Here is a 47,740-nt window from a genome sequence, read left to right on the forward strand (position 1 = left end):
CTGCTCACCTCACGCCGCTACGGCCACCAGGTCCTGTACGAACGCACGCCCCTGGGGATGGCGCTGGCGTCGGGTGCGGAGCACTAGGGCCTGTCCGGCGGATCATGCCGCAGACGCGGGGCTTGGCACGCCCGCATCGACAAGACATCGCCCGTTTCCTGCGACCTGACCCGCCGGACAGGCCCTGGCCTGTCCCGCGTCGCCCCGGTCAGCCGCGCGTGGTGCGGCGCAGATGGTGGCGGATGGCTCGTTGGGCGACCGGGCCGAGGGTGTCGAGGGCGGCGACCAGGGCGGCCAGTTGTTCCAGGGCGTCGAGGGCGGCCCGGGAACCCTCGGGGTCGACCCCCTCGTACAGCTCGATGCCGACGAAGGACGCGGCGACGGCACGCGCCAGCCCGGCCGGATCGGCGAACTCGCCGAGCGGGGTCGGCGCCAGGACCCGGACCAGAACCCGCTCGATCTCGGTGATCCACAGATCCAGCCCCGCCGAGGTCGCGGGTGCCAGACGCGCGTCCGTCTGCGCCCCGGCGAGGAGCTGCCCCAGGACGGCGACATGCCCCTCGGCCCGCTCCACCTCGTGCATCTCCCGCCCGAACGCCAGGAGTTCCGCCAGCGACCCGACCTCGGCGAGCCGTTCCCGGTAGTGCGCGACCCGCTGCTCCGCCCCGTGGCGGACCGCGGCCGACAGCAACTCGTCCACGGACCCGAAGTGGTAGAAGACGAGGGCCTGGTTGACCCCGGCGGTCGCCGCGATCGTACGGGCCGAGGTCTTCGCGATCCCCTGCTCGGTGAGCGTCCGCAGGGCGCCCTCCAGCAGTTTCGCCCGGGTCGCCTCGCTCACGCGCGCGCCTCCTCGCGGACGGGCCGCAGCCCGGGCCGCACCCCGCGGGTCCGGACGTCGGTGTACGTCGCCCGGAAGCTGCCCTCGTAGCCGAAGAGCGGGCCGAAGTGGCGGTTCACGACCCGCACCTGGATGTGGAAGCGACCCGTGGAGTCGTCGAAGGACTCGCGCACCTGGGCGTCGGCGCCGATGAGTTCGGGGACGCGGACGTCCACCGGGCCCTCCCGGAAGCGGTGTTCGCCGGAGCGGATCAGCAGGGAACCGTCGGGCTCGGCGCGCAGGTGCAGGTCGCTGGCGAGGTGCTGATGCGTGCCGAGGTAGTCGAGGACGCGGTCGCCCTTGGGGCTCAGCACCATCTGGGCATCGAAGCGGCGGGAGCGGCCGGGCAGGTCGAAGGTGCGCACGAAGCTCACCGTCTCACGGCCGAAGGTGTCGGCGTAGGGCACATTCTCGATCATGAAGGGGACGTTCCGGCCCGCACGCGGGACGAGGATGTTGCGGGTGCCGCCGAGGGCCAGGAACGGCTTCACGAAGCCCCTCCCGTGCCAGACGCGGTCCATGACGCCGTGGCCGGTGCACGCCTCACCGCCGGCCAGGCCCACGGAGAAGCGTCGGCGCAGCTCGGGGTGGAGGCGGTCGAAGTCGGCGCCCATCGCGGTGCGGAAGATGGAGGGGATCACCGCTGCTCCAGGGTGGCCAGGACGCGCGGCGCACGGGCCTGCGCGATCGGGATGCGCAGGCAGCGGCGGGCGGCCGGGGTGCCGGGCAGCGGGGGTGCGAAGAGCGCCAGGAGGGCGGCGACGACGGCCAGTACGGGGGTCGAGTAGAGGGCGAGCGGCGCCAGTGGGCCCGCCGCGTCCACGAGCGCGCCGTACACCGTGCCCGAGCAGGCGGCCAGCAGGACGAAGCCGCGTACGGCGCACTCGGCGAGCCAGTGGCGCAGCGCCCGCTCCGGTGTGATGTCCCGCTCCAGCCACAGCCGCAGCCGGTCGAAGGACCAGGCCGTGGCCCAGCCGATGAGGGGGCGGAAGAGGAGCCGGTCGGCCAGGGCTCCGAAGCGGCCCCAGCGCGGGCGGTAGTCGTACCCGGTGAGGAAGCGGACGCCGTCGGCGTCGGGGACGTAGCGCCAGTAGCCGCTGCCCTCGGCGAGGAGGGAGAGCGGGTGCGGGAAGGCGAAGCGCAGGGCGGAGGTGCGGGTGCCGTCGGGGCGCTCCTTCTCCCCGGCGCAGGTGCCCGTACCGGCGACGGTCAGGAAGGGCAGCACCCGGGTGGCGTACCGGAAGCCCTGTGGCTCGCCCTCGGTGCGCGGGAGGTGGTCGATGGAGGTGAACCTCAGGTCCCAGCGCTGGTGCTGCGCGGGGTCCTGCGTCCGTGCCCACAGGTCGTCGAGATCGCCTCGTACATGTGTCTCTACGTAGAGCCCCATTTTCCGAACCCCCAGATCAGTGACCATTTTTGAGCGATCGCTCAATCGATCACGCCTGAGATTACCGGGATTTGAGCGATCGCTCAAACAATCGGGCGCGAAAAACCCCGGCCCACTGGACCGGGGTTTCGGGTCTTCCCGCCGGAGGCCTACGCGGACAGGTGCCGCTCGACCGTCTCCACCTTGGAGGTCAGACCGTCCGTCACACCGGGGCGGATGTCCGCCTTCAGGACGACGGAGACGCGCGGCGCCCGCGCCTCGACGGCGGCGACGGCGCGCTTGACCACGTCCATCACCTCGTCCCACCCACCTTCTACGGAGGTGAACATGGCGTCGGTGCGGTTCGGAAGCCCCGATTCGCGCACGACCCGGACGGCGTCGGCGACGTACTCCCCCACGTCCTCGCCGACGCCCAGGGGCGTCACGGAGAAGGCGACGATCATGAGGACTTCACGACTCCCTCGCGGCGGGCACGGGAGGCGATGACCGCGTCCTCGCTCTCGCGCCGCAGCTTGCGCTCGGCGAAGAAGCCGCCGGTGGGCAGCACGGAGAGGACGAAGTAGAGGGCCGCCGTCTTCTTGCCCCACTTGGTGCGGCTCCAGGCGTCCGCCCAGAAGATCACGTAGAGGATGAAGAGGATCCCGTGGATGGAGCCCATGACGGGCACCCCGTTGAAGTCCGTGGTCCGCTTCAGCACCGAGCAGAGGAGCAGCAGCAGGAAGGAGACGGCCTCGGGGGCCGAGACCAGGCGGAGGCGGCGGAGGGCGGTGGCGGTCTTGATGTCCACGGGTCACCTTCGGTGGGAGATTCGCTTTCGGCGGGAAGCCGCTTTGTGAACGTAAGCACAAGCGTCCACCATTGTGGCACCCGACCCGGGGCACCACGGCCCCGGGGTACGGGGCGGGGATGTCCGCTTGGCCCCTAAGGGTCCGCTCAGGGGTGAGATCCACCTCTGGACCCTGTCCGCGTCCCCGCCCTGCCGCTACCTTCACCACGTGGCGATGTTCCGACTTCAAGGCAGCAAGGTGCTGGCCGTCGACATGACCGGGGACGCCGTGAAGGCGAAGAACGGCTCGATGGTCGCGTACGACGGTCAGATGGCGTTCAAGAAGCTGAGCGGTGGTGGGGAGGGGATCCGCGGGATGGTGACCCGGCGCATCACCGGTGAGCAGATGACGGTGATGGAGGTGAAGGGGCAAGGGACCTGCTGGTTCGCGGACCGGGCCTCCGAGATCAACCTGGTGAACCTCCAGGGGGACAAGCTGTACGTCGAGTCGAGCAACCTGCTCGCGACCGACGCGGGCCTGCGGACGGGCACGTCCTTCACGGGCCTCAGAGGCGCCTCCCAGGGCAACGGGCTGTTCACGACCACCGTCGAGGGCCACGGCCAGGCAGCGATCACGTCCGACGGCCCGGCGGTGGTGCTGCGCGTCAGCTCCCAGTACCCGCTGACGGTCGACCCGGGGGCGTACATCGCGCACCAGGGCAATGTCCGGCAGTCCTTCCAGGCCGGCGTGACCTTCCGCACATTCATGGGCGAGGGCGGCGGCGAGGCCTTCCAGATCCGCTTCGAGGGCGACGGACTGGTCTACGTACAGCCCAGTGAGCGCAACACGATCGCGGGGGATGTGTGACATGCCCTTCCGCGAAGTGAACTCCAAGATGATCGAGGCGACGGTCCTGCCCGGCCAGCGCCTGTTCAGTCAGCGCGGCGCGATGCTCGCCTACAAGGGCGACGTCTCCTTCACACCGAACGTCCAGGGCGGTCAGGGCGGGGTCATGTCGATGATCGGCCGCCGGGTCGCCCATGAGGCGACCCCGCTGATGACCGTCGAGGGCAGCGGCACGGTCTTCTTCGGGCACGGCGGCCATCACATCCAGGTGATCAACCTCGCGGGCGACACCCTGTACGTCGAGGCGGACCGGCTGCTGGCCTTCGACGGCACCCTCCAGCAGGGCACGATGTTCCTCGGCTCGCAGGGCGGGGTCATGGGCATGGTCCGCGGCCAGGTGACGGGCCAGGGGCTCTTCACGACCACTCTCAAGGGGCATGGCGCGGTGGCCGTGATGGCCCATGGGGGCGTGATCGAGGTCCCCATCTCCCCCCAGCGCCCCATCCATGTCGACCCCCAGGCGTACGTGGCGCACCACGGTGACGTACGCAACAAGCTGTCCACGGCGCTCGGCTGGCGCGACATGGTGGGCCGCGGCTCGGGCGAGGCGTTCCAACTGGAGCTGAGCGGCAGTGGTGCGGTGTACGTCCAGGCCTCGGAGGAGAAGCTGTGAGCGCGTACGGGACTCCGGGCGGCCCGGTGATCTACGACCCGATGACCCTGCCGGTCGACGACAACGTCAACAAGTACACCTTCTGCGTGGAGCTCAAGGGGAGCCAGTGGTTCCTGCAGAAGGGCAAGATGATCGCCTACTACGGGTCGATGGACTTCAACGGCATCGGGCACGGCCGACTGGACCGTCTCGTGCGCACATCATTCCATTCGCCTCTGCACGCGAGCGACTGGGTGGTGGCGGAGGGCTCGGGCAAGATGCTCCTCGCCGACCGGGCCTTCGACGTGAATTCGTATGACTTGGACGAGGGCAACCTGACCATTCGCTCTGGCAACCTGCTCGCTTTTCAGCCAAGTCTCGCGCTCAAGCAATCGATCGTGCCGGGCTTTTTGACGCTGATCGGAACCGGCAAGTTCGTGGCGGCCTCTAACGGTCCGGTGGTGTTCATGGAGCCTCCCATTCGGGTGGATCCGCAAGCGCTTGTCGGCTGGGCCGACTGCCCGTCCCCGTGCCATCACTATGACCACGGGTACATGACAGGCCTCATGGGCGGTCTACGTGCACTGACAGGCCTCGGCGGGGCCTCTGGAGAGGAGCACCAGTTCGAGTTCGTAGGGGCCGGCACGGTCCTGCTGCAGTCCACGGAGGTCCTCATGGCCGAGCAGGCCACGGGGGCCGTTCCGCATGAGCCGGGCGTGCCCGGCGGTGGCGGGGTACCCGGTCACCAGGGGCAGCACGGTCAGCAAGCCGGCGCACCGCGTCTTCCCGGACAGCTCGGGGACCTCCAGCGTCGCTTCGGTCTGTGAGCGGTAGTCTGCGGAGTGTGACGTCGAACGCGTGCGCGTAGTCACACCACCCTCACTAGTTCGCCTTTCAACATTTTAGGTAGACTTCATTCATGGAGACCGAGACGGCCACGCGCTGGCTGACCGATGCGGAGCAGTGCGCCTGGCGCACCCACCTGGAGGTCAACAGGCTGTTGACGTACCAGCTCGAAAGGGATCTGCAGCCGTTCGGGCTGACGATGAACGACTACGAGATCCTGGTGAACCTCTCCGAGTCGGAGGGCTTCCGGCTGCGGATGAGCGACCTCGCGGCCGCCACCCTCCAGTCCAAGAGCCGGCTCTCGCACCAGATCACCCGCATGGAGAACGCGGACTTGGTCCGGCGCGAGAACTGCGAGTCCGACCGCCGGGGACTGTTCGCCGTCCTCACCGAGCACGGCATGGAGACCATGCAGAAGGTCGCCCCGCACCACGTGGCGTCCGTACGCAGGCACTTCATGGATCTGCTGTCCCCGGAGGCCCTGGAGGAGCTGCACAAGTCGTTGCGGCCGATCGCGGAGCATTTGCGGGGGCAGCGAGGCAAGCCGTAGCGGCTCGGTGAGTGCGGGCCGACCGTAGCCGCGGGTTGCCTGTCACTGCGGGTAGTCCGTGGCTGGTCGCGCCGTTCCCCGCGCCCCTCTGGGGCGCGGGCCCGCCTGGCGCACGGAGAGGAGTCCCGCCGCCACCGCCAGCGCCACCGTCCCCGACAGGGCAAAGCACAGGCCAAGGGGGAGGTGGCCCACCAGAAGGCCTGCTCCCGCGGTGCCGCCCGCGCTTCCGGCGTTCACCGCGGTGTTGACCCAGGCTCCGGCCTGGGTACGGCGGCCCGGCAGGGCCGCCTCGTCGGCGATCAGGTACGACGTCGTGAGGGCCGGGGCGACGAAGAATCCGGCGCAGGCCACGGCGACGGTCAGGGTGCCGAGGCCGGGAGCGAGGCCCGCGGCCGCCAGGGCGAGGCCCAGGCCGCCCGCCAGCAGCGGCAGCCGCGCCCGTGCGGGCGTACGCCAGTCGACGGCGCCGTTCAGGAGGCCGCCCAGGGCGCTGCCCAGCGACAGTGCGGCGAACACCCAGGCCACCACGTCGTTCCCGTGATGGTGCCGGGTGGCGTAGGCCATCACCAGAAGGTCGACTGCTCCCACGGACAGGCCGACGCCCGCCGCGACGACGACGGGCTGCAGGAGCGCGCGCCCGTCGCGGAATCGGCGCCCGCGCTCTGGGCGTGCGACGGGCTTCGTGACGGCCGGACGTACGCCCGCCACGGCCGGCGACAGGACGAAGGCGAGGGTTCCGGCCCACACCAGCAGGGCGCAGAGCGCGAGCGCGGCGGCCGGGGGTGCGAACTGGACGACCGCGCCCACCAGCAGCGGACCCGAGACGAAGAGGATCTCCTCGGCGATCCCGTCCAGGCTGTACGCCCGCTGCAGGACCCGGTTGTCCTCGATGACCTCGCCCCACAGGGCGCGCACCGTGGGGCCGAGGGGCGGTGTGCAGGCGCCCGCGGTGACGGCGAGGGCGCCGAGGGCGGGTGCGGGTGTTCCGGGCCGCCAGGCCGCTGTCGCGAGGGTCGCGAGCAGGGTGGCGTAGAGCGAGGCCATCGGGATGAGGGCGCGGCGGGGGCCGTGGCGGTCGATCAGGGCCGCCCTCACGGGTGACAGGAGCACGCTTGTCGCACCGAACAGTGCCATGACCGTGCCGGCGGCGGCGTACGAGCCGGTGGCCTCGGTCACGCTGAGCATCACGGCCAGCGAGACCATGCCGTAGGAGAGTCTGCCGATGAGGGCGGCGGTGAAGGTGTGGCGGGTGTGGGGGATGCGGAAGAACGCGGCGTACGAGGGCCGCGGCGCGGGCGCAGACATGTTGGGGTTCCTCGACCGGGAGGCGGAAAGGGGTCGCCTGAGTGCCGCGACGACCCACCCACCGGTGTCCGTCGCGGGCCTGGGCGGGCCCTATGCCAAGAGGAGGAACATGCGCCTTAACGTAACAGCGGGCACGGGAAGTTGACACCACGCGTGTCCTCGCCCCCGCATCGGCCTGAACGGCCTCGTCCTCAAACGCCGGACGGGCTGAAGGCACGGGCCAGGTGGAGGCTTTCAGGGGCGCGGGGAACTGCGCGACCAGCCCCCACCCGCCCGCAGTCGACGAAGCCACCAGGGGGTCTGGGGGCGGAGCCCCCAGGTTCGGGATGGGACGGGTAGGGGCGGCGGGGGCGAGGGAACCCCTGTCTCAGGCCTCTGTCAGGCCCTCGACCAACGAGTCCGCCGCCCGGTAGGGATCCAGCTCCCCCGCCACGATCCGCTCCGCGAGCGCGCTCAGGCGGCGGTCACCATGAAGGTCACCGATACGTTGGCGCAGCGCCGTGACGGCGATCGTCTCGACCTCCTGGGACGCCCGGGCGAGACGACGCTCGGCGAGGACCCCGTGCTCCTCCATCCAGGCGTGGTGCTTCTCGAGGGCCTCGACGACCTCGTCGATGCCCTCGCCCCGCGCCGCGACCGTCTTGACGATCGGCGGCCGCCAGTCCCCGGGTCCTCGGGACTCGCCGAGCCCGAGCATGTAGTTCAGCTCACGCGCGGTCGCGTCGGCACCGTCCCGGTCGGCCTTGTTCACCACGTACACGTCGCCGATCTCCAGGATTCCGGCCTTCGCCGCCTGGATGCCGTCGCCCATGCCGGGGGCGAGCAGGACCACCGAGGTGTCCGCCTGGGAGGCGATCTCCACCTCCGACTGGCCCACGCCGACCGTCTCCACCAGGATCACGTCACAGCCCGCCGCGTCCAGGACGCGGATGGCCTGGGGGGCCGCCCAGGCCAGACCGCCCAGATGGCCCCGCGTGGCCATCGAACGGATGTAGACGCCGGGATCGGAGGCGTGCTCGGACATGCGGACACGGTCACCGAGCAGGGCGCCTCCGGAGAACGGCGAGGACGGGTCGACGGCCAGGACCCCGACCCGCTTGCCCTGCCGCCGGTACGCCGTCACCAGCGCCGAGGTCGAGGTCGACTTGCCCACGCCCGGAGAGCCGGTGAGCCCGACGACGTACGCGTTGCCGGTCAGCGGGGCCAGCGCCGCCATGACCTCGCGCAACTGCGGGGACGCCCCCTCCACCAGGGAGATCAGCCGGGCCACGGCCCGCGGCCTGCCTTCCCTGGCCAGGGCCACCAGCGAGGAGACGTCCTGCATCACAGCTCCGTTCAGATCCGTTCAGAGTCGTACGCACCGAGGTCGTTCAGAGTCGTACGCACCAAGGTCGTACGGCAAAGAGACAACGGCTTCAGGCCTTGGGTACCCGCACGATCAGCGCGTCACCCTGCCCGCCGCCACCGCACAGCGCCGCCGCGCCGACCCCGCCGCCGCGCCGCTTGAGCTCCAGGGCGAGGTGCAGCACGAGGCGGGCGCCGGACATCCCGATCGGGTGACCGAGGGCGATGGCACCACCGTTGACGTTCACCTTTTCCGTGGATACGCCGAGGTCCTTCATTGACTGCACGGCGACCGCGGCGAACGCCTCGTTGATCTCGATCAGGTCGAGGTCGGAGACGTCGAGGCCCTCCTTCTTCAGGGCGTGCAGGATCGCGTTCGAGGGCTGGGACTGGAGCGAGTTGTCCGGACCCGCGACGTTCCCGTGCGCGCCGATCTCGGCGATCCACTGGAGGCCGAGCTCCTGCGCCTTGGTCTTGCTCATCACGACCACGGCCGCGGCGCCGTCGGAGATCTGCGAGGAGGTGCCCGCCGTGATCGTGCCGTCCCGGGTGAAGGCGGGGCGCAGCTTGCCCAGCGACTCCACCGTCGTCTCGGCGCGGATGCCCTCGTCCTTGCTGAAGACGACGGGCTCGCCCTTGCGCTGCGGAATCTCCACGGGCGTGATCTCCGCCTCGAAGATGCCGTTCTTCTGGGCGGTGGCCGCACGCTGGTGGGAGAGGGCCGCGATCTCGTCCTGCTCCGGGCGGGCGATGCCCAGGCGTGTGTTGTGCTTCTCCGTCGACTCGCCCATGGCGATGTTCTCGAAGGCGTCGGTGAGACCGTCGTACGCCATCGCGTCGAGCATCTCGATCGCGCCGTACTTGAAGCCCTCGCGGGACTTGGGGAGCAGGTGGGGCGCGTTCGTCATGGACTCCTGGCCGCCCGCGACCACGATGTCGAATTCACCCGCGCGGATCAGCTGGTCCGCGAGCGCGATGGCGTCGAGACCGGACAGACACACCTTGTTGATCGTGAGCGCCGGGACGCTCATCGGGATGCCCGCCTTGACCGCGGCCTGGCGTGCCGGGATCTGGCCCGCCCCGGCCTGCAGCACCTGGCCCATGATCACGTACTGCACCTGGTCGCCACCGATTCCCGCACGGTCGAGGGCGGCCTTGATCGCGAAGCCTCCGAGGTCGGCCCCGGAGAAGGACTTCAGCGAGCCCAGCAACCGCCCCATGGGCGTTCGGGCGCCCGCGACGATCACCGAGGTACTGCTGTTCGTTCCAGACATGAGGTGCGATCCCCTTACCGGCTGCACAGCCGAGGAGTGAACGAGGGTTTACTTGAATGTACTGAGCGGTAGGCCACCCGTCATCCGGCAGTCAGTGTGATCGCGCGCACGTTGCGTAACCGCCGTATGAGCGCTGCACTGACTCCATGCTGACGCGAATCGACCACATCGGTATCGCCTGCTTCGACCTCGACGCGACTGTCGAGTTCTACCGGGCGACGTACGGCTTCGAGGTCTTCCACTCCGAGGTCAACGAGGAGCAGGGCGTCCGCGAGGCCATGCTCAAGATCAATGAGACGTCCGACGGCGGCGCCTCCTACCTCCAGCTCCTGGAGCCGACCCGCGAGGACTCGGCCGTCGGGAAGTGGCTGGCGAAGAACGGCGAAGGTGTCCATCACATCGCGTTCGGTACGGCGGACGTCGACGCCGATGCCGCCGATATCAGGGAGAAAGGCGTACGAGTCCTCTACGACGAGCCCCGACGCGGCTCCATGGGGTCACGAATCACGTTCCTTCACCCGAAGGATTGCCATGGTGTCCTGACAGAACTGGTCACTTCGGCGGCTGTTGAGTCACCTGAGCACTGACCTCCGTATATCTGGGCCGGTAGGGTTGGGGGTGGCCGCTGCCGTTTCGGGGCGGCCCAGGGCCTGTCCGGCGACAGGCCCTGAGGTCATGCCGTCCTGAGGACGGCGTGGTCAAGGGCCGGGGTCCAGGTTTCGGGGGACGAGCGTCGGGCGACAGCCCGTGCTCCGCTGTTGATCTGACACCATTCCCCGGGGGCCCCGTTCGGCGGATGGACGGGGTTCGTTTGGAGAGACTTGCGACCAGGGGACGGATGGGACCGCGCAGTGCGGGGCTACGAACGCCAGGAGCGAGAGCCGGCGGCTGACGTCGACCACCTCTCTCGGTTCGAGGCCGAGATGGAACGGCTGAAGACCGAGCGGGAGAAGGCCGTCCAGCACGCCGAGGACCTCGGCTATCAGGTCGAGGTGCTGCGCGCCAAGCTGCACGAGGCGCGCCGCAGTCTGGCGACCCGGCCTGCCTACGAGAGCGGCGGCGACCTCGGCTATCAGGCCGAGCAATTGCTCCGTAATGCCCAGATCCAGGCCGATCAGCTGCGCGCCGATGCCGAGCGCGAGATGAGCCAGGCCCGGGCGCAGACGCAGCGCATCCTCCAGGAGCACGCCGAGCAGGCCGCCCGGCTGCAGGCGGAGCTGCACCAGGAGGCGGTCGCGCGCCGCCAGCAGCTCGATCAGGAGCTGGCCGAGCGCCGTCAGACCGTCGAGTCGCACGTCAACGAGAACGTGGCGTGGGCCGAGCAGCTGCGCGCCCGCAGCGAGCAGCAGGCCCGCCGGCTCCTGGAGGAGTCGCGCGCGGAGGCGGACCAGGCGCTGAGTGCCGCCCGTGCGGAGGCCGAGCGGACCGCCGCCGAGGCCCGCCAGCGGCTGACGAACGACGCCGAGTCGGCCCGCGCGGAAGCCGAGGCGCTGCTGCGCCGGGCCCGCACGGACGCCGAGCGGCTGCTGAACGCCGCGTCGACGCAGGCCCAGGAGGCCACCGACCACGCCGAGCAGCTGCGCAGCTCCACGGCGAACGAGTCGGACAGCGCCCGCCGCCAGGCCACCGAGCTGAGCCGGGCCGCCGAGCAGCGCATGACGGAGGCCGAGTCGGCGCTGCGCGAGGCGCGGACCGAGGCGGACAAGGTCGTCGCCGAGGCGAAGGAAACTGCGGCCAAGGCCCTGGCGAGCGCCGAGTCGGCGAACGAGCAGCGCACGCGGACGGCGAAGGAACAGGTCGCCCGGCTGGTCAGCGAGGCCACCAAGGAGGCCGAGACCACCAAGTCCGACGCCGAGCAGGCCGTCGCGGACGCCAAGACCAAGGCCGAGAAGATCGTCGCGGAGGCCGAGGAGACCGCGCGCAGCCTCACCGCCGAGGAGACCGCCTCCCAGCTCTCCAAGGCGGCCCGTACCGCCGAGGACGTCCTGGACAAGGCGTCCGATGACGCCAAGGCGACCAGGAAGGCGGCGGCCGAGGAGGCCGAGCGGATCCGCACCGAGGCGGAGTCCGAGGCGGACCGGCTGCGTGCCGAGGCGCACGACATCGCCGAGCAGCTCAAGGGCACGGCGAAGGACGACACCAAGGAGTACCGCGCCAAGACGGTCGAGCTGCAGGAGGAGGCGCGCCGGCTGCGCGGCGAGGCCGAGCAGCTGCGCTCCGAGGCCAACGCCGAGGGCGAGCGGATCCGCTCCGAGGCCCGGCGCGAGGCCGTCCAGCAGATCGAGGAGGCGGCCAAGACCGCCGAAGAGCTGCTCGCGAAGGCCAAGGCGGACGCGGACGAGCTGCGGAACACGGCCACCGGCGACAGCGAGCGGGTGCGCACCGAGGCCATCGAGCGCGCCACGACGCTGCGCCGCCAGGCCGAGGAGACCCTGGAGCGCACGCGCAAGGAGGCCGAGCGCAACCGCGAGGAGGCCGTCGAGCTCTCCGACACGATCAAGGCGGAGGCCGAGCGGGCCGCCGAGGCGCTGCGCGAGGAGACCGAGCGCGCCATAGCGGCCCGTCGGACGGAGGCCGCCGAGGAGCTGACCCGGCTGCACACCGAGGCCGAGCAGCGGCTCACCTCGGCCGAGCAGGCGCTGAGCGACGCACGGGCGGACGCCGAGCGGATCCGCCGCGAGGCTGCCGAGGAGAGCGACCGACTGCGTTCGGAGGCCGCCGAGCGGATCCGTACGCTGCAGGCGCAGGCCGAGGCGGAGGCCGACCGGCTGCGCAACGAGGCCGCCGCGGACGCCTCCGCGTCGCGCGCCGAGGGCGAGAACATCGCCGTACGACTGCGTTCGGAGGCCGCGGCGGAGGCCGAGCGGCTGAAGTCGGAGGCTCAGGACAGCGCCGACCGGGTACGGACGGAGGCCCAGGCCGCGGCCGAGCGGCTGGCCACCGAGGGCGCGGAGACGCTGGCCGCCGCCCAGGAGGAGGCCGCCCGGCGGCGCCGCGAGGCCGAGGAACTCCTCGGTTCCGCTCGCCAGGAGGCCGACCAGGAGCGCGAGCGGGCCCGCGAGCAGAGCGAGGAGCTCCTCGCCTCCGCGCGCAACCGTGTCGACGAGGCCCAGGCCGAGGCCGTACGACTGGTCGAGGAGGCCGACCGGCGCGCGACCGAGATGGTCTCCAGCGCCGAGCAGACCGCGCAGCAGGTGCGCGACGCCGTGGCGGGGCTGCACGAGCAGGCCCAGGAGGAGATCACCGGCCTGCGCAGCGCCGCCGAGCACGCGGCGGACCGGACCAGGACCGAGGCGCAGGAGGAGGCGGACCGGGTCCGCGCCGACGCGTACGCGGAGCGGGAGCGTGCCTCCGAGGACGCGAGCCGTATCCGGCGCGAGGCGGCCGAGGAGACGGACGCCGCCAAGTCGCTCGCGGAGCGTACGGTTTCGGAGGCGATCGCCGAGTCCGAGCGGCTGCGTTCGGAAGCCGCCGAGCACGCCCAGCGGGTGCGCACCGAGGCCTCCGACACCATCGCGAACGCCGAGCAGGACGCTTCGCGCAGCCGTGCCGAGGCCCGGGAGGACGCGAACCGGATCCGTTCGGACGCGGCCACGCAGGTCGACACGCTCATCACCGAGGCGCGCTCCGAGGCGGAGCGGCTGACGAACGAGACGAACGCCGAGGCCGAGCGCGTGCGCGCGGAGTCCGTGGCCAAGGCCGAGCGGCTGGTCTCGGACGCGACCGGGGACGCGGAGCGGCTGCGGGCCGAGGCCGCCGAGACGGTCGGTTCCGCGCAGCAGCACGCCGAGCGGATCCGCAGCGAGTCCGAGCGGGTCAAGGCCGAGGCGGCGGCGGAGGCCGAGCGGCTCACGTCCGGTGCCCGCGAGGAGGCCGACCGGACGCTGGACGCGGCACGCCGGGAGGCCAACAAGCGGCGCTCCGAGGCGGCCGAGCAGGTCGACACCCTCATCTCGGAGACGGCGTCCGAGGCGGACAAGCTGCTCGCCGAGGCGCAGCAGAGCGCGCAGAAGACCACGGCGGACGCCGAGTCGCAGGCCGACACGATGGTGGGCGCGGCACGCAACGAGGCCGAGCGGCTGGTCTCCGAGGCGACCGTCGAGGGCAACACCATGGTGGAGCGGTCCCGTAGGGACGCGGACGAGCTGCTGGTCGGCGCGCGTCGGGACGCGACCGCCATAAGGGAGCGGGCGGAGGAGCTGCGCGACCGCGTCACCACCGAGATCGAGGAACTGCACGAGCGGGCCAGGCGTGAGTCGGCCGAGGCGATGAAGACGGCCGGTGATCGCTGCGACGCGCTGGTGCGGGCGGCCGAGGACCAGCTCGCCGAGGCCGAGGCGAAGGCGAAGGACCTGGTTTCGGAGGCCAACTCCGAGGCGAGCAAGGTCCGTATCGCCGCGGTCAAGAAGGCCGAGGGGCTCCTCAAGGAGGCCGAGCAGAAGAAGAGCTCGCTCATCGCGGAGGCGACGGAGATCAAGGCCGAGGCCATCCGCGAGGCGCGGGCCGCGGTCGAGGAGGGCAAGCGCGAGCTGGAGGTGCTGATCCGCCGGCGCGAGGACATCAACGCCGAGATCTCCCGTGTCCAGGATGTCCTGGAGGCGTTGGAGTCCTTTGAGGCCCCGTCCGCAGGCAAGGACGGTGGGGTCAAAGCGGGCGCTGCCGCCGGCGCAACTCGTTCGAGTGGCAAGTCATCAGAAGGCTAGCCATAACCGCCCATTCCGTGCTTTGCGCGGACCTTTGCCACAGGTCCTGGCAAGCCGTCTGACAGTTAGCCACCCAAAAGGAGTCTCATTCTCCAGATCAAACACGCATCCGCTCGATGACACACCGCTTTGGCCCCTAGGATTCCCCCTATCACCTCACCGGTCTCATTCGACAGGAACCCCATGAGCGACACTTCCCCCTACGGCTTCGAGCTTGTGCGGCGTGGGTACGACCGCGCTCAGGTGGACGAACGCATTTCGAAGCTCGTCTCCGACCGTGACAGCGCTCTGGCCCGTATCACTGCTCTCGAAAAGCGCATCGAGGAACTCCACCTCGAGACGCAGAACGCCCAGGCCCAGGTCACCGACGCCGAACCGTCGTACGCGGGTCTCGGCGCGCGTGTCGAGAAGATCCTCCGCCTCGCCGAGGAGGAGGCGAAGGATCTGCGCGAGGAGGCCCGTCGCGCGTCCGAGCAGCACCGTGAGCTCGCCGAGTCGGCCGCCCAGCAGGTTCGCAACGACGCAGAATCGTTCGCTGCAGACCGCAAGTCCAAGGCCGAGGACGAGGGCGTCCGGATCGTCGAGAAGGCCAAGAGCGACGCCTCCCAGCTGCGCCAGGAGGCGCAGAAGGACGCGCAGTCCAAGCGCGAGGAGGCGGACGCCCTCTTCGAGGAGACCCGTGCCAAGGCCGCGCAGGCCGCCGCCGACTTCGAGACGAACCTCGCCAAGCGCCGCGAGCAGTCCGAGCGCGACCTGGCGTCGCGTCAGGCCAAGGCCGAGAAGCGCCTCGCGGAGATCGAGCACCGCGCGGAGCAGCTTCGCCTGGAGGCCGAGAAGCTGCGCACGGACGCCGAGCGCCGCGCCCGCCAGACGGTGGAGACGGCCCAGCGCCAGGCCGAGGACATCGTGGCCGACGCGAACGCCAAGGCCGACCGCATCCGCTCGGAATCCGAGCGCGAGCTGGCGGCGCTGACGAACCGTCGCGACTCGATCAACGCTCAGCTCACGAACGTCCGCGAGATGCTCGCGACGCTCACGGGCGCCGCGGTGGCCGCCGCGACCACGCCGGCCGAGGACGAGCCGATCTCCCGCGGGGTTCCGGCCCAGCAGACCCGATAGGTTCGGGTAGTTTCCGGCAGCACTCCGGCCCGCGCTCTCTTCTCGGGAGCGCGGGCCGTTGGCGTGCCCCGTGAGAGGCGCGGGCCGTGACATCGTGCGGCTCCGCCACGTGCAGCGACAAGCCACGACGGCGCGGCATTCGGAGACGGTGAACATGCGGCAAACACACCGCCGCCCAAGTGGCACGGCCCCATACCGCGTCCTACCGTGTCCGCATGATCGAGCTTGAGGGGCTGACCAAGCGGTACGGCGAGAAGGTGGCGGTCAACCATCTGACCTTCACCGTCAGACCCGGTATCGTCACGGGGTTCCTCGGTCCGAACGGCGCGGGCAAGTCCACGACGATGCGGATGATGCTCGGCCTCGACCGCCCCACCGCGGGCGACGTACGCATCGACGGGCAGCACTACGACCACCTCAAGGACCCGCTGAAGTACATCGGCGCCCTGCTGGACGCCAAGGCCATGCACGGCGGCCGCAGCGCCTTCAACCATCTCCTCTGTCTCGCCCAGAGCAACGGCATCCCCAAGGCCCGGGTGGACGAGGTCCTGGACACCGTGGGCCTCACCTCGGTGGCCAGGAAGAAGGCCAAGGGCTTCTCGCTCGGCATGGGCCAACGACTCGGCATCGCGGGCGCGCTGCTCGGCGACCCGCGGATCCTCATGTTCGACGAGCCGGTCAACGGCCTCGACCCCGAGGGCATCCACTGGATCCGCAACCTGATGAAGTCGCTGGCCGGCCAGGGCCGTACGGTCTTCGTGTCGAGTCACCTCATGAGCGAGATGGCGCTGACCGCGGATCACCTCGTCGTCATCGGCCAGGGCCGCCTCCTCGCGGACACCTCCATGGCCGACTTCATCGCGCAGAACTCGCGGTCGTACGTCCGTATCCGCTCTCCCCAGCGCGAGCGGCTGCTCGACGTCCTGCACGGGGCGGGGATCACCGTCGTCGAGAGCGGCAGCGGGACGCTGGAGGTGGACGGCGCGAAGTCGGAGCAGATCGGTGAGCTGGCCGCGCAGCACCAGATCGTGCTGCACGAGCTGAGCCCCCAGCAGGCCTCCCTGGAGGAGGCGTTCATGCAGCTGACCGCGGAGTCGGTGGAGTACCACGCGCACACCGATGCCCCACCCCAGCAGTGGGGCGGCGGCTGGAACAAGGAGACCTGAGCATGGCTGCGACCCAGGTCCTCAAGTCCGAGTGGACCAAGATCCGGTCCGTCGCGTCCACGGTCTGGACGCTCAGTCTCGCCGCGGTGGTCACGATCGCGCTGGGCATCCTGATCTCGCTGCTGTCGAAGAACGAGTTCGACAAGATGGGCGAGAAGGACCGGCTCTCCTTCGACCCGACCTACATCAGCTTCGCGGGGATGAGCCTCGGCCAGCTCGCGATGATCGTGTTCGGGGTGCTCGTGGTCGGCAACGAGTACAGCACCGGCATGATCCGCACCTCGTTGGCCGCGGTCCCGCAGCGCGCCACGTTCCTCTTCAGCAAGATCGCGGTGGCGGCAGGGCTCGCCCTCGCCGTCGGCATGATCACCAGCTTCATCGCCTTCTTCCTGGGACAGGCGGCACTCGGCACGCACAGCGCGTCGATCAGCGACTCCGGGGTGCTGCGCGCGGTGATCGGCGGCGGGCTCTACATGACGCTGATCGCGGTCTTCTCGATGGGTGTCGCGACGATGCTGCGCAGCCCGATGCTCTCGCTCGGCATCCTCATGCCGTTCTTCTTCCTGATCTCCAACATCCTCGGCGCGGTGTCGGCGACCAAGAAGATCGGCCGCTATCTGCCCGACCAGGCCGGCAGCAAGATCATGCGGGTGGTGACCCCGATCGGCGACGACACCCCGTACGGACCCTGGGGCGGCCTGGCGATCATGGTCCTGTGGGTGGTCGCGGCGCTCCTCGGGGGCTATCTGCTGCTGAAGCGGCGGGACGCCTAGACATTCACGGCCTGGAGCCCTCTGGACGTTCAGGCCCTGGAGGTCCTCCGGGTACTCAGGGCCTCGGGTCCTCGCCGTTCGGGTGGGGTTCCAGGGCGTCGAAGTCCGCCCAGCCCTCCCAGCGCCACACGTCCTTGTCCAGGTCCGGCTGGAGCGGCACGAAGCGGCCGATTTCGAAGTCGCCCGCCTCCAGGTCGAACCAGCGCTCGTCGGCGACCTCGGTGCCCAGGCCCACGGTCCGCGCCGTCAGCCGGACGAGGAGCTTGACGCCGTACGAGCCGGACAGCTCCTTGCCCTGGATACGCCGGAACGGCAGTTCGGCCACCGGTGCCTCGACCGGTATCCACACGGTGAACGGCGCCCCGCGCTCGACCGCGAGCCAGTACCGCTCGTCGGCCGGTTCGCCCTGCGCGTCCAGGACCTTCAGCCACTGCTTGTAGATGACCAGGCTGCCGTCGTGCGGGGAGCGCTCCAGGTAACGCAGATGGGCACGGGCGCGCAGATCCACGACGGACAGGTTGTCGAAGCGGTTGTAGAAACGGACGGCGATGATCGCGTCCTCGCTGTCGGCGTGGCGCCTCGAGTAGCCGGGGAAGTCCGCGGTCCAGGCCTGCGAGATGCTGGCGCGCTGCCGCCAGACGAACGGCCGCAGCGCGAACATCTTGATCAGGACGATGCCCAGCAGCACCGCGGGCACCAGGGAGCCCGTGACGGAGGCGACCGTGGCGAGCAGTTGGTGCGCGGTGCTGTCCGGCTCGGGGGCGAGATTGTCCGTACCGACACTCGCCCGCAGCACCGCGAGGCTGAGGTCGAAGAGCCGCTCCCCGTTCGAGAACCGCTGCGCCATCGACCGCGACGAGTGTTCGGTGAGCGTCCACGCGGTCGCGATGACGACGGAGAGCCCCGCCAGTGCGCCCAGCGTCATCAGGAGGAGGGCGTGGACGGTACGTCCGGCGATCCACCAGCGAACGGACGTACGGAAGCGTGGATGGGCCCGTCCCCGCCCCGAGGACGCCACCCGACTCCACCCGCGTCTCATCAACCTCAACTCACGTCCCCCGTAACCCACTTCGCCCCCACTCGTACAATGGGACGGCATGATTCCCGGTGTCCGTTCCGGCCAACCCCGCCCGGACGGGGAGACCAGGCCCCACCCCGGGTACACCTCGCGTGGAAGGCTGTTGCCCGTATCGCGCGACCACCCCCGAAGGGCGTCACCGTGACGACGAAGGACCGAAGCCTGCAGGCGCTGGGCCTGGACGACGTGCCCGCGAAGCAGCCGCTCACCTATCCCGGCCGTCCCACCACCGAGCCCTCGCTGCTCACCGGCGGCGAACTGCTCCAGCTCGACGTGCGGCCGCTGCGGCTCGGCGAGTGGTACGTGGAGGAGCGCCAGGAGCAGCAGCGGCTCGACGAGGCGCTCGCCGACCTCGGCCAGGTCGGCACCGGGCACCGCCACCCGGTGATCGCCGTCGGCTCCAACGCCTCCCCCGGCCAGGTCGCCCACAAGCTGACCCGGCTCGGCATCCCGGCGACGGTGCCGATGGTGCCGGTGCGGGTGCACGGCATCGGGGTGGGCTGCTCGGGGCACATCAGTCCGGCGGGGTACGTGGCGGGGACGCCGTACGTGGACCCGCGCGCCGCGACCACGCTCGTCGTCACCTGGCTGGACTCGACGCAGCTGAAGGCGGTCGACGACACCGAGTTTCCGGACTACCGGCGGGCGATACTCCCGGGCGACGCGTTCGCGATGACGATGCCCTCCGGGGAGCGGCTCGGCGGCGCGTACATCTACTTCAGCGCGCACGGGGTGCTCGCCGATCCGGCCACCGGGCAGCCGCGTCCGGGCGGCGGCGACCAGGCAGAGCTGCTCGCCGCGCTGCTGGCCGGCTCCGCCCGGCTGCGCGAACTGCTCGGCCCCGACCCGGCCACCTGGGTGCGGCGCGCGGGAGCCGACCGCGCGCTGCGCGAGCGGGGCACGCTGGTCTTCGGTGAGGAGGGCTGGGTACTGCCGCAGACGGACTTCCTGCCGTACGTCGACGACGCGTCCGAGCTGCGGCTGTACGACGACCTGCCACCGCTGGACGACTCGCTTCCCCGGCGGGCGTGAGGGGTGCCCGGTATCGGGTGCGGAGGTTCCGTTTCCAGCCTGACCTGGCAGGACGGGTACCTGACAAAGGGAGGCTGCGGGTAAGGCCCAGGTAAGACTGTTGTCCCAGCCGTCCCCCACGTGACCTGCACATTTTTACTTTCTCTTGAGTGGAACCGTCAACGCCCCGATATCCTCCTAACCCTTACGGGGGCGTGCGCCCCGACGTCCTGAACCTTTCGATGGGTGCGGAGCATGATCGAGGCAGTCGGCCTGACGAAGCGCTACGGCGCCAAGACGGCCGTGTACAACCTTTCCTTCCAGGTGCGGCCGGGTGCCGTCACCGGCTTCCTCGGGCCCAACGGCTCGGGCAAGTCGACGACGATGCGGATGATCCTCGGCCTCGACAACCCCACCTCGGGGCAGGTCACCATCGGCGGCTTCCCCTACCGCAAGCTGCCCAACGCGCCCCGCCAGGTCGGCGCGCTCCTCGACGCCAAGGCCGTGCACGGCGGTCGGCACGCCCGCAACCACCTGCTCTGCCTCGCCCAGCTGTCGGGCATCCCGGCCCGCCGGGTCGACGAGGTGCTCGGTGTGGTCGGGCTGCAGGACGTGGCCAAGAAGCGCTCCAAGGGCTTCTCGCTCGGCATGGGGCAGCGGCTCGGCATCGCGGCCGCGCTCCTCGGCGACCCTCAGGTGCTGCTCTTCGACGAGCCGGTCAACGGCCTCGACCCCGAGGGCATCCTCTGGGTCCGCAACCTGATGAAGGCGCTCGCGGCGGAGGGCCGCACGGTCTTCGTCTCCTCGCACCTGATGAGCGAGATGGCGCTGACCGCCGACCACCTGATCGTGATCGGCCGCGGTCAGCTGCTCGCCGACCAGAACATCAGGGACTTCATCTCGCACAACTCGGCCGACTTCGCCCGGGTCCGCACCCCGGAGACCGAGCCGCAGCAGCGCGAGAAGCTGACCGCCGCGCTCACCGAGGCGGGCGGCCAGGTGCTGCCCGAGCAGGACGGCGCGCTGCGCGTGATGGGCCTGCCGCTGCCCCGCATCAGCGACCTCGCGCACTCCGCCGACGTACGCCTGTGGGAGCTCTCTCCGCACCAGGCCTCGCTGGAGGAGGCGTACATGCGGATGACACAGGGCGCCGTCGACTACCGCTCCACCATCGACCAGAAGGCCGGGCTCCAGCAGGAGCTGCCGCCGGGTGCCATGCCGCCGCAGCTGCCGGTCGCGGGCCAGGGCCAGCCGGGCTGGTACGCACCGCCGCCGCCCCAGCAGGGCGGGCAGCCGTTCGCGATGCCGCAGGGCGCCCCGCAGGCGGGTCCCTACGGCGCTCCGGGCGCCCCGGGTGCGCCGGGTGCCGCGGACGTCAATCCGTACGCCCAGCCCGCTCCCCAGACCCCCGCGCAGCCGCCTGTCGCGCCCCCGGCGCCCGCCGCTCCCGCCACCCCCGACCTGACCAAGCCCGAGGACGCCCGATGAGCACGCCCCCGCCCCCGATGCCGCAGCAGGCCGCCGCTGCCCCCACCTGGCAGGCGGCGCCCGGCACTTCGTACAGCTCGCCGATCCCGGTCACCCCCACCCACCTCGGCCACGCGCTCACCTCCGAGTGGACGAAGATCAAGTCGGTGCGCTCGACGCTCTGGACCCTCGGCATCTTCCTGCTCCTGGTGGTCGGCATCGGCTTCCTGGTCGCCGCGCAGACCCAGGACGCCGACTTCAGCGACGTGCCGTACACGATCCCGGCCTTCTTCGGGCTGATCCTCGGCCAGATCTGCCTGATCACGCTGGGCGTCCTGGTCGTCTCCTCGGAGTACGGCACCGGCATGATCCGCACGACCTTCACGGCCTCGCCGCAGCGCCACCGGGTGCTCTCCGCCAAGTTGATCATCTTCTTCGCGGTGGCGTTCGCCGTCTCGGTGTTCTCCATCGGCCTGGTCGGCCTCATGACCTCGGCCATGCACAGCGGCTCCTCGCACGTCTCCTGGGGCGGCACGGTCGTCAAGGGCGCGCTGTACGTCTCGCTGCTCGGCGTCCTGTCCCTCGCGGTGGGCTCGATGCTGCGGCACTCGGCGGGCGCGATCACCACGATGCTCGGCGTCGTGCTGGTGCCCGCGATCCTGCCCGCGTTCCTGATGATGTCGCAGAGCATGCGCACGATCGGCGAGAAGATGCAGGAGTACGCCGCTCCCAACGCCCTCGCCAGGATGTTCGCGCTGGACAACGAGAGCAGCGGCGGCGGCGCGCAGCTCGGCCTGCTCGCCGGGGTGACGGCGGCGGCGATCGCCGGCGCGTACGTGCTGCTGGAGCGCCGGGACGTGTGAGTCCGCTCCGGCCCGAAGTGGCCTAGAACCTGGGCGCGTTACGGGACCGCTGCACCCTTGAGGTGCGGCGGTCCTTCGCGTTCCAGCAGGCCTTGTGCCAGTGGCGGCGCTCGTCGACGCCCGAGTGCTCCGGCCAGGCCACCACGTGCGGGACGCCGGAGGGGATCATCTGGTCGCAGCCCGGGCAGCGGTAGGTCTTGCCCTCGGCGCTGGCGCCCGCCACATGACGCACGCTCCACTCCTCGCCCTGCCAGCTCTCCGTGGACTGCCAGCCGCCGTACCGCCCGGAGCGGTCGTCCTCCGCGCTCCGGTCGGAGGGGTCGGAACCCTTGGGACGGTTGCGACGCGGGGACACAGGACACCTCACGGAGCTATACAGGGAGCAGGGTCTGCTCCAGCCTACGCGGAGCAGACAGGGGTAGCCGTACCCCACCAACCCCCTCAGATCGCCCTCCCGTCGGCTCATTCTGCAGACAATCCGCAAATCTCTCCGACAGGCCGTGTCCTCGGCACGTGTCGGGCGGTTATGCCGGTGGGGGAGCTCCGCGTCGGAGCCGAGGAAGCAGGAAAGCACCATGCACGTTGGAAGTTTTGTACTGGCGGCCCAGTTCCCTGGCCAGGGCCAGGGGGAGGCCCTGCACCGCGCGGTGCGCACGGCCGCGGTCGCCGAGGAGGCCGGGCTCGACGCGGTGTGGCTGGCCGAGCACCACTTCGTGCCGTACGGGACGTGCCCGTCGGCGGTCACCCTGGCCGCCCTGCTGCTGGGCCGCACCAGCCGCATCCGCGTGGGTACGGCGGTGAGCGTACTGCCCACCGTCCACCCCGTCGCCCTCGGCGAGCAGGCCGCGCTGCTGCACGTGACGTCCGGCGGCCGTTTCACACTGGGCGTGGGCCGGGGCGGGCCCTGGGTGGACCTGGAGGTCTTCGGCGCGGGCCTGGAGGCATACGAGAAGGGGTTCCCGGAATCACTCGATCTACTGGTGCGCTGGCTGCGCGAGCCGTCCGTGGAAGGGCGGGGCGAGCGGTTCAGGTTCCGCGAAGTGCCCGTCGTGCCCCGGCCGTCGGAATCACTGAGCGGCTCCGCCGGCCCCGAGGTCGTCGTCGCGTGCACCTCGCCGGCGAGCGTGCGGCTCGCCGCCGAGCGGGGGCTGCCCATGCTCCTCGGCATGCATGTCGGTGACGAGGAGAAGGCCGAAATGGTATCCCTGTGGCGGCAGTTGGCGCGTGTGGCGGGACGTTCGACGGACGAGATCCTCGGCGCGGCCCATGTGTCGGCCGGCGTCTGCCAGATCGCGGACCGTCGCACCGACGCCGTCGAGGCACTCCTCAAGGCGATGCCGGGCTGGCTGAGGCAGGGGCTGGACGCGCATGTGACGGTCGACGGCCGCGCCCGCGCGATGCGGGACCCGCTGGCGTACACGGAACTCCTGTGCGGGCTGCACCCGGTGGGCACGCCGCGCCTGTGCGCCGACCGTCTCGCGGCCACCTCGGAGCGCACCGGCATCTCCCGCTTCGCCCTCCTCGTCGAGGGCTCCGGCGACCTGGCGGCGACCGAGGAGAACGTCCGACGACTCGGCGCCGAGGTACTCCCCCACCTCGGCTGAGACAGGTCACCGCGGACGGCGTGGGCCCGGGAGAGGGTGCGGGCGCCCTGGGCCCACCAAGGGTCTCCAGGGCCCCACAACCGACTTGTCCCGCCCCGCGGCCCGGACAAACTCGGTCTCCTCCCTGACCCGACGCACACACCCACCCACGATCCACGTCCCGCCGTCGACCCGGGGACCCGGGGGAGCCCGCCGCCCCGTACAGATGCACCTCCCGCGTACGGAGCGGCAAGCAATGCGGCATCAAGGCGTCACGTCAGCAGTCTCGGAACTCCGGCGACTGATTCAGCAGCTGACTGCGCACCGAGGTGAAGCGTGCCAGCGTGTCGTCCACTGAGGTGTCCAGTGGGAACACCGCCACCCGATGGCAGTTCTGGAAGGCCAGCCGCACACCGAAGTGCCGCTGCAGCGCGCCGCGTATCGCGTCACTCGCGAGCGCACGAAGCAGCTGGCCACGCGCCTGCTCGTCCGGCGGAGGCGTCTGGTTGTCGGCGAAGTTGCCGCCGTCCACCTTCAGCTGAGCCACCAGGGAGCTGATCATCTCCCATGCGTAGGGCAGGGAGGTCCGGACGCAGTCGACGAATTCTGCTTCGTCGACCTCGCCTCGCTCGGCCTTCTCGAGTAGGGCCGGTGAGACGTCGAGCGACATGGGTTCTCCTCTCGCACCCCCAGACCTCGGGGGTTGCCGGACAGGTAAGGGACATTCGCGATATCGAACACTCTGAGTACACGCATCGCGACCTCCCGTTTATACGGTAAGCAACGTACGGTGACGGCACCAGGAGAATGCGCACATAGCGAACTCCCAGTAGGCCCACAATCAGCCACGACCGAACAGGCGTCTTCCAGGGCGAATCGCGTGGACCTCTGCCCGTCGAGTAGCGTTGCGGACCATGCGTCTCGTCATTGCCCGCTGCTCCGTTGACTACGCGGGCCGGCTCACCGCCCATCTCCCGTCGGCCCCCCGTCTCATCCTGGTGAAGGCGGACGGCAGCGTCTCGATCCACGCTGACGACCGGGCCTACAAGCCCCTCAACTGGATGTCGCCGCCCTGCACCCTGAAGGAGGGCTCCGGCGACGAGGAGGGCGTCTGGACCGTCATCAACAAGGCGGGCGAGAAGCTCATCATCACGATGGAGGAAGTCCTCCACGACTCCTCGCACGAACTCGGCGTGGACCCCGGCCTGATCAAGGACGGCGTGGAAGCGCACCTCCAGGAGCTCCTCGCCGACCGCATCGAAACGCTCGGCGAGGGCTACACGCTCATCCGCCGCGAGTACATGACGGCCATCGGCCCCGTCGACATCCTGTGCCGCGACGGCGAGGGCCAGACCGTCGCGATCGAGATCAAGCGCCGCGGCGAGATCGACGGCGTGGAGCAGCTCACCCGCTACCTGGAGCTGCTCAACCGCGACCCGCACCTCGCGCCGGTCCGTGGCGTCTTCGCCGCCCAGGAGATCAAGCCGCAGGCGCGCGTCCTCGCCACGGACCGCGGCATCGGCTGCACGGTGCTGGACTACGACGCGCTGCGGGGCATCGAGGACGACAAGCTGCGGTTGTTCTGATTCGAACGACTTTGACTCAATCGGTCATGTGGTTCACCGGTCAGAAGTGAGGGCCGGGTCCGATGTCGGACCCGGCCCTCACCTTTGTCGTGCTGCTCAGATCACCGAGCCGGCCGGCGACCCGGCGGCACTGCTGCTCGCCGGAACACTCGCGGAAGTGCTGTGCGGGGCGCTGGCAGTGGTGCTCGCGGGGATGCTGGAGGCGGGGCCGCTGGCGGAGTTCGAGGTGGAGGGCGCCGTCGTCGTCGGGGTGGGCGACCCGGAGGACGGCTCCGATGGCGAGGGATCCACCGAAGCCGACGGCGAAGAGCTCGTCGACGGCTTCGGCGAGGTCGTCGGCGGCTTGGTCGTCGGCGGCTTGGTCGTCGACTTGGACGGCGACGTCGACGTACCGCCGCCCCCGTGCGTCCCACTCGGGCCGGCCGAAGGCCGCCCGCTCGTACTCGTCGGCGGCGTCGGGTCGTCCGAGGTCCCGTACGTGCCGTCGGGGCCCGGATCCGTCGGCGTGGTCACCACGCCCGCGTCGCTGTCGCCCCCGCCGCCCTTCTTCGCCTTGTCGGCGCCGAGGCTGTCGTCCTGGCCGCCCTGGCTGGCCGAGGGGTTGACCCCGACCTTCTCGGACGGGTTGTCGGTGTTGTTGTTCGAGGTCGCGCCGAGCGTCACCACGGTGCCGAGCACCGCGACCAGCAGCGCGCCCGCGCCCGCGGCCACCAGGTTGCGCCGGGTGCCGGCCACCAGACGACTGCCCACGCCCACGCGCTTCGACGCCGGACCCGGTTCGAACCGGTTGGTGACCAGCGTCGAGGGCTCCCTGACCGGGGCGGAGAGCACGAACGCGGCCGGTACGCCGCCGGGCGGCGATGCCGACTCCTCGTGTCGCGCGTCGGGCACCTCCTCGCCCGCCGCCGTGCGCCCGCCGGGCAGTACGGCCCCGGAGCGGTCGGCGACCAGCGCGAGGGCCCGGCGGCCCGCGACGGTGCCACGCTTGTCGGCGAGGGCACCGCGCAGCCCGATGGAGGACTCCAGCTCCGCGCGGGCCCGGTCCAGCTGACCGCCGCAGAGCGCGAGGATGCCCAACTCGTGGTGGAAGTAGGCCTGTTCGCCGACCTCGCCGGCGAGCCGGGAGCCCTCAGCGCCGGAGCGCAGCGCGCGCTCCCAGGCGTTCCAGTCCAGTCCCGCGGCGAAGGCGGGCGCGGCCGTGCGGGCCAGCTGCACGGCGACGCTCTCGTCCTGCTCGTCGGCCGGGGCCGTGGTGAGCGGGACCAGGACGGTGAGGGCGGCGAGCACGGCGTCGGCCTCGGCGCAGACCCGTTCCGGGGTGACCGAGGGGTGTCCGGCCCACCAGGTGTAGTGCTGGGCCGCGGAGCGGGCCTGCTCCTCCAGCCCGTCGGCGTATCCGGCGGCCTCCAGCTGGGCCTGCACACCGGCGGCGAGCCGGTAGCGGGAGCCGACCGGGGAGACCAGCGCGCAGCCCGCCAGTTCGGCGAGCGCGGCGTCGGCGTGGGTGTCGTCCACGAGGGCGGGCAGATGCGTCTGGTGCGGCACCTCGCCGCCGAGCGCGATGGCGAAGCGCAGGGTGGCGCGGGCCGACCCGCTCAGGCGGGAGGCGAGCAGCGCGGCGGGCGCGGCCCCCTCGGCGAGCGAGGGCAGCGGTACGTCGTGGCCGTCGGCGGCCTCGAAGGGCGCGTCGACCGGCAGGTCGACCGGGGCGTCCTGGAAGGCGCCGAAGTCGTCGAAGGCGTTCTCCTTGGCCTGCAACTGGTCGCGCTGTCGCAGCAGGGCGCCGGCCTGCATGAAGCGCAGCGGCAGGCCCTCGGACTCGAACCAGAGGTCGCCCGCCCAGTTCGCCTCCTCCTCGGTCAGCACGCGTCCGACGGTCCGCTCCAGGAGCTCGAGCCCGCCGCTGCGGTCGAGTCCGCCGAGGAAGACCTCTTCGAGGAGGGAGTCGGCGGAGGGCGCGGGGACGTCGGGGGTCGCGGCGATGGCGAAGGCGCACTCGGGGGTGGCGTCGAGGAGTTCGTCGAGCGCGGTGCCGCCGATCTCCACGTCGTCGAGGACGACGACCGCTCCGATCCCGTGGACGAGTTCGAGCAGTTCGTCCCGTTCGGGACGGTACAGGGGCGCGTTGTAGACGGCGGCGAACAGGTCGTACAGCAGGTCGGTCGCCGTGCGCCGGTATCCGGAGAGGCGGACGACGCCGTCGGGGGCGAGGTCCGCGCAGTCGTCGGCGACGGCGTCGAGCAGGCTGGTGCGGCCGGAGCCGGCGGGGCCTGTGAGGCGTACGGAACGCCCGCGCGCCAGCAGGCGGACGAGCCGCTCGCGCTCCCCCTGACGCTCCAGGAGCGGCAGTCGGGGCTGGGCGGGGCCCGGCGGTACGGGCGGCAGGGCGGCGCGCGCCAGATCGGCACGCTCGGCGGCGCTGAACTTCGTGGGCCGCTGCGGTCGCTCTCCCGGCGGGCAGACCTCTATCTCGCTGCCGTCGACGGGGTTGACCGTGAGCAGGAAGTCGCCCGAGACGAGTTGGACGGTACGGGCGAGTGCGGGTGTGTGCTGGCCGAGGTCGGCGGTGAGCGCATCACGCGGCGGGCGCGAGCGAGGCGCCTGGCCGTCGTCGTCATGGCCGTACTCTTCGGGTCCCCGGTTGTTCGGGTCCATGTTCCAAGCCCCCCAAAAGCGTCGTGTGCGAATCTTGTCGCCGGGAGTCCGGTGACAAGGACCCAGGCCCCTCCCGGCCTTGCTGCACACCGCGCTGTCGCTTCTGGTCCGGTGCCCGCTCGCAGGGTTTCGGGTGGCGGGCAGCCGAACCCTAAACCTTCGCACAGTATCTCCGACAGGCCGGGGTACCGCGCCGTCCGAGACGTCACAGTCTCGTGAGGATTGTGCGCGAGGTGCCTTTCGCGCGCCGCTCAGGAGGCGTACGCCGGGTCACACCCGGGGCAGTGACTCGACTCCGATGCCGCCCTCGATCGCGAGGATCCGGTGCAGCCGGGTGGCCACCAGCAGGCGCTGCATCTGTGGTGGTACACGGCGCAGCACGAGGCGTCGGCCGCACCGCCCGGCCCTTCGGTGGGCCCCCATGATGACACCGAGCCCGGTGGCGTCCCAGGAGTCCAGCTCGGACAGGTCCAGCACCAGGTCGCCGACTCCGTCGTCGACGGCCGAGTGCAGGACCGTACGGGCGTCCGCCGCGCTGCGTACGTCGAGGCGGCCCCCGACGACCAGCTCGGCGTGGTCGCCCCTGATGTACATATGCGCTCCCCGAGAGTGCGTCTCGTACTCTGCGTCAGTCTCTCTGCGTCAGCGTCGGTCCGCGTTTTGCGTGTGCACCGTCTGACTGGCTTGAGGCGGCAGAGGTTGCCGTCTGTAAGCGAACCGATACCGAATTCACCTCATGGGGTGACACCCCAGAGGCACGTGCGGTTTCCGTGACGAGTGATGCTGGATGACTCACTTGATTCAGTGCTTGTAGAAGCCCTGCCCGCTCTTGCGCCCGATGTCACCGGCGTCAACCATCCGGCGCATCAGCTCCGGCGGGGCGAACTTCTCGTCCTGGGTCTCGGTGTAGATGTTGCCGGTGGCGTGCAGGAGGATGTCGACGCCTGTGAGGTCGGCCGTGGCGAGCGGGCCCATGGCGTGGCCGAAGCCCAGTTTGCAGGCGAGGTCGATGTCCTCGGCGGTGGCCACGCCGGACTCGTACAGCTTGGTGGCCTCGACGACGAGCGCGGAGATGAGCCGGGTCGTCACGAAGCCGGCCACGTCGCGGTTGACGACGATGCAGGTCTTGCCGACGGACTCGGCGAACTCCCGTGCGGTGGCGAGGGTTTCGTCGCTCGTCTTGTAGCCGCGCACCAGTTCGCACAGCTGCATCATCGGCACGGGTGAGAAGAAGTGGACGCCGACGACCCGCTCCGGGCGCTCGGTGGCCGCGGCGATCTTGGTGATCGGGATGGCGGAGGTGTTCGAGGCGAGCACGGTGTCGTCCCGCACGATCTTGTCGAGCGCGCGGAAGATGTCGTGCTTGACCTCGAGCTTCTCGAAGACGGCCTCGACGACGATGTCCGCGTCAGCGGCGGCGTCGAGATCGGTGGTCGCGGTGATCCGGCCGAGCGCGGCGTCGGCGTCGTGCGCCTCCAGCCTGCCCTTGCTCACGAACTTGTCGTAGGAGGCCTTGATGCCGTCGATGCCGCGCGTGAGCGCCTCGTCGGTGACATCCCGCAGAACGACGTCCCAGCCCGCCTGCGCGGACACCTGAGCGATACCGGACCCCATGAGCCCGGCTCCGATGACGGCGAGCTTCCCTGCCACTGTGCGACTCCCCTGACGCGCTGTATATGTCTGCCTCTCGGCCGGACACTAGCGCTCGTGAGGGCCTGTGTGACCGGTAAGTAATGCGTGTCACGGTCTCACGCCGTGAGACGGTCGTCACGTCTCAACTGACGGACTTGGCGATCCTCCCCCGACCGAAGTCAAGGGGATTCCGACCTATGCGGTCGGTGCGTCAATTCCTTGCGGTTTCACGCTGGTTGGCGCTTCACGGAGCTCCTTGTGACCGCAGGCGGTGTACACGAACCTCGCTTGGCTCTTGCGATCGCCCGGATACACATGCGCACAAACAGGGCACGTCGTTGACGTATGAGCAGGATTCACCGTGCGCACCGTGGCACCGGTACGTCGGGCGCAGTCGCGTACCGCCAACTCGATGGAATGCCAGCCTTTGTCCCGGATGGCACGGTTGAGTCCGGGCTTCTGTCGAATCCTGACGCCGGGCTCCACCCCGGATCCCCTGGTAGTGGCGGTCATGGCCGCGGTGTCGAGGTCTTCGAGGACCACGAGGGCATTGCCGTCCACAATCTGACGGGCGCTCCGCGCATGGAAGTCCTGGCGCCGCCGGCCGCGCTCCAGCGACACGGCGGGCGCTTTGACGCCGTCCTCCACCGGAAAGCAGACGTACCAGTGCTTGCCGTCGGGGTCACGGTGGCTGATTTCACCGCGCCGCCGAGCAAGTCCCGGAGCGTCTGCCGCACATAGCCGACCCACGTACCTCGGCGTCGGTACTTCCTGCCCACCGGCATGGTTCACCACCTTCCGTTCCGAGCGCAGCCAGGACTCCACTTGGATCAACGCCGTTCCCGATGCAAGGACACGGGTACGAAGGGAGAACATGCGCACGGAATCGAACGCCTGAGAGGAACGGTGCGCAGGCTCCGAAGCAGTGCTCAGTCACACGTCGGTTCCCCTCGCGAGACCGTCTAAATTGGCCTCATGGTCAATCTGACGCGCATCTACACCAGGACCGGCGACCAGGGCACCACAGCTCTCGGGGACATGAGCCGGGTCGCCAAGACCGATCCCCGGATCTCGGCCTACGCGGACGCCAACGAGGCGAACGCGGTCCTCGGAACGGCGATCGCACTGGGCGGCCTCGACGCGGAGGTCGTCGCGGTCCTCACCCGGGTGCAGAACGACCTCTTCGACGTCGGCGCGGACCTGTCGACCCCGGTGGTCGAGGACCCGAAGTTCCCGCCCCTGCGCGTCGAGCAGTTCTACATCGACAAGCTGGAGGCGGACTGCGACCGCTTCAACGACGAGCTGGAGAAGCTGCGCTCCTTCATCCTGCCCGGCGGCACCCCGGGCGCGGCACTGCTGCACCAGGCGTGCACGGTCGTACGCCGCGCCGAGCGGTCGACATGGGCGGCGCTGGAGGTCCACGGCGACGTCATGAACCCGCTGACCGCCACCTATCTGAACCGGCTCTCCGACCTGCTGTTCATCCTGGCCCGCACCGCGAACAAGGAAGCCGGGGACGTGCTGTGGGTCCCGGGCGGCGAGCGCTAGGGCCTGTCGTGGGTGACCGGGGCGCGTTTGGGTCGGAGCAGATAGGTCAGGGCGATCAGGCCGTGGAGCCCCACCGCCCGTAGCGCCACCCACTGGAAGGCGCGCAGCGACGAGGTGTCGCCGACGCCCACGAACCAGATCGCGCCCTGGAGGAGGGCGCACGCGACGGTCGCCGCGAGGAGGGTGCGGAGCCAGAGGCGGCCCTCGTGGGCGGCCCGCGGCAGGCCGAAGCGCGGGGGCTTCGGCGGGGGCGGGCCGCCGACGAGGCGGTGGGCGGCGTGGCCGTCCAGCCGGCGGATCGTGTAGTGGCCGTACGCGACGGTGAAGCCGATGTAGAGCGCGGCCAGGCCGTGTTCCCAGCTCGGTTCGGCGCCGTTCCTGAGGTCGATCGCCGTCACCACGAAGAGCACCACCTCCAGCAGCGGCTCGCACAGCAGCAGGGCCACGCTGGTGCGGCGCAGCCCCAGCAGATAGCGGACGGCGAGGCCCGCGGCCAGCAGCACCCAGAAGCCGGCCTCGCACGCGACGATCAACCCGACGATCACGGTTCGCTCCTCTCGGTCACCCCTCCAGGCTCGCGTCCGGGGCGGCTCGGATCGTCATCGCCGGTGACGAAGTCCCGGTACATCGAAAGATGCAGTTCCGGACCCTTCCCGGGCATCACGCGGTGAGCCGGTGCGCCGTGTTGGATGGAGTCATGGACGGAGTCATGGCCGGGCGACTGCCCCGCCCCCACCGCGACGACGTGGGCATCGCGGTCGGCGGACTGCTCGGCGGGCTCTTCCTGTGGAGCGTCGGTCTCTACAGCCGTAGGCCGGACGATCCGATGTCCCGTGCGGACCAGGGCTGGGCCGTCCTGGTGCCGCTGGCCGTGATGGCCTGCTGCGAACTGCTGCGCCGGACACGGCCGCGCACCGCCCTGCTCGTGGGCACCCTCGCGCTCGTCGCCGACCTGCTGACCCGCGGCAGCCTGGCCACCGTCGTGATGTTCACGGACCTGGTCTACGCGGCCGTCCTGTACGGCTCCCCCGGCGCGGCCCGCCGCATCCCCTGGATCACCGGGTTGATCACGGTGATCGCGACCGTGTGGCCGGTCGCGGCCTGGCACAAGCCGGAGGGGCTGCTGATCGGCGCGTTCACCGGCCTGGTGACGTTCACCCCCGCCGCCACCGGCTTGATCGTCCGCAACCACCGCGACACCGCCGTCGCCGAACGGCTGCGCGCCGAACAGACGACTCTGCTCGCCGAGATGGACCGCGCCCACGCCGTCACCGCCGAACGGGCCCGGATGGCACGGGAGTTGCACGACATGGTGGCCAACCATCTCTCCGCGATCGCGATCCACTCCACGGCCGCGCTCTCCATCGACGACCCGAGCACGTCCAAGGACGCGCTCACCGTCATCCGTGAGAACAGCGTCGAGGGGCTCGCCGAGATGCGCCGGCTGATCGGGATCCTGCGCGACGGCAGCGGTGAGCGCGAGCCGTCCGCCGCCCCCACCCTCGACGGACTCGGCGCCCTGGTGGCCGGCGCCCGCACCAACGGACTCGACGTCACCCTCACCACCGAGCACGGCAAGGTGCCCGCCCCGGTCGAACTCGCCGCCTACCGCATCGTCCAGGAGTCGCTGACCAACGCCCTCAAGCACGCGCCCGAGGGCCGTGTCGCGGTGACGCTCACCCAGCGGGACGGCTCGCTCACCATCGCGGTGACCAGTGCGTACGGCGCTCCGAGCGGCCCCCGCGCCCCCGGTTCCGGCGCCGGTCTGGTGGGGATGCGGGAGCGGGCCGACCTGCTGGGCGGCAGCTTCGAGGCGGGGCCCGAGCCCTCCCCCGACAGCGGGAACGTCAAGAACGGCAAGGGTGGAAAGGACGGCAAGGACGACGCGATCTGGGCCGTACGCGCCACTCTGCCTCTCGTCCAAGGAGAACCCGAATGATCCGCGTGCTCGTCGCCGAGGACCAGTCCGCCGTACGCGCCGGGCTCGTCCTCATCCTGCGCAGCGCGCCCGACATCGAGGTGGTCGGCGAGGCCGCGGACGGCGAGCAGGCGGTCGCGCTCGCCCGCGAACTCCGCCCGGACCTGGTCCTGATGGATGTGCAGATGCCCCGGCTCGACGGGGTGTCCGCCACTCGTCAGGTCGTCGCCGAGCAGCTCGCCGACGTGCTCGTACTCACCACCTTCGACCTCGACGAGTACGTCTTCGGGGCGCTGCGCGCGGGCGCCTCCGGGTTTCTACTGAAGAACACGGAGGCGAGGGACCTGCTGGTGGCGGTGCGGACGGTGGCGAGCGGCGAGGGGCTGATCGCCCCGGCCGTGACGCGTCGGCTGATCGCCGAGTTCGCCGCGAAGCCGGTTCGGGAGCCGAGCGCCGACCCGGCCGTGCTCGACGCGCTGACGCGCCGGGAGCGGGAAGTGCTGTCCTGCCTGGGTGAGGGGCTCTCCAACGCGGAGATCGCGGGCCGGCTGGACATGGCGGAAGCGACGGTGAAGACCCACGTCAGCCGTCTGCTGGGGAAGCTGGAGCTGCGGAGCAGGGTCCAAGCGGCCGTGCTGGCCCAGGAGTTGGGAGTCTGACCCACCTCGCGGGTGCACTGGTCCAGACCTATTGACCTATGGTCCAGACCTTTCTATTCTCGCCGCACTGCGCTTAGCCATGCCCACGACACCCCCGAGGAGAGGCATCATGCGCTTCAGAACCAGAGTCCGACAGCGAACCGTGGCAGGACTCACCACCTTGCTGCTTCCGCTCGCCGCCCTCGTCGGGCTCGCGAGCCCCGCCTCGGCAGCCACCTCCGCCACCGCCACGTACACCAAGACCCAGGACTGGGGTACGGGCTTCGAAGGCAAGTGGACGGTCACCAACACCGGTACCACCAGCATCAGTTCCTGGACGATCGGCTGGGACTTCCCCTCCGGTACGTCCGTCACCTCGGCCTGGGACGCGGACGTCACCTCCTCCGGCACCCACTGGACCGCCAAGAACAAGTCCTACAACGGCACCCTCGCCGCGGGCGCCTCCGTCTCCTTCGGCTTCAACGGCGCCGGCACCGGATCTCCGTCCAACTGCACGCTCAACGGCGGTAGTTGTGACGGTGGCGGCACTGTCCCCGGCGACAACCCGCCGAGCGCGCCAGGCACCCCCACCGCCTCCGCGATCACCGACACCTCGGTGAAGCTCTCCTGGAGCGCGGCCACCGACGACAAGGGCATCAAGAACTACGACGTCCTGCGAGGCGGCGCCAAGGTCGCCACCGTGACCACGACCTCGTACACGGACACCGGTCTGACCGCCGGCACCGACTACTCGTACACCGTCCAGGCCCGTGACACCGCCGACCAGACCGGTCCGGTCAGCGCCGCGGTCGCGGTGCACACCACCGGTGGCGGCACCACCCCGCCGCCCACCGGCAACGCCGTCAAACTCGGCTACTTCACCGAGTGGGGCATCTACGGCCGCAACTACAACGTCAAGAACCTGGTGACGTCCGGCTCGGCCGCCAAGATCACGCACATCAACTACGCCTTCGGCAACGTCACCAATGGCCAGTGCGCGATCGGCGACTCCTACGCCGACTACGACAAGGCCTTCACCGCCGACCAGTCGGTCAGCGGTGTCGCCGACACCTGGGACCAGCCGCTGCGCGGCAACTTCAACCAACTGCGCGAGCTCAAGGCCAAGTACCCGAACATCAAGATCCTCTGGTCCTTCGGCGGCTGGACCTGGTCCGGCGGCTTCGCCCAGGCCGCGGCCAACCCGACCGCGTTCGCCCAGTCCTGCTACAACCTGGTCGAGGACCCGCGCTGGGCCGACGTCTTCGACGGCATCGACATCGACTGGGAGTACCCGAACGCCTGCGGTCTGTCCTGCGACACCAGCGGCGCCGCGGCCTACAAGAACCTGATGCAGGCACTGCGCGCCAAGTTCGGCACGGGCAACCTGGTCACCGCGGCCACCACGGCCGACGGCACCTCCGGCGGCAAGATCGACGCCGCCGACTACGCGGGCGCCTCGAGTTACGTCGACTGGTACAACGTGATGACGTACGACTTCTTCGGCGCCTTCGACGCGGACGGCCCGACCGCCCCGCACTCCCCGCTCACCTCGTACAGCGGCATCCCGACGCCCGGCTTCACCACGGCCGACGCGATCGCCAAGTTCAAGGCGAAGGGCGTGCCCGCGAGCAAGCTGCTGATCGGTATCGGCTTCTACGGGCGCGGCTGGACGGGCGTCACCCAGGACGCGCCGGGCGGCACGGCCACGGGGCCGGCGCCGGGAACGTACGAGCAGGGCATCGAGGACTACAAGGTGCTGAAGACGTCCTGCCCGGCCACCGGCACGATCGCCGGGACGGCGTACGCGCACTGCGGCAGCAACTGGTGGTCCTACGACACCCCGGCGACCATCGGCACGAAGATGGCCTGGGCCAAGAGCCAGGGCCTGGGCGGTGCGTTCTTCTGGGAGTTCAGCGGAGACACCAGCAACGGGGAACTGGTGAGCGCCCTCACCAGCGGGATCGGATAGCCCCTAGGCCACGTTGACGCTCCCCCAGACTTCGTCCGGGGGGACCCCCACCCAGCGAGTGAGTGTGGCCTTTCAGGCCACATTCACTCGCTGTCCGGGCGGGGCTGCCTCCAGCCACGCGAGGAAACCGGTCAGCGCGTCCTCGCTCATCGCCAGTTCCAGGCGGGTGCCCCGGTGCACACAGGCCAGGATGATCGCGTCGGAGAGCAGAGCGAGCTCCTCCTCGCCGTCCGGGGTGCGGCGGCCGGCCACCTCGATCGCCGAGCGTTCCAGGACGCGGCGCGGGCGGGGGGAGTACGAGAAGACGCGGTACCACTCGATGCGGTCGCCGTTGTAGCGGGCGACGCCGTAGCCCCAGCCTTTTCCGTTGGGGTCGCTCTTCTCCGGGACGTCCCAGCGCAGGCTGCAGTCGAAGGTGCCCCCGGAGCGCTGGATCAGCCGGCGGCGGAGGCCGAAGACGAACAGCCCCACCACCACGAGCGCCACTACCAATCCGCACACAGTCAGAGCGAGGACCATCGACACCGACCTCCTCGTCTCCTAGGTAACGGAAAAGAAAAAACCTCCGCATTTGCCTCAGCCGCGGCGGGGACCGGAGTGATCCGGTCCCCGCCGCGGCTGAGGCAAAGCATCACACAGCGCGGCGACTCAGCGCGCCGACACCGCCCGCAGACGGACGTCCGCGCGGCGCTCGGCGGAGGCATCACCCTCCGCCTTCGCGCGCTCGAGCTCCCGCTCCACGCGCTGGACGTCGATCTCGTCCGACAGCTCGGCGATCTCGGCCAGCAGTGACAGCTTGTTGTCGGCGAACGAGACGAAACCGCCGTGCACCGCGGCGACGACCGTTCCACCATCACTCGTACGGATGGTCACCGGGCCCGACTCCAGCACACCGAGCAGCGGCTGGTGACCGGGCATGACGCCGATGTCGCCGGACGTGGTACGCGCGACGACCAGGGTGGCCTCGCCGGACCAGACACTGCGGTCCGCGGCGACGAGCTCGACGTGCAGCTCAGCAGCCAAGGTGGGCTCCTCGGGTCACCACCCGGCATGGCCGCCGGGTGTTGGGTCAAAGTCTAATGGGCGTACGGAGGGGGACGGGACGCGCCCCGCGAGGTGCGGTCCCGTCCCCCTCCTTCACGAACACGAGTTCCTCAGGAACCGGAGTCCCTCAGGTACGCGAGATTCAGGAGACGCCGAGCTCCTTGGCGTTGGCCTTGAGGTCCTCAATGCCACCGCACAGGAAGAACGCCTGCTCCGGGAAGTGGTCGTACTCACCGTCGATGATCGCGTTGAAGGCCACGATCGACTCGTCCAGCGGGACGTCCGACCCGTCGACGCCGGTGAACTGCTTGGCGACGTGGGTGTTCTGGGACAGGAAGCGCTCCACGCGACGGGCGCGGTGGACAGTGAGCTTGTCCTCCTCGCCGAGCTCGTCGATACCGAGGATCGCGATGATGTCCTGGAGGTCCTTGTACTTCTGGAGGACCGACTTGACGCGCATGGCGGCGTTGTAGTGGTCCGCCGCGATGTAGCGCGGGTCCAGGATGCGGGACGTGGAGTCCAGCGGGTCCACTGCCGGGTAGATGCCCTTCTCGGAGATCGGACGGGACAGAACCGTCGTCGCGTCGAGGTGGGCGAACGTGGTGGCCGGGGCCGGGTCGGTCAGGTCGTCCGCGGGGACGTAGATCGCCTGCATCGAGGTGATCGAGTGACCACGGGTCGAGGTGATGCGCTCCTGGAGGAGACCCATCTCGTCGGCCAGGTTCGGCTGGTAGCCCACCGCGGAGGGCATGCGGCCGAGCAGGGTCGAGACCTCGGAACCGGCCTGCGTGAAGCGGAAGATGTTGTCGATGAAGAACAGCACGTCCTGGTTCTGGACGTCACGGAAGTACTCCGCCATCGTCAGACCCGCCAGGGCCACGCGCAGACGGGTGCCCGGGGGCTCGTCCATCTGACCGAAGACAAGCGCGGTCTTGTCGATGACGCCCGAGTCCGACATCTCCTCGATGAGGTCGTTGCCCTCACGGGTGCGCTCACCGACACCGGCGAACACGGAGACACCGTCGTGGTTGTTGGCGACGCGGTAGATCATCTCCTGGATGAGCACCGTCTTGCCGACACCGGCACCACCGAACAGACCGATCTTTCCACCCTTGACGTACGGGGTGAGAAGGTCGATGACCTTGACGCCGGTCTCGAACATCTCGGTCTTCGACTCGAGCTCGTCGAAGCGCGGGGCCTTGCGGTGGATGGACCAGCGCTCGCCCTCGTACTTCTCGTCGGAGTTCAGCACCTCACCGAGGGTGTTGAACACCTTGCCCTTGGTGAAGTCGCCGACCGGAACGGTGATGCCCGTGCCGGTGTCGGTGACCGCGGCCTGGCGGACCAGACCGTCGGTGGGCTGCATGGAGATCGTGCGGACCAGGCCGTCACCCAGGTGCTGGGCGACCTCCAGGGTCAGCGTCTTCTTCTCGCCGTCCTTGGCCGGGTCGGCCACCTCGACGTGAAGGGCGTTGTAGATGTCCGGCATCGCGTCGACGGGGAACTCCACGTCGACGACCGGGCCGATGACCCGGGCGACGCGGCCCGTGGCAACGGCCGTCTCAGAAGTCGTCGTCATTACTTGTCACTCCCCGCGGTCGCGTCGGCAAGGGCTGCGGACCCACCGACGATCTCGCTGATTTCCTGGGTGATTTCGGCCTGGCGGGCCGCATTGGCAAGACGGGAGAGCGTGGTGATCAGGTCTCCCGCGTTGTCGGTCGCCGACTTCATCGCGCGGCGGGTGGCGGCGTGCTTGGAGGCAGCCGACTGGAGCAGCGCGTTGTAGATACGGCTCTCGACGTACCGGGGCAGCAGGGCGTCGAGGACGTCCTCCGCCGACGGCTCGAACTCGTACAGCGGAAGGATCTCGCCCTTGGGCGCCTCTTCCGCGACCTCTTCGAGGCGCAGTGGCAGCAGGCGGCCGTCGACCGCGTTCTGCGTCATCATCGACACGAACTCGGTGTAGACGATGTGGAGTTCATCCACGCCGCCGTCAGCCGTCGCCGTTTCGATGGCCTCGATGAGCGGCGCCGCGACCTTCTTGGCGTCCGCGTAAGTGGGCTCGTCGGTGAAACCCGACCACGACTCCACGACCTTGCGCTCGCGGAAGTTGTAGTGGGCCAGACCGCGGCGGCCGACGATGTACGTGTCGACCTCCTTGCCCTCCGCCTCAAGACGGGCGGTCAACAGCTCCGCCGCCTTGATGGCGTTGGAGTTGAAGGCGCCGGCCAGTCCGCGGTCGCTCGTGAGGAGCAGCACCGCGGAACGGGTCGCCGACTCCGCCTCCGTGGTCAGCGGGTGCTTGGTGTTCGAGCCGGTGCCGACCGCCGTGACCGCGCGGGTGAGCTCGGTCGCGTACGGCGCGGAGGCCGCCACCTTGCGCTGCGCCTTGACGACGCGCGAGGCGGCGATCATCTCCATCGCCTTGGTGATCTTCTTGGTCGCGGTGACGGATCGGATGCGACGCTTGTAGACCCGGAGCTGGGCTCCCATGAGTCAGGTCCCTTCCTTACGTCACTTGGCCGCGGCCGGAACGTCTTCGCCGAGAAGCTTGCCGTCCGAGGTCTCGAACTGCTTCTTGAAGTCCGCGATGGCGTCGGCGATGGCCGTGAGGGTGTCGTCCGACATCTTGCCGCCCTCCTTGATGGAGGTCATGAGGCCCTGCTCCTTGCGGTGCAGGTACTCCAGGAGCTCCTTCTCGAAGCGGCGGATGTCGGCGACCGGCACCTCGTCCATCTTGCCGGTGGTCGCGGACCACACGGAGACGACCTGGTCCTCGGTGGCCATCGGCTGGTACTGAGCCTGCTTGAGCAGCTCGACCAGGCGCTGACCGCGCTCCAGCTGGGACTTCGACGCGGCGTCCAGGTCGGAACCGAAGGCGGCGAACGCCTCCAGCTCGCGGTACTGGGCCAGGTCGAGGCGAAGACGGCCGGAGACCTGCTTCATCGCCTTGTGCTGGGCGGAGCCACCGACGCGGGAGACCGAGATACCGACGTTCAGGGCCGGACGCTGGCCGGCGTTGAACAGGTCGGACTCCAGGAAGCACTGGCCGTCGGTGATGGAGATGACGTTGGTCGGGATGAACGCCGACACGTCGTTCGCCTTGGTCTCGACGATCGGCAGACCCGTCATCGAACCGGCGCCCAGGTCGTCGGAGAGCTTCGCGCAGCGCTCCAGCAGACGGGAGTGCAGGTAGAAGACGTCACCGGGGTAGGCCTCGCGCCCCGGCGGACGGCGGAGCAGCAGGGACACGGCGCGGTAGGCGTCGGCCTGCTTCGAGAGGTCGTCGAAGATGATGAGGACGTGCTTGCCCTCGTACATCCACTGCTGACCGATGGCCGAACCGGTGTACGGCGCAAGGTACTTGAAGCCGGCCGGGTCGGACGCCGGGGCGGCGACGATGGTCGTGTACTCCAGCGCGCCGGCCTCTTCGAGGGCGCCACGCACGGAGGCGATGGTCGAACCCTTCTGACCGATGGCGACGTAGATGCAGCGGACCTGCTTCTTGGTGTCGCCCGAGCGCCAGTTGTCGCGCTGGTTGATGATCGTGTCGACGGCCAGCGCGGTCTTGCCGGTCTGACGGTCGCCGATGACCAGCTGACGCTGGCCACGGCCGATCGGGGTCATCGCGTCGACGGCCTTGTAGCCGGTCTCCATCGGCTCGTGCACCGACTTGCGGACCATGACGCCCGGGGCCTGCAGCTCGAGGGCGCGGCGGCCGGTGGTCTCGATCTCGCCGAGGCCGTCGATCGGGTTGCCGAGCGGGTCGACGACGCGGCCGAGGTAGCCCTCGCCCACGGCGACGGACAGCACCTCACCGGTGCGCTGCACCGGCTGGCCCTCCTCGATACCGCTGAACTCTCCGAGGACGACCGCACCGATCTCGCGCTCTTCCAGGTTCAGCGCGAGACCGAGGGTTCCGTCCTCGAACTTCAGCAGCTCGTTCGCCATCGCCGAGGGAAGGCCCTCGATCTTGGCGATACCGTCGCCGGCGACGGTGACCGTACCGACCTCCTCGCGCGAGGCCGCGTCCGGCTTGTACGACTGGACAAAGTTCTCCAGCGCGTCCCGGATCTCCTCCGGCCGGATCGTGAGCTCCGCCATCTGGGTTCCCTGCTCTCCTTGTTGGGCCCGAAGTTTTCTTGGGGGGTCTGGGGTCAGCCCCCAGGAATCCTCTGCACGGCCCAACCAGGGCCGTATGTACTACGTGGTTACGCGTATTGAGTTGCTACTGGCCGACGATGCGGCGGCGCGCGTCCTCGAGTCGGTCCGCGACGGCACCGTCGATGATCTCGTCGCCGACCTGCACCCGGATCCCGCCGACGACCTCGGGGTCCACGTCGAGGTTGAGGTGCATCGGACGGCCGTAGAGCTTCGCCAGAGCGGCGCCGAGGCGCTGCTTCTGTCCGTCGCTCAGCGGGACCGCCGAGGTGACGACGGCGACCATGCGGTTGCGGCGCTCGGCGGCGAGCTTGGACAGGGACTCGAGTCCCGCCTCCAGGCTACGTCCCCGGGGCGCGGCCACAAGGCGCGTCACCAGGCGTTCGGTGGTCGGGTTGGCCCGGCCACCGAGCAGGCTGTGCAGCAGCTCGCCCTTGGCCGCCTTGGAGGCGGTGCGGTCGGTCAGCGCGGCGCGCAGCTCGGTGTTCGAAGAGACGATCCGACCGAAGCGGAACAGTTCGTCCTCGACGTCGTCGAGCGCGTTCGCCCGCTGGGCGGCCGTGAGGTCGGCGATGCTCGCCAGCTCCTCCAGCGTGTCCACCAGGTCACGCGGCTGCGACCAGCGCGAGCGCACCAGGCCGGCCACCAGGTCCGCGGTCGGCCCGCCGACCTGGCCGCCGAGCAGGCGCTGGGCCAGCTCGGCCTTGGCCTCGCCGGCCTGCGCCGGGTCGGTCAGGACCCGACGCAGCGACACCTCGCGGTTGAGCAGCGCGGTGACGGCGGCCAGCTCGTCGGCGAGCTGGACCGCGTCCACGGACGTCGAGTCCGTCAGCGCATCGAGACGCTCACGAGCTGCAGCGAGGGCCTCGCGGCTTGCTCCGTGTGCGGTCATCGAGTCGCCTCGGCCTTCTCCTCGAGCTCGTCGAGGAAGCGGTCGATGACACGGCTCTGCCGGGCGTGGTCCTCGAGGGACTCACCGACGAGCTTGCCGGCCAGGTCGGTGGCGAGCTTGCCCACGTCCTGGCGCAGCGCCTGCGAGGCGGCCTTGCGGTCGGCCTCGAGCTGCGAGTGACCGGCGGCGATGATCTCCTCGCGCTGCCGCTGGCCTTCCGCACGCATGTCGGCGATGAGCGTGGCGCCCTGCTCCTGCGCCTCCTGGCGCAGACGCGCGGCCTCGTGCCGGGCCTCAGCGAGCTGGGCCTTGTACTGCTCCAGCACGCTCTGGGCTTCGACCTTCATGGCGTCGGCCTCTTCGATACCGCCTTCGATCGCCGCGCGGCGCTCTTCCAGAACCTTGTTGATGTTCGGGAGGAGCTTCTTCCAGAAGAAGAAGAACACGATGGCGAAGGCGATGGTGCCGACGAGCAGCTCGGGGCCGGCCGGGATGAGCGGGTTCTGCTCTTCCTCGGCTGCGAGAGCAACCAGGTTGGCGATCACATCAGTGCCTTTCGTCGAAAAGTGTCAGGTGGCTAGTGCTTAGCGACCGAACACGAACGGCATGACGATGCCGATGAGGGCGAGCGCCTCACAGAAGGCGAAGCCGAGGATCTGGTTGGCACGGATCAGGCCGGCAGCTTCGGGCTGACGGGCCAGGGCCTGGGTGCCGTTACCGAAGATGATGCCGACGCCGACGCCGGGGCCGATGGCGGCGAGGCCGTAGCCGATGGAACCGAGCGAACCCGTGACAGCGGCGAGGGTCTCAGTGGCAGCCATGCTGAATCTTCCTTCTCTTTCTTGGACCGGCGGGGGTTGGCCACCGGACGTTCTGGGGCTTGCGGGGGGCGGTGACTCAGTGGTGCTCGGCGAGCGCGCCCTGGAGGTACGAACAGGCCAGCAGCACGAAGACGTACGCCTGGACGGCCTGCACGAAAAGCTCGAAGAGGATCATGATGATGGTCATCACGAACGACACACCGGCCGCCGGGATCATCCAGCTGTTCAGCAGGTACCAGGAGGCGACCGTGAACATGACCAGCATCAGGTGGCCGGCGAACATGTTGGCGAAGAGTCGGACCGCGTGCGTGAAGGGTCGGACGAAGATGTTCGAGAGGAACTCGATGACCATCACGAGGGGCAGCACCCCGCCGAGCGACTTGTCGTAGCCCGTCACGTTCTTGAAGAAGCCGACGAAGCCGTGGCGCTTGAACGTGACCGAGATCCAGAGGATCCAGACCAGCGCGGCCAGTACCACCGGGAAGGCGAAGACCGACGAGACCGGGAACTGGGCCAGCGGGATCACGGACCAGATGTTCATGATCCAGATGAAGAAGAACAGCGAGACCATCAGCGGGACGTACTTCTCGCCCTCGCGCTTGCCGAGCGTCTCGTAGACGATGCCGCGGCGCACGAAGTCGTATCCGGCCTCACCGACCATCTGCAGCTTGCCCGGGATCACCTTGGCCTTGCCGAAGGCCGCCCAGAAGAAGGCGACGACAAGGATGGAGGTGAGGAGGGCGAGCAGCATGACCTTGTTGAACTCGAACCCCCCGACCGTGGCGAGCGGCTTGAAGAGGAACGAGTGCAGGCCCGGAGCCGGAAAGCCACACCCGTTGTCGGACATGATCCGACAGCTCCAGTCAAAGGCGAGCTGGGTCTGGTCAGCACTCACCACGGGCTCCTTCGGCGTGACGCATAGGTACGGCAACCTCGTTGTGTCGGCGCGGCGCGCAGCCGCGGTTCGGCACTGGACTGGTGTAACGGATGTGAGGGCGGCTGTGGGGCATCAAGCCTCGCGATTGAGCAGGCGTCAGCTCAGATGCCCGCGCCCGCGATGCCGCAGTTGGCACCGGACGATAGCAGGATCTCCCACATGGCTTTATCCCGGCCCTACCCCTCACGACGAGGACCCTGATTTCTCGGGCTTCTCGCTCTTCTTCTCGGGTTCGGGGTCGACATAGAAGATCTTGGCCTTCATGTGTGCCCGCGCCTGCGCCGCCATCCACACGACGGTCGCGAGGACGAGGCCGACCGCGAACGCCCTGGGGTTGAACAGAGACGTGTTCTTGAAGAGTGCCACGAAGATCAGGAGCAGCAGGAGCTGGGCCACGTAGAGCATCAGGCCCATGGCCTGGAACAGCTGCGGGAGCGTTTTTGCCGTCCACTGCAGGACGTAGAGGCCGATCCCCATGAAGAGGATGGCCAGCAGTGTGCCGATGCCCGCGCCGAGCGCGCCTTTGCCACCCGCGACCACGCCACTGACGGCGACGGCGATCACGCCGACAGCCGCTGTGGGGACAGCGGTGTGCAATAGGTTCCGGGCGTCATTGGACGGCATGGCGGCAACTCCGCTTGCTTCGGGGGCAGGGTGTCGTCATGGACGAGCGTAGTCCCGGGCTGAGAGAGAACCTCACGCCAAGGGGCCGTCTCACTACGGTCCTTCGGCTCTATCCCGGGTTCTCGTGAACCGTATCACAAACTATTTGATGCGGTCTTTACCTAGAAGGTGTGCTCGCCGTCACACATGAGAGTGAACCTGCGCGTTTGTGCAATATCGAGGGCGACATGTCTGGTATTGACGCGGTTTGCCGGTGATCCCTCTTGCAGAATTCTTACTTTGCGTCAGCGTGAAGATTCGGCTTTGCGCCCCTCCGGGAAGCGCGCGCGGGGCCCAATTGCCGTCGCTCCGTTGACTCCTGAGACACCCGTGGTGACCGGGGAACGGTGTTCGCGCACACCCTCTTCCCGCTCCTGGGCCGCCTTCTCGTGGGACGTCGGCTCCTCGTACGCGACGGAGGCCACGGCCGCCTCCGCATCGGCCGCCAGGGCGACCCTGCGACGACGGCGGTAGCGCGGCGGCACCAGGTTCTCGGCCCAGCGCGGGGCACGCGGCGTGAAGCGCGGCAGCAGGAGCAGTACGAGACCCACCGCGCTGAGCGCCGCGATGCCGAGCACGATCCACATGGACGCCGAGTTCACCGAGAAGGCGAGCGCTCCGAAGGCGATCAGCGCCGACCAGAAGTACATGATCAGGACGGCCCTGCTGTGCGAGTGGCCGACCTCCAGGAGGCGGTGGTGCAGGTGGCCGCGGTCGGCGGCGAAGGGCGACTGACCGCGCCAGGTGCGCCGCACGATGGCGAGCACCAGGTCGGCGGCCGGGACCGCGATGATCGTCAGCGGCAGCAGCAGCGGGATGTAGACCGGCACCGTCTGGTGCACGGTGTTGCGCTCCGAGCCGGAGAACAGGTTCATCGCGTCCGGGTCGATCTGCCCGGTGATGGAGATCGCGCCGGCGGCCAGCACCAGGCCGATCAGCATCGAGCCGGAGTCACCCATGAAGATCCGGGCGGGGTGCATGTTGTGCGGCAGGAAGCCCAGACACATGCCCATGAGGATCGACGCGAAGAGGGTCGCCGGGGCGGCGGCCTCGATGCCGTAGCTGTACCAGATGCGGTACGCGTACAGGAAGAACGCGGCGGAGGCGATGCACACCATGCCGGCGGCGAGACCGTCGAGGCCGTCGACGAAGTTCACCGCGTTGATCGTGATGACGACCAGCGCCACGGTGAGCAGGGTGCCCTGCCACTGGGTCAGCGCGACCAGGCCGACGCCGGGGATGGGCAGCCACAGGATCGTCAGACCCTGCATGACCATCACACCCGCGGCGATCATCTGGCCGCCCAGTTTGATGAGGGCGTCGATCTCGAACTTGTCGTCCAGGACACCGATCAGCCAGATCAGCGCGGCGCCGGAGAGCAGTGCGCGGGGCTCGTTGGAGTCCGAGAAGACCGCGTTGAGGTTCCGCAGATGGTCGGCGACCAGCAGACCGGCGCACAGACCGAAGAACATCGCGATGCCACCGAGCCGTGGCGTGGGTTCCCGGTGCACGTCACGTGCCCGGATCTGCGGCATGGCTCCGGCCACGATCGCGAACTTCCGTACCGGCCCTGTCAGCAGATACGTCACCGCGGCCGTGATGCAGAGCGTCAGCAGATATTCACGCACGGGCTTCCCCACAGGTCTCGCTGGCCATCTCAGCCCCACACCCTAGCGATGCGCGCATATGGTTGGGGACTTCCGGGTAGCGACGATGGTTGCACGAGTGGCTGTGCACACGTGTGCGTGTACCCCTCACTCGTCCGGATAGGGCGGAAATCTCCCGGCCAGATCCCTTACTTCTTCACGTGCCCGCTTGCTGTCGGCCTCGTCCCGCAGCACGGCCGCGAACAACTTCGCGACCTGCGACATCTCCGCCTCGCCCATCCCCTGCGTGGTCAGCGCGGCCGTGCCGAGGCGCAGGCCGCGGATGTCGCCGTGCGGCAGCGCGCAGGTGTCGAGGACCATTCCGGCGGCGGCCAGCCGGCCGCGCGCGCTGCGTCCGTCGAGACCGAGCGGAGCGGTGTCCGCGGTGAGCATGTGGGTGTCGGTCCCCCCGGTGGTGAGGGCGAGCCCCTCCGCGGCCAGCCCCTCGGCCAGCACCTTCGCGTTGGCGACCACCTGGTGCGCGTACACCGCGAACGCGGGGGTCGCGGCCTCGCCGAACGCGACGGCCTTGGCGGCGATGGTGTGCATCTGGGCGCCGCCCTGGGTGAAGGGGAACACGGCCCGGTCGACCCGCTCGGCCAGCTCGCCGCCACAGAGGATCATGCCGCCGCGGGGGCCGCGCAGGACCTTGTGCGTGGTGGCGCAGACGACATCGGCGTACGGCACCGGACTGGGCGCCGCTCCCCCGGCGACCAGGCCGATGGGGTGGGCGGCGTCGGCGATGAGATAGGCGCCGACCTCGTCGGCGATCGCCCGGAAGAGCGCGTAGTCGATGTGCCGGGGGTAGGAGATCGCCCCGCAGACGATGGCCTTCGGCCGGTGCGTACGGGCCAGTGTGCGCACCTGCTCGTAGTCGATGAGCCCGCTCTCCGCCTCCACCCCGTACCCGACGAAGTCGAACCAGCGGCCGGAGAAGTTCGCGGGCGACCCGTGCGTGAGATGGCCACCGAACGGCAGGCCCATGGCCAGGACCGTGTCCCCCGGCCGCAGCAGGGCGGCGTACGTGGCGAGGACGGCCGAGGATCCGGAGTGGGACTGCACGTTGGCGTGCTCGGCGCCGAAGAGGGCCTTGGCGCGCTCGACGGCGAGGCGCTCGGCGACGTCGACGATCTCGCAGCCGCCGTGGTGGCGTGCGCCGGGATACCCCTCGGCGTACTTGTTCGCCAGCGGCGACCCGAGGGCGGTCAGCACCGCCTTCGACGTGAAGTTCTCGGCCGCGATCAGCTGGAGCGTCGTCGACTGCCGCGCCAGCTCCCCCATCAGGATCTCGGCGAGCTCCGGGTCCTGCAGACGCAGAACATCCGCTTCCAGCGTTTGTGTGACCGGCATGGTGGACTCCGGGCCTCGGCAGGGTGCGCTACGTCCAATGTAGAACCGGGACCGGTGGGACGCCCGGTATTACGGCCTATCGGGCGCTCCACGAAAAAACGCCCACAGCAACCACCCGCGTAGAGCGGCAGCGGCCCGCACCAGAGCGCGGGCACGTTCGACCACACCGTCCTCCAGCGGAGGGAGCGTGGCCGGGGCCCAATCCCCCACGCGTTCCGTCCGTCGAACCCCCACCGCAGGGCGGATCAGGCTCGCGCGCGAACCCCGGTCAGCGCCGTCACCACCGGATCCAGTGCCTCATTGATCTCGTCGCCGATCGAGCGGAAGAACGGCAAGGGCGCGCCGTACGGGTCGAAGACCTCGTCCGCCTCCGCCGTGGGCGCCAACAGCCACCCGCGCAGAGCGGCAGCGGCCCGCACCAGAGCGCGGGCACGTTCGACCACACCGTCCTCCAGCGGAGGAAGCGTGGCCGGGGCCCAATCCCCCACGCGCCCCTCGCACCGCTCGGCCCCGGCGGGCCTCCCTGGCTTCGGGCCGCTGCGCCGGACTCCGTCCGTCGAACCCCCACCACAGGGCGGATCAGGCTCGCGCGCGAACCCCGGTCAGCGCCGTCACCACCGGATCCAGTGCCTCATTGATCTCGTCGCCGATCGAGCGGAAGAACGG

Annotated in this window: 46 protein-coding genes and 2 pseudogenes; 18 read left to right on the forward strand and 30 right to left on the reverse strand. The window is 69.8% G+C overall.

What is annotated here, in order from left to right; all coding sequences use genetic code 11:
* Positions 1–208 precede the first annotated feature (208 nt).
* From ACZ7M3_RS42450 to ACZ7M3_RS42470, 5 genes are all read right to left on the reverse strand, one after another.
* A complete protein-coding gene (locus ACZ7M3_RS42450; protein WP_261688445.1) occupies positions 209–841 on the reverse strand; it encodes a TetR/AcrR family transcriptional regulator in 633 nt (210 codons plus the stop codon).
* Positions 838–1,518, reverse strand: coding sequence for a DUF4166 domain-containing protein (locus ACZ7M3_RS42455; RefSeq protein WP_472071056.1), 681 nt, complete (start codon positions 1,516–1,518; stop codon positions 838–840). The genes ACZ7M3_RS42450 and ACZ7M3_RS42455 overlap by 4 nt, the downstream gene beginning before the upstream one ends.
* Positions 1,518–2,267, reverse strand: a complete 750-nt coding sequence (locus tag ACZ7M3_RS42460) for a hypothetical protein (protein ID WP_472070927.1) — start codon at positions 2,265–2,267, stop codon at positions 1,518–1,520. The genes ACZ7M3_RS42455 and ACZ7M3_RS42460 overlap by 1 nt, the downstream gene beginning before the upstream one ends.
* A gap of 149 nt (positions 2,268–2,416) precedes the next feature.
* Positions 2,417–2,710: an MTH1187 family thiamine-binding protein gene (locus ACZ7M3_RS42465; protein WP_095852554.1), complete on the reverse strand. Its 294-nt coding sequence runs from the start codon at positions 2,708–2,710 to the stop codon at positions 2,417–2,419.
* Entirely contained in the window at positions 2,707–3,054 is a 348-nt protein-coding gene (locus ACZ7M3_RS42470) for a DUF3817 domain-containing protein (RefSeq protein ID WP_351701491.1), read from the reverse strand. The genes ACZ7M3_RS42465 and ACZ7M3_RS42470 overlap by 4 nt, the downstream gene beginning before the upstream one ends.
* Before the next feature lie 214 nt (positions 3,055–3,268).
* Here ACZ7M3_RS42470 and ACZ7M3_RS42475 point away from each other — a divergent pair, with 214 nt between their 5' ends.
* The 4 genes from ACZ7M3_RS42475 to ACZ7M3_RS42490 all read left to right on the forward strand — a co-directional run bounded on the left by ACZ7M3_RS42475 (position 3,269) and on the right by ACZ7M3_RS42490 (position 5,928).
* The gene (locus ACZ7M3_RS42475; RefSeq protein WP_095852555.1) at positions 3,269–3,901 is read left to right on the forward strand and encodes an AIM24 family protein; all 633 of its coding nucleotides are present in this window, start codon (positions 3,269–3,271) and stop codon (positions 3,899–3,901) included.
* 1 nt (position 3,902) lies between these two features.
* Positions 3,903–4,553, forward strand: a complete 651-nt coding sequence (locus ACZ7M3_RS42480; RefSeq protein WP_393024095.1) for an AIM24 family protein — start codon at positions 3,903–3,905, stop codon at positions 4,551–4,553.
* Positions 4,550–5,359 carry an AIM24 family protein gene (locus ACZ7M3_RS42485; protein ID WP_097286260.1) on the forward strand — a complete coding sequence of 270 codons (810 nt, stop codon included), beginning with the start codon at positions 4,550–4,552 and terminating at the stop codon, positions 5,357–5,359. Before ACZ7M3_RS42480 ends, ACZ7M3_RS42485 begins: the two co-directional genes overlap by 4 nt.
* 92 nt (positions 5,360–5,451) lie before the next feature.
* Entirely contained in the window at positions 5,452–5,928 is a 477-nt protein-coding gene (locus ACZ7M3_RS42490; protein ID WP_067369120.1) for a MarR family winged helix-turn-helix transcriptional regulator, read from the forward strand.
* Positions 5,929–5,970: 42 nt separating this feature from the next.
* Here ACZ7M3_RS42490 and ACZ7M3_RS42495 read toward each other — a convergent pair whose 3' ends face one another.
* The 3 genes from ACZ7M3_RS42495 to ACZ7M3_RS42505 all read right to left on the reverse strand — a co-directional run bounded on the left by ACZ7M3_RS42495 (position 5,971) and on the right by ACZ7M3_RS42505 (position 9,851).
* Positions 5,971–7,233 carry an MFS transporter gene (locus ACZ7M3_RS42495; RefSeq protein ID WP_472070930.1) on the reverse strand — a complete coding sequence of 421 codons (1,263 nt, stop codon included), beginning with the start codon at positions 7,231–7,233 and terminating at the stop codon, positions 5,971–5,973.
* Positions 7,234–7,600: 367 nt separating this feature from the next.
* On the reverse strand, positions 7,601–8,557 hold the full coding sequence (gene meaB / locus ACZ7M3_RS42500; RefSeq protein ID WP_472070932.1) for a methylmalonyl Co-A mutase-associated GTPase MeaB: 957 nt from the start codon (positions 8,555–8,557) through the stop codon (positions 7,601–7,603).
* Between the two features lie 91 nt (positions 8,558–8,648).
* Entirely contained in the window at positions 8,649–9,851 is a 1,203-nt protein-coding gene (locus ACZ7M3_RS42505; protein WP_452963638.1) for an acetyl-CoA C-acetyltransferase, read from the reverse strand.
* A 146-nt stretch (positions 9,852–9,997) separates the two neighbouring features.
* On the opposite strand from ACZ7M3_RS42505, the gene mce reads away from it, so the two are divergent.
* The 5 genes from mce to ACZ7M3_RS42530 all read left to right on the forward strand — a co-directional run bounded on the left by mce (position 9,998) and on the right by ACZ7M3_RS42530 (position 17,612).
* Complete coding sequence (gene mce, locus ACZ7M3_RS42510) at positions 9,998–10,438, forward strand: methylmalonyl-CoA epimerase (protein WP_054233200.1); 441 nt, start codon at positions 9,998–10,000, stop codon at positions 10,436–10,438.
* A 264-nt stretch (positions 10,439–10,702) separates the two neighbouring features.
* Positions 10,703–14,554 carry a polarized growth protein Scy gene (gene scy, locus ACZ7M3_RS42515; protein WP_472070934.1) on the forward strand — a complete coding sequence of 1,284 codons (3,852 nt, stop codon included), beginning with the start codon at positions 10,703–10,705 and terminating at the stop codon, positions 14,552–14,554.
* Between the two features lie 183 nt (positions 14,555–14,737).
* Positions 14,738–15,673, forward strand: a complete 936-nt coding sequence (locus ACZ7M3_RS42520; protein ID WP_067369093.1) for a coiled-coil domain-containing protein — start codon at positions 14,738–14,740, stop codon at positions 15,671–15,673.
* 215 nt (positions 15,674–15,888) lie between these two features.
* On the forward strand, positions 15,889–16,839 hold the full coding sequence (locus ACZ7M3_RS42525) for an ABC transporter ATP-binding protein (RefSeq protein ID WP_355310478.1): 951 nt from the start codon (positions 15,889–15,891) through the stop codon (positions 16,837–16,839).
* A 2-nt stretch (positions 16,840–16,841) separates the two neighbouring features.
* A complete protein-coding gene (locus ACZ7M3_RS42530; protein WP_472070936.1) occupies positions 16,842–17,612 on the forward strand; it encodes an ABC transporter permease in 771 nt (256 codons plus the stop codon).
* A 55-nt stretch (positions 17,613–17,667) separates the two neighbouring features.
* Here the strand turns inward: ACZ7M3_RS42530 and ACZ7M3_RS42535 are convergent, their stop codons facing one another.
* Positions 17,668–18,630: a hypothetical protein gene (locus tag ACZ7M3_RS42535; RefSeq protein ID WP_472070938.1), complete on the reverse strand. Its 963-nt coding sequence runs from the start codon at positions 18,628–18,630 to the stop codon at positions 17,668–17,670.
* Positions 18,631–18,831: 201 nt separating this feature from the next.
* Between ACZ7M3_RS42535 and ACZ7M3_RS42540 the strand changes: the two genes are divergently transcribed.
* The 3 genes from ACZ7M3_RS42540 to ACZ7M3_RS42550 all read left to right on the forward strand — a co-directional run bounded on the left by ACZ7M3_RS42540 (position 18,832) and on the right by ACZ7M3_RS42550 (position 22,031).
* The gene (locus ACZ7M3_RS42540) at positions 18,832–19,722 is read left to right on the forward strand and encodes a hypothetical protein (protein WP_472070940.1); all 891 of its coding nucleotides are present in this window, start codon (positions 18,832–18,834) and stop codon (positions 19,720–19,722) included.
* A 234-nt stretch (positions 19,723–19,956) separates the two neighbouring features.
* On the forward strand, positions 19,957–21,189 hold the full coding sequence (locus ACZ7M3_RS42545; RefSeq protein ID WP_472070942.1) for an ABC transporter ATP-binding protein: 1,233 nt from the start codon (positions 19,957–19,959) through the stop codon (positions 21,187–21,189).
* The gene (locus ACZ7M3_RS42550; protein WP_472070944.1) at positions 21,186–22,031 is read left to right on the forward strand and encodes an ABC transporter permease; all 846 of its coding nucleotides are present in this window, start codon (positions 21,186–21,188) and stop codon (positions 22,029–22,031) included. The genes ACZ7M3_RS42545 and ACZ7M3_RS42550 overlap by 4 nt, the downstream gene beginning before the upstream one ends.
* A 22-nt stretch (positions 22,032–22,053) precedes the next feature.
* On the opposite strand, the gene ACZ7M3_RS42555 is transcribed toward ACZ7M3_RS42550, so the two are convergent.
* The gene (locus tag ACZ7M3_RS42555; protein WP_054233208.1) at positions 22,054–22,386 is read right to left on the reverse strand and encodes a hypothetical protein; all 333 of its coding nucleotides are present in this window, start codon (positions 22,384–22,386) and stop codon (positions 22,054–22,056) included.
* Between the two features lie 220 nt (positions 22,387–22,606).
* Between ACZ7M3_RS42555 and ACZ7M3_RS42560 the strand changes: the two genes are divergently transcribed.
* Positions 22,607–23,635, forward strand: coding sequence for an LLM class flavin-dependent oxidoreductase (locus ACZ7M3_RS42560; RefSeq protein WP_472070945.1), 1,029 nt, complete (start codon positions 22,607–22,609; stop codon positions 23,633–23,635).
* A 256-nt stretch (positions 23,636–23,891) separates the two neighbouring features.
* Here the strand turns inward: ACZ7M3_RS42560 and ACZ7M3_RS42565 are convergent, their stop codons facing one another.
* The gene (locus ACZ7M3_RS42565; RefSeq protein WP_067369067.1) at positions 23,892–24,284 is read right to left on the reverse strand and encodes an SCO5389 family protein; all 393 of its coding nucleotides are present in this window, start codon (positions 24,282–24,284) and stop codon (positions 23,892–23,894) included.
* Positions 24,285–24,528: 244 nt separating this feature from the next.
* Here ACZ7M3_RS42565 and nucS point away from each other — a divergent pair, with 244 nt between their 5' ends.
* Positions 24,529–25,200, forward strand: coding sequence for an endonuclease NucS (gene nucS / locus ACZ7M3_RS42570; protein WP_060901300.1), 672 nt, complete (start codon positions 24,529–24,531; stop codon positions 25,198–25,200).
* Between the two features lie 96 nt (positions 25,201–25,296).
* Here nucS and ACZ7M3_RS42575 read toward each other — a convergent pair whose 3' ends face one another.
* The 4 genes from ACZ7M3_RS42575 to ACZ7M3_RS42590 all read right to left on the reverse strand — a co-directional run bounded on the left by ACZ7M3_RS42575 (position 25,297) and on the right by ACZ7M3_RS42590 (position 30,312).
* Positions 25,297–27,855, reverse strand: a complete 2,559-nt coding sequence (locus tag ACZ7M3_RS42575; protein ID WP_472070947.1) for an ATP-binding protein — start codon at positions 27,853–27,855, stop codon at positions 25,297–25,299.
* 270 nt (positions 27,856–28,125) lie between these two features.
* Entirely contained in the window at positions 28,126–28,449 is a 324-nt protein-coding gene (locus ACZ7M3_RS42580; RefSeq protein WP_030596935.1) for an STAS domain-containing protein, read from the reverse strand.
* Positions 28,450–28,656: 207 nt separating this feature from the next.
* Entirely contained in the window at positions 28,657–29,505 is an 849-nt protein-coding gene (locus tag ACZ7M3_RS42585; RefSeq protein ID WP_054233213.1) for a 3-hydroxyacyl-CoA dehydrogenase family protein, read from the reverse strand.
* Positions 29,506–29,682: 177 nt separating this feature from the next.
* Positions 29,683–30,312, reverse strand: a complete 630-nt coding sequence (locus tag ACZ7M3_RS42590) for a zinc ribbon domain-containing protein (protein WP_472071058.1) — start codon at positions 30,310–30,312, stop codon at positions 29,683–29,685.
* Positions 30,313–30,462: 150 nt separating this feature from the next.
* Here ACZ7M3_RS42590 and ACZ7M3_RS42595 point away from each other — a divergent pair, with 150 nt between their 5' ends.
* Positions 30,463–31,035 (forward strand): cob(I)yrinic acid a,c-diamide adenosyltransferase, encoded by a 573-nt coding sequence (locus ACZ7M3_RS42595; protein ID WP_472070949.1) that lies wholly within the window; start codon positions 30,463–30,465, stop codon positions 31,033–31,035.
* Here ACZ7M3_RS42595 and ACZ7M3_RS42600 read toward each other — a convergent pair.
* Positions 31,032–31,580, reverse strand: a complete 549-nt coding sequence (locus ACZ7M3_RS42600) for a hypothetical protein (RefSeq protein WP_472070951.1) — start codon at positions 31,578–31,580, stop codon at positions 31,032–31,034. The genes ACZ7M3_RS42595 and ACZ7M3_RS42600 overlap by 4 nt on opposite strands.
* Before the next feature lie 164 nt (positions 31,581–31,744).
* Between ACZ7M3_RS42600 and ACZ7M3_RS42605 the strand changes: the two genes are divergently transcribed.
* The 3 genes from ACZ7M3_RS42605 to ACZ7M3_RS42615 all read left to right on the forward strand — a co-directional run bounded on the left by ACZ7M3_RS42605 (position 31,745) and on the right by ACZ7M3_RS42615 (position 35,560).
* On the forward strand, positions 31,745–32,974 hold the full coding sequence (locus ACZ7M3_RS42605; RefSeq protein ID WP_472071060.1) for a sensor histidine kinase: 1,230 nt from the start codon (positions 31,745–31,747) through the stop codon (positions 32,972–32,974).
* Complete coding sequence (locus ACZ7M3_RS42610; protein WP_095852570.1) at positions 32,971–33,612, forward strand: response regulator; 642 nt, start codon at positions 32,971–32,973, stop codon at positions 33,610–33,612. Before ACZ7M3_RS42605 ends, ACZ7M3_RS42610 begins: the two co-directional genes overlap by 4 nt.
* A gap of 109 nt (positions 33,613–33,721) precedes the next feature.
* Entirely contained in the window at positions 33,722–35,560 is a 1,839-nt protein-coding gene (locus tag ACZ7M3_RS42615; protein WP_472070953.1) for a glycosyl hydrolase family 18 protein, read from the forward strand.
* A gap of 72 nt (positions 35,561–35,632) precedes the next feature.
* Here ACZ7M3_RS42615 and ACZ7M3_RS42620 read toward each other — a convergent pair whose 3' ends face one another.
* From ACZ7M3_RS42620 to ACZ7M3_RS42685, 14 genes and pseudogenes are all read right to left on the reverse strand, one after another.
* The gene (locus ACZ7M3_RS42620) at positions 35,633–36,079 is read right to left on the reverse strand and encodes a DUF2550 domain-containing protein (RefSeq protein ID WP_054233219.1); all 447 of its coding nucleotides are present in this window, start codon (positions 36,077–36,079) and stop codon (positions 35,633–35,635) included.
* Between the two features lie 129 nt (positions 36,080–36,208).
* Positions 36,209–36,583: a F0F1 ATP synthase subunit epsilon gene (locus tag ACZ7M3_RS42625; RefSeq protein ID WP_067369037.1), complete on the reverse strand. Its 375-nt coding sequence runs from the start codon at positions 36,581–36,583 to the stop codon at positions 36,209–36,211.
* A 163-nt stretch (positions 36,584–36,746) separates the two neighbouring features.
* Positions 36,747–38,183, reverse strand: coding sequence for a F0F1 ATP synthase subunit beta (atpD, locus tag ACZ7M3_RS42630; protein ID WP_472070955.1), 1,437 nt, complete (start codon positions 38,181–38,183; stop codon positions 36,747–36,749).
* Positions 38,183–39,097 carry a F0F1 ATP synthase subunit gamma gene (locus tag ACZ7M3_RS42635; RefSeq protein ID WP_267062849.1) on the reverse strand — a complete coding sequence of 305 codons (915 nt, stop codon included), beginning with the start codon at positions 39,095–39,097 and terminating at the stop codon, positions 38,183–38,185. Before ACZ7M3_RS42635 ends, atpD begins: the two co-directional genes overlap by 1 nt.
* A gap of 21 nt (positions 39,098–39,118) precedes the next feature.
* The gene (gene atpA / locus ACZ7M3_RS42640) at positions 39,119–40,708 is read right to left on the reverse strand and encodes a F0F1 ATP synthase subunit alpha (protein WP_472070957.1); all 1,590 of its coding nucleotides are present in this window, start codon (positions 40,706–40,708) and stop codon (positions 39,119–39,121) included.
* A gap of 124 nt (positions 40,709–40,832) precedes the next feature.
* Complete coding sequence (locus ACZ7M3_RS42645) at positions 40,833–41,657, reverse strand: F0F1 ATP synthase subunit delta (protein ID WP_472070959.1); 825 nt, start codon at positions 41,655–41,657, stop codon at positions 40,833–40,835.
* A complete protein-coding gene (locus ACZ7M3_RS42650; protein ID WP_067369019.1) occupies positions 41,654–42,202 on the reverse strand; it encodes a F0F1 ATP synthase subunit B in 549 nt (182 codons plus the stop codon). Before ACZ7M3_RS42650 ends, ACZ7M3_RS42645 begins: the two co-directional genes overlap by 4 nt.
* A 39-nt stretch (positions 42,203–42,241) precedes the next feature.
* The gene (locus ACZ7M3_RS42655) at positions 42,242–42,478 is read right to left on the reverse strand and encodes an ATP synthase subunit c family protein (RefSeq protein ID WP_045558932.1); all 237 of its coding nucleotides are present in this window, start codon (positions 42,476–42,478) and stop codon (positions 42,242–42,244) included.
* Positions 42,479–42,554: 76 nt separating this feature from the next.
* The gene (atpB, locus tag ACZ7M3_RS42660) at positions 42,555–43,325 is read right to left on the reverse strand and encodes a F0F1 ATP synthase subunit A (RefSeq protein ID WP_355487037.1); all 771 of its coding nucleotides are present in this window, start codon (positions 43,323–43,325) and stop codon (positions 42,555–42,557) included.
* Positions 43,326–43,598: 273 nt separating this feature from the next.
* Complete coding sequence (locus tag ACZ7M3_RS42665; protein ID WP_095852578.1) at positions 43,599–44,039, reverse strand: hypothetical protein; 441 nt, start codon at positions 44,037–44,039, stop codon at positions 43,599–43,601.
* Positions 44,040–44,323: 284 nt separating this feature from the next.
* Positions 44,324–45,706 (reverse strand): MraY family glycosyltransferase, encoded by a 1,383-nt coding sequence (locus tag ACZ7M3_RS42670; RefSeq protein ID WP_472070961.1) that lies wholly within the window; start codon positions 45,704–45,706, stop codon positions 44,324–44,326.
* 126 nt (positions 45,707–45,832) lie between these two features.
* Positions 45,833–47,074, reverse strand: a complete 1,242-nt coding sequence (locus tag ACZ7M3_RS42675) for a serine hydroxymethyltransferase (protein WP_472070963.1) — start codon at positions 47,072–47,074, stop codon at positions 45,833–45,835.
* 245 nt (positions 47,075–47,319) lie between these two features.
* Positions 47,320–47,547: pseudogene (locus ACZ7M3_RS42680) on the reverse strand (protein-tyrosine-phosphatase); the annotation flags it as partial.
* A 106-nt stretch (positions 47,548–47,653) separates the two neighbouring features.
* Positions 47,654–47,740, reverse strand: a pseudogene (locus tag ACZ7M3_RS42685) (protein-tyrosine-phosphatase); the annotation flags it as partial.

The organism is Streptomyces sp. NPDC111656 (assembly GCF_055656965.1).

What these genes read in the sequence shown, in the direction of transcription:
- ACZ7M3_RS42460 (WP_472070927.1), bottom strand. Translation starts at nt 2,267, where the DNA reads ATGGGGCTCTACGTAGAGACACATGTACGAGGCGATCTCGACGACCTG.
- ACZ7M3_RS42465 (WP_095852554.1), bottom strand. Translation starts at nt 2,710, where the DNA reads ATGATCGTCGCCTTCTCCGTGACGCCCCTGGGCGTCGGCGAGGACGTG.
- ACZ7M3_RS42475 (WP_095852555.1), top strand. Translation starts at nt 3,269, where the DNA reads ATGTTCCGACTTCAAGGCAGCAAGGTGCTGGCCGTCGACATGACCGGG.
- ACZ7M3_RS42480 (WP_393024095.1), top strand. Translation starts at nt 3,903, where the DNA reads ATGCCCTTCCGCGAAGTGAACTCCAAGATGATCGAGGCGACGGTCCTG.
- ACZ7M3_RS42490 (WP_067369120.1), top strand. Translation starts at nt 5,452, where the DNA reads ATGGAGACCGAGACGGCCACGCGCTGGCTGACCGATGCGGAGCAGTGC.
- ACZ7M3_RS42495 (WP_472070930.1), bottom strand. Translation starts at nt 7,233, where the DNA reads ATGTCTGCGCCCGCGCCGCGGCCCTCGTACGCCGCGTTCTTCCGCATC.
- meaB (WP_472070932.1), bottom strand. Translation starts at nt 8,557, where the DNA reads ATGCAGGACGTCTCCTCGCTGGTGGCCCTGGCCAGGGAAGGCAGGCCG.
- ACZ7M3_RS42505 (WP_452963638.1), bottom strand. Translation starts at nt 9,851, where the DNA reads ATGTCTGGAACGAACAGCAGTACCTCGGTGATCGTCGCGGGCGCCCGA.
- mce (WP_054233200.1), top strand. Translation starts at nt 9,998, where the DNA reads ATGCTGACGCGAATCGACCACATCGGTATCGCCTGCTTCGACCTCGAC.
- ACZ7M3_RS42520 (WP_067369093.1), top strand. Translation starts at nt 14,738, where the DNA reads ATGAGCGACACTTCCCCCTACGGCTTCGAGCTTGTGCGGCGTGGGTAC.
- ACZ7M3_RS42525 (WP_355310478.1), top strand. Translation starts at nt 15,889, where the DNA reads ATGATCGAGCTTGAGGGGCTGACCAAGCGGTACGGCGAGAAGGTGGCG.
- ACZ7M3_RS42530 (WP_472070936.1), top strand. Translation starts at nt 16,842, where the DNA reads ATGGCTGCGACCCAGGTCCTCAAGTCCGAGTGGACCAAGATCCGGTCC.
- ACZ7M3_RS42545 (WP_472070942.1), top strand. Translation starts at nt 19,957, where the DNA reads ATGATCGAGGCAGTCGGCCTGACGAAGCGCTACGGCGCCAAGACGGCC.
- ACZ7M3_RS42550 (WP_472070944.1), top strand. Translation starts at nt 21,186, where the DNA reads ATGAGCACGCCCCCGCCCCCGATGCCGCAGCAGGCCGCCGCTGCCCCC.
- ACZ7M3_RS42560 (WP_472070945.1), top strand. Translation starts at nt 22,607, where the DNA reads ATGCACGTTGGAAGTTTTGTACTGGCGGCCCAGTTCCCTGGCCAGGGC.
- ACZ7M3_RS42565 (WP_067369067.1), bottom strand. Translation starts at nt 24,284, where the DNA reads ATGTCGCTCGACGTCTCACCGGCCCTACTCGAGAAGGCCGAGCGAGGC.
- nucS (WP_060901300.1), top strand. Translation starts at nt 24,529, where the DNA reads ATGCGTCTCGTCATTGCCCGCTGCTCCGTTGACTACGCGGGCCGGCTC.
- ACZ7M3_RS42575 (WP_472070947.1), bottom strand. Translation starts at nt 27,855, where the DNA reads ATGGACCCGAACAACCGGGGACCCGAAGAGTACGGCCATGACGACGAC.
- ACZ7M3_RS42580 (WP_030596935.1), bottom strand. Translation starts at nt 28,449, where the DNA reads ATGTACATCAGGGGCGACCACGCCGAGCTGGTCGTCGGGGGCCGCCTC.
- ACZ7M3_RS42595 (WP_472070949.1), top strand. Translation starts at nt 30,463, where the DNA reads ATGGTCAATCTGACGCGCATCTACACCAGGACCGGCGACCAGGGCACC.
- ACZ7M3_RS42605 (WP_472071060.1), top strand. Translation starts at nt 31,745, where the DNA reads ATGGCCGGGCGACTGCCCCGCCCCCACCGCGACGACGTGGGCATCGCG.
- ACZ7M3_RS42610 (WP_095852570.1), top strand. Translation starts at nt 32,971, where the DNA reads ATGATCCGCGTGCTCGTCGCCGAGGACCAGTCCGCCGTACGCGCCGGG.
- ACZ7M3_RS42615 (WP_472070953.1), top strand. Translation starts at nt 33,722, where the DNA reads ATGCGCTTCAGAACCAGAGTCCGACAGCGAACCGTGGCAGGACTCACC.
- ACZ7M3_RS42620 (WP_054233219.1), bottom strand. Translation starts at nt 36,079, where the DNA reads ATGGTCCTCGCTCTGACTGTGTGCGGATTGGTAGTGGCGCTCGTGGTG.
- atpD (WP_472070955.1), bottom strand. Translation starts at nt 38,183, where the DNA reads ATGACGACGACTTCTGAGACGGCCGTTGCCACGGGCCGCGTCGCCCGG.
- ACZ7M3_RS42635 (WP_267062849.1), bottom strand. Translation starts at nt 39,097, where the DNA reads ATGGGAGCCCAGCTCCGGGTCTACAAGCGTCGCATCCGATCCGTCACC.
- atpA (WP_472070957.1), bottom strand. Translation starts at nt 40,708, where the DNA reads ATGGCGGAGCTCACGATCCGGCCGGAGGAGATCCGGGACGCGCTGGAG.
- ACZ7M3_RS42645 (WP_472070959.1), bottom strand. Translation starts at nt 41,657, where the DNA reads ATGACCGCACACGGAGCAAGCCGCGAGGCCCTCGCTGCAGCTCGTGAG.
- ACZ7M3_RS42655 (WP_045558932.1), bottom strand. Translation starts at nt 42,478, where the DNA reads ATGGCTGCCACTGAGACCCTCGCCGCTGTCACGGGTTCGCTCGGTTCC.
- atpB (WP_355487037.1), bottom strand. Translation starts at nt 43,325, where the DNA reads ATGTCCGACAACGGGTGTGGCTTTCCGGCTCCGGGCCTGCACTCGTTC.
- ACZ7M3_RS42665 (WP_095852578.1), bottom strand. Translation starts at nt 44,039, where the DNA reads ATGCCGTCCAATGACGCCCGGAACCTATTGCACACCGCTGTCCCCACA.
- ACZ7M3_RS42675 (WP_472070963.1), bottom strand. Translation starts at nt 47,074, where the DNA reads ATGCCGGTCACACAAACGCTGGAAGCGGATGTTCTGCGTCTGCAGGAC.